This is a genomic window from Tabrizicola fusiformis (assembly GCF_013328815.1).
Classification (GTDB): Bacteria; Pseudomonadota; Alphaproteobacteria; order Rhodobacterales; family Rhodobacteraceae; genus Fuscibacter.
The window spans coordinates 282799-339123 of the sequence record NZ_JABUHN010000003.1; the positions used below are offsets into that span (position 1 = coordinate 282799).

The following is a 56325-nucleotide window of genomic DNA, read 5'->3' on the forward strand; positions in this document are numbered from 1 at the left end:
AGGGCACCTGCAAATCCAGATCGAAGGTGCCGCCAAAGGCCGCAAAGCTGCTGTCCTCGGCCGAGATCGACGGATAGGGCGCCACCCGTTGCAGCAAGAGATCGTCCACCATCATGCTGTTTTCGTCGGGAAATTGCAGCGCCTGCCCGGCGCTGTCGCGGTAGGCCCCATCCGCACCCAGCCGAAACTCCAGCGTGGCAAGGCCAAGCCCCTGCAGGCGCACCGTCTGGCCATTGTCGCGCAAGACCACCGAATAGACCGCCTGATTGGAATAATCGCCATAGAGACTGATCCCGTCGGCGCCGCGCACCGCAGCATCGTCGCGCTTGTGCGGCAGGGGATCGACAGTGACCACCCAGCGGCCATGCACATCCATGGGCGGCACCGGCAGGGCAAAGCCAAGGGCCGCCCCGTTGATCTGCGCATCCGCCAACAGCCGCAGCCCGGAAAAGCCGGTTCCGGGCGACAGGTCCACCCGCTGCCGGGTTGCCGCATCATTCGGGTGGCCCAGCGTGAAACTCTCGCCCGAGCGGAGGTGGAAGGTCAGGCTGTAAAGCTGGCTGGCGTCAAAGGTGCCCTCCAGCGCTACCACTGCATCGCCGCCGGGGCCAAAGCGCATCGCCGCCGATCGTTTCTGGAACATGGTCACCGGGCAGGGCGGGGTGGCGCAGGCTTCGGTCACCGGCTTGGCCTCTTCGCTGCCCTTGGCCGAGAGGATATGCTCTTCGCCCGCCCGGTTGCGCACGACCAGCCCCACCTCGCGCAAATGGCTGTCCCAGGAACCGAACAACTCGGTCACCACGCTGTCGGGCGGCAGCGCAAGGTCGAACACCTGCCCCGTGCTGTTGCCCACCCCCCCGGCCAAAAGCGCAAGTCCTGGGTCCGGTGCGGTATAGGCAATGCTGGCCCCTTGGGTGGTGAACTGGCTATAGGCCACCAGTTGCGGCAGCAGCGGGTCGCCCGCGGGCAGAGACCCGTATTCGGCCATGGTGCGGGCATAGTCCTGCGCCCGCAGGTCGATATCCCAAAGCCGGATGTAATGGATCAGCCCCAGAAAGGAATTGCGCCGGTCGCGCTGGCCCCCCAGATAGAGCGGCATTCCCCGCCCCTGCCCCACACCCCGCGCCATCGCCCCAATGCGTTGACCATTGATGAAAACCTCTGTCTGCCCCTCGCGGATCGACAGGCCGATCTGAAAGAACCCGCCCGCTCGGAAATCATAAGGAAGGGCTGAACCGCGGCTGCCGTCATAAAGCCCGATCCGCGTGCCTGCACCGCCGATCTGCACCCGAAAGGCCGCCGCACCATCGCCTTCATGCGCAAGAATGGTCATCACCTGCGGATAACCGGCGGTATCGGCGGCAGGCAGGGTCACCCCCAGCTCGACCGCGCCGGTGCTGCCGAAATCCAGCCGGTAATCGGCAGGAAAGGCAATCGTATCGGGGTCGCCCGTCAGATCGACCGGCGCATAGGCCAAGGGTGGCGGATTTTGCGGCAGGCTTTGCGCCAGGGCGCCGCCCAGCGACAACGGAACCAGACAAATTGCCAGAAGAACGATCAGGCGCATGGGAGACTCCGCACAGGGTCTTGGCCGAACAGGATTTGGGCAAATGGGCAGGCTGAATTCACGCCATCCTTGCACGGCCCGGGCGATTGACTAAGCCGGGAATGCAAGGTCAGGGCAGTTTTCTGGGGATAAATCCGCCTTCAGCGCCAGAGATGGGCGCGGCTGGCCAGCAAACCCTGCGCCTTGGCCAGCAACCGCAACGGCAGCCCGCGCGGCGGCATCTGACCTTTGGCCAGCCGTTCGGCCACCACTTCCGGCGGGCAGGGGCGGCGCGAGACCGGGTCAAAGTAGCGCGGATAGCCGATCAGCGCGGCATGGGTCAGCGTGTCGAGATCGGGGCGCGGCAGCGGGTGGCCATCCGCCGCCTGCCTGCGCCGCAGCGGCACCGGGGCAAGATCGCGCGTCAGCCCCCAACCGGCATAGAACGGCGCGCCAAGGCAGGTCACCGGCCTGCCCCGCAACAGCGCCTCGAACCCCAAAAGCGAGGTCATGGTCCAAACCTCGTCACAGGCGGCGAGAAGGGCCAGCGGATCGGCCCGCGTCGCCACCACATCGGCCAATCCGCGCAAGCTATCGGGGGCGATGGCGCCGGGGCGCAGGCCCGCCTCGACATCGGGATGCGGCTTGTAGACCAGAACGGCGCGCGGATGGGCGCTGCGGACCGCCTGCATCAGGGCAAGGTTGGTGCGCACCTCCCCCCCGCCCAGCCGGATCGAGGCGTCATCCTCGACCTGCCCCGGCACCAGAATGCGGTGGCCCTCGGGCAGGTCGGGCAGGCTGCCCGGCAGGTTGTATTTGCTGATGCCCGCCGCCAGAATCTGCGCCCGCAGCCGCGCCGCCCGCGCAGCACCGCCCGGGGGCGGTGCGGACTGGATCAGCCGCTCCAGCCGGCTTTCGCGGCCGGGGTCGTAATAGATGCCCAGATCATCGACCACCAGCGACAGCGGCGGCACCAGATCGGCGCCCAGCCCGCGCGAGCGAAGGAACCCGTCCTCGATCCGCAAGGCGGGTTCAGTCCAGCCGTCGGGCAGTTTGCCCGCCCAGACCATCAGGCTCTTTTCGCTGCGGGCCGCAGCGGCAGCCGCCCGCGCGGGGTCGTCGATGAAGACCACCGGCTTTTCCCGCCCGAACTGCCGCTGCATCCAGCCGCGCTTCCACAGCCGGATACCCGCCGCCACATGGCCTCTTCGGTCCTGCCGGAAGGCGCACACTTCGGCCTCAAGCTGATCCACGGCCTCTTCAAAGCTGCACAGCCGGTCGCGGCAGGGGTCAACCCAGGTCGGCGCCAGGATCATCGCGGCGGCGAAAAGCTGTGTCCGGGTCAGCCTGCGCTTGCGGCGCGCGACGGGGTTTTCGTCCTGTGTCAGGCCCCAACCGGCATAGAAGGGCTGGCCAAAGACATGCGGGCGATGCCCGGCAAGGATCGCCTCGAACCCCAGTTGTGAGGAAACGGTGTAAACCGCGATGGCCCCCTCCAAGAGCGCCCGGGGCGAAACCGGCCCGGCGCAAATCTGCACCCGGTCGGGCAGCGGCCCGGCGAAATGGCCGCGCCGCAGGCCCAGCACGGTTTCGGGATGCGACTTGATCACGATGCGCGCCTGCGGATGATCCTCCATCGCGCGCCAGAGCATTTCGGCGAAACTGGCCGCCGTCGCCCCGGCATGGGTGATCGCGGCATCGCCCTGCGTCTGATCCACCAGCAAGACATAGCCCGGCGGTGGAGGCGGGGTTTCATCGTGCATGTTGTATTTCGACAAGTCGAGCGCCCGGATACGCTCAATCCCGTCCCTTGCGCGGGCCAGAAGGTTCGTTTCGTCCAAGGGGGCCGTGACCAGAATCCGCTCCAGCCGCGAGGGGGCGCTGCTGTCGAAATGCACACCCTGCCCGTCGATCAACAGGCCCAGCGGGGCATCGCCCGCCCGCCCGGGCCGGATCGAGCGCAGGAAGGTATCCTCGACCCGCACCAGCGGCACGCCACGCCGCGCCGCCACCGCCTCGCCGCGCCCGGCGTGCGGGCTGCGGCCCCAGACCACCACGCCATCCTGCGGGCCGGGCAGACCCAGCCGCACCTCATGCCCGGCAAGGCTCAGGATACGGCGCAGGCGCGGGTTCAGAAAGCCACCATTGTAAAAGAACAGCCGCCGGGGAATATCCCCGGCGGCTGTGTCATGTGCGGCTGCGGCCACGCGGATCAGCCCCCGCTGGCGGTGCTGCTCAGGCTCGAAGCGGTAGAGGCGGTGCCGGTGATCACCGACAGCGTCTTTTGCCACTGAACATAGGGCGCCTCGGTGACATAGATCGTGTCGCCATCGCGGATCAGGAAATCACGCGCCTCGAACAGGCCGGTGGGCTGCGTCAGGTCCAGCACATAGACCATGCGCTGCGCACCCTGCAAATCCTTGCGGCCCAGCACGGCATTGGCAATCGCCGCCGGTTCGTTGCGCAGCACGAAAACCCCGGTCGGATCGGCGGTGGCCGAGTTCAGCCCGCCGACCAGCGCAATCGCTTCAAGCGCCGAAAGGGTCTGGTTCTCGAACGGCACGCGGCTTTGCCCGCCGGTGGCCCCCAGCGCCACAAAGAAACGGTTGTCCGGTTCGACCGTCACGATGTCGCCGGGGCGCAGCGCGATGTCCAGCGCCGGGTTGGCGTAAAGGTCGCGCAGCCAGACCTTGCCGGTATGGCTGCCCCGCGTCACGCGCACAATGGCGATATCAGGTTCAATCGACACGCCACCCGCCTTGGCCAGCATCGCCGACAGGGTTCGGGTCGAGCGTTCGATGGGGTAAACCCCCTGCCCGCCCACCGCGCCCGACATGGTGACGGTCGAACCGTCACCCGCCGCCCGGGCGATCTGCACCTGCGGATCGGGGGTTTGCGTATCGAGCTTCTTGGTGACGATCTGGCGCAGGCCGTCCACGGTCTGACCCGCCGCCTTGATCTTGCCGGCATAGGGCACGAAAATATAGCCCTGCCCGTCCACCTGCAATTCGCTCAGTGCCGAAACGCGCTGACCCGAATTGCCCAAGAGTGGGTCATCCTTGACGTTTTCAAAGATCGTCAGCGCCAGAATGTCCCCGGGCGCGATAAGGTCCGACGGCAACACCCCGGCATTCTGGAAGCCCTGCGAAAAGCCGAAGGCCGCCATGACCGCGGTTGCCCGCGTCACCCGCGAATTGACCGTGACGATAAAGGCATCGCCCTCTTTCAGGACCGACCCCTTGTAGATTTCCGCCTTGTTCGGCCCCGACCGCGGCAGGCCGCAGCCTCCGACGCCGCCAAGAAGCGCGACAAGGGCAAGGGCCGTCGCCCCCCTTGATCTGTTCAGTCTCACTGCTCGGGCTCCTTTTTGGAGTTTACCTCAAGTTTTGCCGACAACCCTACAGAAAGGCGTCAGAAAATGCCAGCGCCGCTTTCCGGCGTCACTTCACGAGGCGCAACTGTTGCCGTGGCGCCGCTCTGCCTGCCCGCAGCGCCTCATAGGGATCTTCGGCCTGTAACATCATGTCCACAACCTGTCGTAGCAACTCGCGCCGGCCCCGCGAACTGTAGAACCCACCGGGCACCTGACTGGTTTCCAAGAGATAATGCCGATAATCGCGGTAGGCGCGGCTGTCGGGGCGGCTGGGCAGGGCAAAGAAGTCTGGCAGGCTTTGCGTCGAGACGAATTCCGGCTTGGCATAGACTGCTGCGCCGAAGGTTTTCAGCGGCAGCCCCCGCCACAGCACCTGCTGGCCTGCGGTGGAATTGACGGTCACGGCGCTGCGGGCGTGGTTCAAAAGCCCCGCCAGCTTGCCGCCGCGCACGAAATGCACCCGCCCCTCGACCCCGTGCAGCCGCGCGAGCCGGCGGATGTCACGGGCGACGGGCGCCCGGCCATCTTCCAGCGGATGCGCCTTGAAGACGATATGGTGATGCGGGGCGGCACCTTTGGCAAAGCCCTCAACCACCACCTCAAGAAATTCGGTCATGGTGGAAAACGGCGAATGCATCTGGAAACTGGCGTCATGCTCCAGTTGCAGCAGCACCAGATGATAGGGAAAGCCGCCATGTTTGATGCGGTAGGTGGCCAGCATCCGCTCCCACCGATGGAAGGGCATCAGGATCAGCCGTTTGCAGTAAAGCCAGAACTCCTGCCCCACGGTCAGCTTGCGATGCGGGCGGAAGTTGCGGAAATCCCAAAAGCCGGTCAGCACGAACCAGTGATAGAGCGCGCCCCAGAACATGTGCTGGCGCATGTCGCCCCAGCGGGCGGGTGCGTCGGGCAATTCCATGTCGGCCTTGGCCAGCGCCGCCTGCATCTCGGCCACGGTCGTCTGCATCAGCCGCGAATGCCCGTTCGACCCGCCGCGTTCATAGGTCACCCAATAGGGCCGCAGATAACCCTCTTCAAAGACATGCACTGTCAGCCCCGCCTCCCGGGCAAGGCGCACCGCTTCGGCATGGATCGGGCGGGTATCACCGTAAAGCACCAGATCGGTGATGGATTTTTCGGCAATCAGGCAGCGAAACGCTTCGGGCCAGTCTTGGGGCGTGCCACGATAGGCAATGAAACTCTCGGCCTCGGGCCAGAAGGCCCGGTCGCCCCGGTTGAAGCCCACGCGCCAGACTTGGGCCCCGGCGGCGCGCAGCATCCGGCCCAGACCGTGAAAGAACGGCCCATGCGGGCCTTGCAGGAAAAGAAATCGGCGGTCTGCGCCCGAAAGCTGCATGTCTGGTCCCGGTGTTTTCCAAGGCGTGACCGCCCGGTCGCAAAAGGTAAAGGGCAAACTGGTCCTTGCCCGCCCCCCCTTAGACCTCGGGCGCGGCGAATTTGCGGCAAGATCGGCCCCTTGCAGCAGCGGCGCGGCGCCGCTACCTCTGGCAGAAGCGACAAAGGAGGCCCGCATGTTCACCGGCATCGTCACCGACATGGGCGAAGTGATCGCACTCGAACAGAAGGGCGACCTGCGCGCCCGCATCGCCACCGCCTATGACGTGGCGGGCATCGACATCGGCGCTTCGATCGCCTGCGAGGGCGTCTGCCTGACGGTCGTTGCGCTTGGCGCCAACCCGCGCAACTGGTTCGACGTGGAAATCAGCGCCGAAACCGTCAGCAAGACCAATATCGGCGGCTGGACCCTTGGCCAGCGGATCAACCTTGAACGGGCGCTGAAGGTCGGAGACGAGTTGGGCGGGCATATCGTCTCGGGTCATGTCGATGGCGTGGCCGAGGTGGTGTCCTGCACCCCCGAGGGCGACAGCCTGCGCGTGACCTTCCGCGCGCCCGAACCGCTGGCAAAGTTCATTGCCTCCAAAGGCTCGGTCGCGCTGAACGGCACCTCTCTTACGGTGAACGAGGTGGCGGGCCGCGAATTCGGCATCAACTTCATCCCCCATACGCAAAAGGTCACCACCTGGGGCACGGTCAAACCCGGCGACAGTGTGAACCTCGAGGTGGATACCATGGCGCGCTATGTGGCGCGGTTGCGCGAATGGGCATGATCGGCCACAACAACGGCCCGACGATGGAGCCGGGCGCGACATGGCGGCGCCATTGCTGGACCACCGCGCGGCAGGCCCTGCTGCCCACCCTGCCGGTGGAAGTGGTGCGGACCCGCGTGCGCCGCGCCAGGGAATTGGGGCTGGACTATCGCACCTATGCCTCGGTGCGGGCACAGACCGGGCATGATGTGGTGGCTTTCCTCTTTTCCTCCAACGCCTTGCGGGTGCGGCCGCTGTCACCCGCCCTGCCGGCCGACCGCGCTGCGCGCCTGAATGCCATCGCGGGTGCCACACGGATCGGACTGGCGGTGGCGCCGCTTGCAGTCTCGGCCTTGGCCACCAACCCCGAGCTTGACGCCAGCCACCCCGCGCCGCATGTGCTGGCCCCCTTCCCCGAGATTGCCGCCCGGCTGCGTGCCGCCCTTGGCCCCTTGCCATCGGACCGGGTGATCCTGATCGCCGATGCCCCGCTCGAGGCAGATTGGTGCCTTGCCGGGCGACTAGCGGCCTGCCTTCCGGCCGGGCGGTTTTTCACCGCCTGAGCCTGCGCGGCCCGAGTTCCGGCTTGGCGCCCCGTCGGCCACGGCCTATGCTCGCCCCGAGGTCGCGCAGGGCGTGGCACGGGACGGAAGGAGTTCTCACATGGCAGCCGCAGGGCAAATCATCCGCAACACAGTGACAGGTGCCGCCTTGGCCCTTGCCCTGACCGGAGCCGCATGGGGCGGCCCGACCGCCGACAAGGCGGGCGAAGTCGAAACCGCCATCGGCGGCGGTGACTATCTGACGGCGCTGTCCGGCGCGCAGGACATCGTGCTGCAGGTCTGGGAGGCGACGCCGGGCATCCTGTTTCTGGAAACCCTGCCGGTGACCGAACCCGCCGCCGGTTTCGGCCTTTATAATCCGCGCCCAGATGCCGTCTACAAATCGGGCGAACCGATCATCCTTTATGCGGAACCCGTCGGCTTTGGCTATGGCGCGGGGGGCGAAGGGCTTTATACCGTGGGCTTCGCCGTTGATTTGCAGGTGCTGGACGAGGCCGGGCAGGAACTGGCCAATGTGCAGGACGTGACCGAGCTGAACCTGACCTCGCGCTACAAGAACCGCGAGTTTCAGGCCAACCTGACCTATAACCTCGACGGCATCTCACCCGGCAAATACCGGCTGGTGACCACGCTGCGCGACAAGAATTCGGCCAAGACCGGCAGCTTCGAGACGCCGATCGAGATCGTCGAGTAACCCCGATGCCGGGAACCGATCAGCGCCCGATCCTGACGCTGACGCTGAACCCGGCGCTGGACATGGCCACCGGGGTTGCCCGGCTGACGCCCGGCGAAAAGCTGCGCTGCGACGAGCCGCAGCTTGATCCGGGCGGTGGCGGGCTGAACGTCAGCCGCGCGGTGCGGGCGCTGGGCGGCGAAAGTCTGGCGCTGGTGGCGCTGGGCGGGTTGACCGGCGACCGGCTGGCAGGGTTGATCCGGGCCGAGGGGCTGGCCTTTCTGGCAATCCACGGCCCCGGCGAAACCCGCCTGTCGCTGAGTGTGCGCGAGGGCGAGACGGGGCGGCAATACCGCTTCATGCTGCCCGGCCCGGTCTGGCAGGCCGAAGACCGCGCCCGGGTCTTTCCGCTGCTGCGGGCCACCGCCCGGCCCGGCGGCTTTTCGGTGATCTCGGGCAGCCAGCCGCCCGGGGTGCCGGTGGATTTCCCCGCCGAACTTGCCGCTTCGATGCCCGACAGCCAGGTGGTTCTGGACACCTCGGGTCCGGCGCTGTTGCAGGCAGTGTCGCATCCGATCCCGGGGCTTGAGGTGCTGCGGATGGACGGGGCCGAGGCCGAAACGCTGGCCGGGCGCCCGTTGCAAAGCCGCACCGAGACCGCCGATTTCGCCCAAGCGCTGGTGCGGCGGGGCGTGGCGCGGGTGGTGGTTGTGGCGCGCGGCGCCGAGGGCAATCTGCTGGCCGATGCCGGGCAGCGCCTGTTCGCCACAGCGCCCGCCGTTCAGGTGGTCAGCACCGTCGGCGCGGGCGACAGTTTTGTCGCGGCCTTCGTTCTGGCGCTGGCGCGCGGCACCTCCCCGGCCGAGGCCCTAAGCCGCGGCAGCGCCGCCGCCGCCGCTGCGGTGATGACCGATGCCACCCAGCTTTGCCGCCGCGAGGATGCCGAACGGCTGCTGGCAGAAGTCCGTCTCAGCACGGCCTGACCCCGCCCGCGCCCCGGGCCGGCGTCGCTGCCTCCGGCGGGAGTATTTCAGGAAGGGCAATCACAGGCGCGGCGATCTGCATTTGCCCTTCTCCAAATACTCATCTTGACCCGGCCGGCCCCTCATCGCGCCAGCGCATGGCCATCGGATAGCGGCGGTCCAGCCAGAAGGCGCGCTTGGTCAGCCTTGTGCCGGGGGCGGCCTGGAAGCGTTTGTATTCGCTGATATAAAGCAGATGTTCCACCTTCTTCACCGTGGCCCGGTCAAAGCCTTCGGCCACCAGATCGGCGACCGAGGCATCGCGTTCCACCAGCCCCTCAAGGATGGCGTCCAGCACCGGATAGGGAGGCAGGCTGTCTTCGTCCTTCTGGTTGTCGCGCAATTCGGCGCTGGGGGGCTTTTCGATCACGCGGGGCGGGATCACCTCTCCGGCGGGGCCCAGCATCCAGGGCCGATGGGTTTCGTTGCGCCAGCGGCAGGTGGCGAAGACCCGGGTTTTATACAGGTCTTTCAGCGGGTTGTAGCCGCCATTCATATCGCCGTAGATCGTGCAGTAACCCACCGCCATTTCCGACTTGTTGCCGGTGGTCAGCAGCATCCCGCCGAACTTGTTGGAAATCGCCATCAGCATCACGCCGCGCAACCGGCTCTGGATGTTTTCCTCGGTGATGCCGGGCGCGGTCCCTTCGAACAGCGGGCCGAGGGCGGCGCCCACCGCCTCTTGCGCGCCGGTGATCGGCACGGTGTCGAGCCTTGTGCCCAGCGCACGCGCCACCGCCGCGGCATCTTCCAGCGAATGGGCTGAGGTAAAGCGCGAGGGCAGCATCACGCAATGCACGTTTTCGGGGCCGATGGCATCGGCGGCCACCGCCGCCACCAGCGCCGAATCGACTCCGCCCGACAGGCCCAGCACCACCTTGCGAAAGCCGGTCTTGGCCAGATAATCACGCAAGGACAGCACCATGGCGCGGTAATCCGCCTCGACCACCTTGGGGATCAGCGCCCGCTCCCCCGGCAGCGCGCGCCAGCCGTCTGCGGTTTCCACGAAATCGACATGGGCGATCACCTCGTCGAATTGCGGCAGTTGCACCGCCAGCTCGCCCCCGGGGTTCAGCACGAAAGAGGCGCCGTCAAACACCTGATCGTCCTGTCCGCCCACCATGTTGAGATAGACCAGCGGCAGCCCGGTTTCGACCACCCGCGCCACCATCAGGTTCGTGCGCACCGAAGGCTTGCCCCGGTGATAGGGCGAGCCGTTGGGCACCAGCAGAATCTGCGCCCCGCTTTCGGCAAGTGTCTCGGAGACATCGGAATGCCAGGCATCCTCGCAGATGGGTGAGCCGATGCGCAGCGGCCCCACCCGGTAGGGGCCTTGCAGCGGGGCCGAGGAAAACACCCGCACCTCGTCGAACACGTCATTGTTGGGCAGTTCGTGTTTCAGCACCGTGGCGGCGATCCGGCCGCCTTCCAGAATGTAATAGGCGTTATAGAGCTTGCCATCGCGGGCGCAGGGCCCGCCAATGCCCAGCGCCGGGCCATCGGTGATCTGCGTGGCCAGATCGGCAATCGCGCGCATGGCATCGGCGGTGAAGGCCGGTTTCAGCACCAGATCCTGGGTCTGATAGCCGGTGATGAACATTTCGGTCAGCGCCACCATCTGCGCCCCGGCGCTGCGGCCCTGCGTCCATGCGTCCAGGGCAAGGGCGGCATTGGCGGCAATGGCCCCCATCACCGGGTTCAACTGGGCCAGCGTCAAGCGAAAGGTCTGGTCCATAAGGCAACTCTCCTGCGGCGGATCACCCTTGCGGTTCTAGCAGGTTCGGCGGCGGGGGGAAGCCCGCCGCCCCCGCCCGGCGCCCCGGGGCGGCGCTTGTCACCGCGGCGGGCGAAAGCTAGGCTTTGGCGCAAAGAGGAGCGAGAGAACATGGCTCAGGGCAAATTCGGCCGCGCGGTGCGGCTGGCGGTGGCGGTGACGGCGGGGGCGCTGGCACCTGCGGCATCCTGGGCCGAGGGTGAGGTGATCACCAAGCAATATGACAATGGCGCGACCTATGAGGGCACTTTTGCCAATGGCTTGCAGGACGGCACGGGGATCTACCGGATGCCGAACGGCTTTGAATACAGCGGCGACTGGGTGGCAGGCCAGATCATGGGCAAGGGGCGCGCGCGCTATCCCGACGGCTCGGTCTATGAGGGGCAGTTCGTGGCGGGGCTGCCCGAAGGGGTGGGCAAGATAGCCTTCCCCGATGGCCGCAGCTATGAGGGCGATTGGGCCAGCGGCAAGATGACCGGCAAGGGCCGCGCGGTCTATGCCGATGGCACGGTCTATGAGGGCGCGTTTCTGGACGGGCAGCATCATGGGCAGGGCGTGCTGACCGATGGGCGCGGCTACCGGTATGACGGTGGCTGGATTGCGGGCAAGAAAGAGGGCAAGGGCAAGATCACCTGGGCCGATGGCGCCGTCTATGAGGGCGAGCTTAAGGCAGACGAGCGCGCGGGCCAGGGCACGCTGACCATGCCGGACGGGCTGACCTATGTCGGGCAATGGGCCGATGGCCAGATCAACGGCACCGGCAAGCTGACGCAGCCTTCGGGCGATGTCTATGAAGGGCCGTTCGTCGAGGGGCTGCGGCAGGGGGAAGGCCGCGTCACCTATGCCACGGGCGAGGTCTATCAGGGCGGGTTCAAGGCCGACCGGCGCGAGGGCAAGGGCACCTTCACCGCCAAGGATGGCACCAGTTACTCCGGCGATTGGGTGGCGGGCGCGATGCAGGGACAGGGCCGCATGACCTATGCCGACGGCTCGGTCTATGAAGGCGCCTTCAAGGCCGACCTGCCCGATGGGCAGGGCCGCATCACCTACCGCGACGGCACCTTTTACGAAGGGGTCTGGGTCGCGGGCGCCATGACGGGCGCCGGCAAGGCGGGCTATCCGGGCGGGGCGGCCTATGAAGGGGCGGTCGTCGCCGGTCAGCCCGAGGGCAAGGGCGTGATGACCTATGCCGACGGCTATCGCTATGAGGGCGACTGGAAGGCGGGCAAGCGGCAGGGTCAGGGCACGGCGACATGGCCTGATGGCACGACCTATGCCGGCGGCTTCGTCGCCGGGCTGCGCGAAGGGACCGGCACGCTGACCCAGCCCGATGGTTTCATCTATGCCGGCGACTGGAAGGCGGGCGAGATGGAGGGGCAAGGCAAAGCGACCTACCCTTCGGGCGATGTCTATGAGGGCGGCTTCGTCAAGGGCCGCCGCGAAGGGCCGGGCAAGCTGACTTACAAGAATGGCGAGGTGAGCGAGGGCATCTGGAAGGCCGGGGTGATGACCGGCCCGCTGCCCGGCGCTGCGGCCCCTGCGGCGGCTCCGGCCACTCCCTGAGCCTGCGCCGACCGGACCACGCCAGCCTCACCACGGCACGGCCTCGCCCTGCCAGTCGAAAAAGCCGCCCGAATCGGCGGGGGTCAACCCGTCCAGCACCGCCAGCAGGTTGGCGGCGGCGGTTTCGGGCGACACGGCCGGATGCCCGCCGGAATGGGCCGCCGTCAGCCCGGTGGCCACCGTGCCCGGATGCAGCGCCACCAGCACGGCGTGGGGATGGCTGCGGGCCGCCTCAATAGCCGCCGAATGCACAAGCTGGTTCAGCGCCGCTTTGGCCGCCCGGTAAGAATACCAGCCGCCCAGCCGGTTGTCGCCGATCGAGCCGACCCGCGCCGACAGGACCGCCAGCCGCGACGGCGCGCCGCGCGGCATCAGCCGCAGCGCGTGTTTGATCACCAGAGCCGGACCGACCGCATTCAGCGCGAATTGCGCCAGCATCGCCTCGGCATTCAGCGCGCGCAGGCTTTTCTCCGGCGTCGCCGCACCGATCTGCAAGGCGCCCGTGGCCACAACGATCAGATCGAACGGCCCCTCAAGCGCGCCCAGAACCCGGGCGATGCTGGCCTCATCCAGAAGGTCCAGCCCGTCGCGCGACCGCGACAGCCCCACCACCGCCCCCCGCGCCTGCAAGGCATCACACAGCGCCCCACCGATCCCGCCGCTTGCCCCGATGATCAATGACCGCATCGCATCCCCCATACCGCCCCCGGACCTAGCCCGCACTGCCCCGCTTTCCAGTCCGCATTTTTTGCCGTTGCCCCCTTCCCTTCCGGTTTTTCCTGCCTATAGTCGCCGCCATGACCCGGGAATCCATCATCGCCACGTCCTGCGCCGCGCCTTTCGCGCCGGGCATCCGTGCGCATTCCCGCGGGCTTCTGCTTCTTGGCTGCTTCTGAGCGGGCCCTAGGGCGCGACCGCTCGGATGTGACCAGCGCCCGGGACCAGCAAGCCAAGACCTTCAAGGACAGCCCGACATGACCGACAAAACCTCGCAGCCCCGCGTTCTGATTTTCGACACCACCCTGCGCGATGGGGAACAATCCCCCGGCGCCACCATGACCCATGAGGAAAAGCTGGAGATTGCCGGCCTCTTGGACGAAATGGGCGTCGATATCATCGAAGCCGGTTTTCCCATCGCCAGCGAGGGCGATTTCGCCGCCGTCTCGGCCATTGCCAAGCGGGCGAAGAATTCCACCATCTGCGGGCTGGCGCGGGCGAATTTCAAGGACATCGACCGCTGCTGGGAAGCGGTGAAACACGCCCGCAGCCCCCGCATCCACACCTTCATCGGCACCTCGCCGCTGCACCGCGCCATTCCCAATCTGGACATGGACCAGATGGCAGAGCGCATCCATGAAACCGTGACCCATGCGCGCAACCTGTGCGACAATGTGCAATGGTCGCCGATGGATGCCACCCGGACGGAAGACGATTATCTGTGCCGCGTGGTGGAAATTGCCATCAAGGCGGGCGCCACCACCATCAATATCCCCGATACCGTCGGCTATACCTATCCGATGGAAAGCGCCAAGATCATCCGTATGTTGCTCGAACGGGTACCGGGGGCCGATGACATCATCTTCGCCACCCATTGCCACAACGATCTGGGCATGGCGACGGCCAATTCGCTGGCCGCGGTCGAGGCCGGGGCGCGGCAGATCGAATGCACGATCAACGGTCTGGGCGAACGCGCGGGCAATACCGCGCTGGAAGAGGTGGTCATGGCGCTGCGCGTGCGCAACGACATCCTGCCCTACCGCACCGGCATCGACACCACCAAGATCATGAACCTGTCCCGGCGGGTGTCCACCGTTTCGGGCTTTGTGGTGCAGCCGAACAAGGCCATCGTCGGCAAGAACGCCTTCCTGCACGAAAGCGGCATCCATCAGGATGGCGTGCTGAAGAATGTCGAGACCTTCGAGATCATGAAGCCCTCGGATATCGGGCTGAATGAAAAGAACATCGCCATGGGCAAGCATTCGGGCCGCGCCGCGCTGCGCTCAAAGCTGCGCGAACTGGGCTATGAACTGGCCGACAATCAGTTGAACGACGTGTTCGTGCGCTTCAAGGCTTTGGCCGACCGCAAGAAAGAGGTCTATGACGAAGACCTGATCGCGCTGGTCAGCGACGAGCAGACCAATGACGCCCATGAATATCTGCAACTGAAGAAGCTGCGGGTGGTCTGCGGCACCGAAGGCCCGCAAGAGGCGGATATGGTGCTGAGCATCGACGGGGTGGACCATCACATCGACGCCACCGGCGACGGGCCGGTGGATGCCGCCTTCATGTGCGTCAAGATGCTCTTCCCGCACAAGGCGCGGCTGCAGGTCTATCAGGTGGCAGCCGTGACCGAAGGCACCGATGCCCAAGCCACGGTTTCGGTGCGACTCGAGGAGGATGGCCGCATCGTTACCGGGTCGTCCGCCGACACCGATACGGTGGTCGCCAGCGTGAAAGCCTATGTGAACGCGCTGAACAAACTGATCGTGCGGCGCACCAAAACGGCACCGGATGCCGATGTGAAGTCGGTAAACTACAAGGATGCCGGCTGATCCAGCGGGCAATGGGCGGCGAAATGTTCGCTTTGTGCAACTGTGCTGTGCAAATGCGAAAAGCCGCCGTCCCGCAGCCCCGGCCCTTCCGCTTGGCCCCCCCGGGTTCTATATGAAAGCGCCCGCCTCAGAGACCCTGAGTCGCGGGCGCAATTCATTCGGGCAACAGGCGGAGCCAGCATGTCAGTTCTTTCCGGCATCTTCTCGTCGGACATGGCCATCGACCTCGGAACGGCCAATACGCTGGTCTATATCCGCGGCAAGGGCATTGTCCTGAACGAGCCCTCGGTGGTGGCCTATCACACCAAGGACGGCAAGAAGCAGGTTCTGGCCGTGGGCGAGGATGCCAAGCTGATGCTGGGCCGCACGCCCGGCAGCATCGAGGCGATCCGCCCGATGCGCGACGGGGTGATTGCCGACTTTGAAGCGGCGGAAGAGATGATCAAGCATTTCATCCGCAAGGTTCACAAGCGCACGACCTTTTCCAAGCCCAAGATCATCGTCTGCGTGCCGCACGGCGCGACGCCCGTTGAAAAACGCGCGATCCGCCAGTCGGTCCTGTCGGCCGGTGCCCGCCGCGCGGGGCTGATTGCCGAACCGATTGCGGCGGCCATCGGTGCCGGAATGCCCATCACCGACCCCACCGGCAACATGGTGGTCGATATCGGCGGCGGCACGACCGAAGTGGCGGTGCTGTCGCTGGGCGATATCGTCTATGCCCGCTCGGTCCGCGTCGGCGGCGACCGGATGGATGAGGCGATCATCTCTTATCTGCGGCGCCATCAGAACCTGTTGATCGGGGAATCCACGGCAGAGCGGATCAAGACCTCGATCGGCACGGCGCGGATGCCCGATGACGGGCGTGGGCTGTCTATGCAGATCCGGGGGCGTGACCTGTTGAACGGCGTGCCCAAGGAAACTGAAATCAATCAGGCGCAGGTGGCCGAGGCGCTGTCGGAACCCGTGCAGCAAATCTGCGATGCGGTGATGCAGGCGCTGGAAACCACCCCGCCCGACCTCGCGGCGGATATCGTGGACCGCGGCGTCATGCTGACCGGGGGCGGGGCGCTTTTGGGCGATCTGGACCTGTCATTGCGCGAACAGACCGGGCTTTCGATTTCGGTCGCCAATGAATCGCTGAATTGTGTGGCGCTGGGCACCGGCAAGGCGCTGGAATATGAAAAGCAACTGCGCCATGTGATCGACTACGATAGCTGACGGCGGCCGCTGACCGGCGCAGCGCCCTTGGCCGGCGCCGGGGGTTTCACACCCCCGGACCCCCGTGGGATACTTGGACCAAGATGAAGGCGCATCGGCGCCTGTGTGGCGAGGCCCGTCGAATGGCGAGAAACCGCACCGATCCCGAAGAATTCACCCGCCCGCTGCGCCGGGTGCTGGTGGGTCTTTTGGTGCTGGTCCTTCTGGCGCTTTTCGCGCTGTGGCGGATCGACAGCCCGCGGGTCGAGCGGTTCCGTGCCGCGCTGGTGGACCGTTTCGTGCCGTCGTTCCAATGGGCGATGGCGCCTGTCACCTGGTCGCATGAGGTGTTTTCAGATTTCCAGTCCTATGCGCGGCTGCTGGAGCAGAACCGCGAGCTGCGCGAGGAATTGCGCCAGATGAAGGCGTGGAAAGAGGCGGCGCTGCAACTGGGGCAGGAGAATGCCCGGCTTCTCGACCTCAATCAGGTGCGGCTGGACCCGCAACTGACCCATGTGACCGGGGTGGTTCTGGCCGACAGCGGCAGCCCGTTCCGCCAGTCGGTGCTGCTGAACGTGGGCGCGCGCGACGGCATCCGCGACGGCTGGGCGACGATGGACGGCATCGGCCTTGTCGGGCGGATTTCGGGGGTGGGCGCGCGGACCAGCCGGGTGATCCTTCTGACCGACAGCAACAGCCGGGTGCCGGTGATGGTGCAGCCTTCGGGGCAGAAGGCGCTGCTCTCGGGCGACAATTCCACCCTGCCCCCGCTGGATTTCCTTGAGGATCAGGACGAGGTGCGCCCGGGCGACCGGGTGGTCAGTTCCGGCGACGGCGGGGTGTTTCCGGCGGGGCTGCTGGTGGGTCAGGTGGTCCTAGGCAATGACAAGCGGCTGCGGGTGGCGCTGGCGGCGGATTATCAGCGGCTGGAATTCCTGCGGGTGCTGCGCAGTCACGAGCTGGAGCCGATCCTTGACGCAGGCGCGCTGGTAACGCCCGAGCCGTTGCAAGGTCCGCCGGCCCCCGCCGCTCAATCGCCTGCGGAAACCGGCGAGGGGGGCGGCAATGGTTGATGGCGCGACCCGGCAGGTCTGGCTGCATCGGCTCTTGTTCGTGGCGCTGGCGCTGTTCCTGCTGTTTGCGCGGCTGTTGCCGCTGGGCGGCGAGGCGGGCGATCTGCCGGGGCCGGACCTGCTTTTATGCCTGATCTTTGCCTGGACGATGCGGCGGCCCGATTATCTGCCCGCCCTGCTGATTGCTGCGGTGGTTCTGCTGGAGGATATGATCCTGATGCGCCCGCCGGGGCTTTGGACGGCATTGGTGCTGGTGGCGGCGGAATTCGTGCGCGGGCGGGTGGCCCTGACGCGCGAGTTGAGCTTTGGCGTGGAATGGCTGCTGGTTTCGGGGCTGATGGTGGGGCTTTTGCTGGCCTATCGGGTGGTCTTCGCGCTGGTGCTGTTGCCGCAGCCGGGCTTTGGTTACGCGCTTGTGCAGGTGGTCTGGTCGGTTCTGTGCTATCCTGTCGTGGTGTTCCTGTCGCGCTATGTGCTGGACCTGCACAAGCCCGCGATGGGCGAGATCGACGCCTATGGGAGACGGATGTGAGACGGGTTCCCCGCGATACCGAGGCGAGCAGCCGCCGTTTCACCCGGCGGGCGCTGTTCATGGGCGGCTGCATGACGGCGATGGTCGCGGTTCTGGGCGCGCGGATGCGGTTTCTGGGGGTCGAGCAGGCCGACCAGTTCCGCCTGCTGGCCGAGGAAAACCGCATCAACATCAGGCTGATCCCGCCGAACCGCGGCCTGATCCAGGACCGCAACGGCAAGCTGATCGCGGGCAATGAACAGAACTACCGCGTGACCATCACCCGCGAGGATGCCGGCGATGTCGAAGAGGTGCTGGACCGGCTGACCCATATCATCCCGATGTCCGCAGAGGACCGGGCCGATATCCTGAAAGAGGTCAAGCGCAACAGCCCCTTCGTGCCGATCACCGTCGCCGACCGGCTGGCGTGGGAGGATTTCTCGCGCATTGCGGTCAATGGCCCTGCCCTGCCGGGCGTGACGCCCGAAGTGGGTCTGAGCCGTGTCTATCCGCGCGATACCGATTTTGCCCATGTGGTGGGTTATGTCGGGCCGGTGTCGGAAAAGGATCTGGAGGGCATCGAAAGCCCCGATCCCCTGCTGCGCATTCCGAAATTCCAGATCGGCAAGATCGGTGTGGAAAAATGGATGGAAGATTCCTTGCGTGGCCATGCGGGCACCAAGCGGATCGAGGTCAATGCCGTCGGCCGCGTCATGCGCGAGCTGGACCGCAATGAAGGCGAGCCGGGCGCAGATGTGCGGCTGACCATCGACGCCGATGTGCAGAATTTCGTGCAGGCACGGCTGGGCGATGAAAGTGCCGCCTGTGTGGTGATCGACGTGCAGAATGGCGACCTGATCGCCATTGCCTCGGCGCCCTCCTTCGACCCCAACCTGTTCGTGCGGGGCATCTCTCAGGCCGATTATTCGACCCTGATGCAGCATGACCATCGCCCCTTGGCCAACAAATCGGTGCAGGGCGCCTATCCGCCCGGCTCCACCTTCAAGATGGTCACCGCACTGGCGGCGCTGGAGGCGGGGGTGATCAACGCGGACAGCACCGTTTCTTGCCCCGGCTATCTGGAGTTCGGCAACCGCAAGTTCCACTGCTGGAAACGCGGGGGCCATGGCCGGGTGAACCTTGAGCGCAGCCTGATGGAAAGCTGCGACGTCTATTATTACGACATCGCGCAGAAGGTCGGCATCGACAAGATCGCCGAGATGGGCCGCCGTCTGGGCCTTGGCATCCGCCACGACCTGCCGATGTCGGCCATCACCGAAGGCAACATGCCCGACAAGGCATGGAAGATCGAGCGGCACAAATCCGAATGGCGGGTGGGCGATACGATCAACGCCTCGATCGGTCAGGGCTATGTGCTGGCTTCGCCGCTGCAACTGGCGGTGATGACGGCGCGGGTGGCAACCGGCATGGCGGTGAACCCGCGGCTGGTGAAGGCCATCGACGGCAAGGAAGTGCCGGTCACGCCGCCCGAGCCGCTGGGGCTGGAAGGCTCGATCCTGCGGGCGGTGCAGCGCGGCATGTTCGCGGTGATGAACGGCAAGGCAGGCACAGCCCGCGGCAGCCGGATTGCCGATGACACCATGCTGATGTGCGGCAAGACCGGCACCAGTCAGGTGCGCAACATCTCGGCGGCCGAACGCGCCTCGGGCGTGGTGTCGAACGACCAACTGCCTTGGGAGCGGCGCGACCATGCGCTGTTCGTGGGCTTCGCCCCCGCCGATGCGCCGCGCTATGCAGTGGTGGTGGTGGTGGAACATGGCGGCGGCGGTTCTGCCGTGGCGGCGCCGATTGCGCGCGACGCCCTTCTCCGCGCACTTTATGGCGAGGTGCCGCCGCTGACCGCCTATCCCGCCGATCAGCGCAACCGGATGGAAACCCTGCTCAAGGAACTGCCGTTGCGCGGTGCCGACGGCAAATTGCCCGAAAGCTCGAAGGTCTGACGCGATGAGTTTTCTGGAATACCGGGTCAAGACCGCACCCACCGGCATCGCCAAGGTGTTCTACATCCATTGGGCGCTGATCCTTGTGGTCACCGCCGTCGCCGCCATCGGCTGGCTGATGCTCTATTCCATCGCCGGCGGGCGGATCGAGGTCTGGGCCGAACCACAGATGAAGCGCTATGCCATGGGTCTTGTGCTGATGCTGGCCGTGGCCTTTGCGCCGATCTGGTTCTGGCGCTCGATGTCGGGGCTGGCCTATGGGGTGACCATGGTGCTGCTGCTGATCGTCGAGTTTTTCGGCACCGTGGGTATGGGCGCACAGCGCTGGATCGACCTCGGCTTCATGCGGCTGCAACCGTCTGAGCTGATGAAGGTCACGCTCGTGATGGCGCTGGCGATGTATTACGACTGGCTGGACGACCGGAAGGTGTCGCGGCCGCTGTGGGTGCTGATCCCGCTGGTGCTGATCGTGGCGCCGACGATTCTGGTGCTGATGCAGCCCAATCTGGGCACCTCGGTCATGCTGATCATCGCGGGCGGCGCGGTGATGTTCGCCGCCGGTGTCTCCTTGTGGTATTTCGGCGCGGTGATCGCGCTGGTGGTGGGCACGGTGACGGCGGTGATCTCGTCCGAGGGCACGCCCTGGCAATTGCTGCATGATTACCAATACAAGCGCATCCACACCTTCCTTGACCCCGACGCCGACCCGCTGGGCGCGGGCTATAACATCATTCAGGCCAAGATCGCGCTGGGCTCGGGCGGCTGGGCCGGCAAGGGCTTCATGCAGGGAACACAGTCGCGCCTGAACTTCCTGCCCGAAAAGCACACCGACTTCATCTTCACCACGCTGGGCGAGGAGTTTGGTTTTGTCGGGGCCTTTTCATTGCTGATCCTTTATGCGCTGATCCTTGTGTTCCTGCTGGTGGCCGCGGTGCAGAACAAGGATCGGTTCAGCCAGTTGCTGATCATCGGCATTGCCGCGAATTTCTTTCTCTATCTGGCGGTGAACCTGTCGATGGTGATGGGCATGGCGCCGGTGGTGGGGGTGCCCTTGCCGTTGCTGAGCTATGGCGGTTCGGCGACGCTGGTGATCATGCTGGCCTTTGGCCTTGTGCAAAGCGCTATCGTCCACAGGCTGCGCTAGGATGAGGTCGTGGCAAAGGCATCGCCGCTTTCTGCTGGCGCTGGGGTTTGGCGCGGCGATCTTTGCCGCGATGCAGGCGATGGCGGTCACACAGGCGCTGCGCGCCCTGTTGGCGTTTGACGGCTTTGCGCTGACTTACCTGTTGCTGATGGCGCAGCACGCCCGCACGGCCACGCCCGACGACCTGCGCCGCCATGCCGAAACCGAGGATGAGGGCATCACCCTGATCCTGCTTCTGGCCTTGGGCAGTCTGCTGGTCAGCCTCGCCGCAATCTGGCTGGTTCTGGGCGAGGCGGCGCCGCTGTCGCGCCCCTTCGACATGCTGCTGGCGCTGGCCGCCGTGCCCTTGGGCTGGGCCATGGTGCATACGCTGGCCTCGTTCCGCTATGCCCACCTGCATTATGCCCCCGACGAATCCTGCCAGTTGGATTTTCCGGGGCAAGAGCCGCCGAACCTGTGGGATTTTCTCTATTTCGGTTTCACCATCGGGATGACGGCGCAAACCTCGGATGTCGTGGTGGCCACGGCGCGGATGCGGCGGGTGGTGCTGTTGCACGCGGTGGCGGCCTTTTTCTACAACACGGTCATTCTGGCGCTGGCGGTGAATGCCGCTCTCGCGCTGGCAAGATAGGAGCGGATGATGGCGGCAACGGTTCTGATGGCGGCAGGCCCCGGCAATTGGGAGCGTTACAACGCCCCCCTGCGCGCCGCGCTGGCCGAGGCGGGGGTGGCCGCCGATCTGGTGCAGGAGGCGGCGCCGGAAGCGGTGGATTACATCGTCTATGCCCCTTCGGCGCCCTTGCAGAATTTCACGCCCTATAGCCGCTGCAAGGCGGTCCTCAGCCTCTGGGCCGGGGTGGAGCGGATCGTGGGCAACGCCACGCTGACCCAGCCGCTCTGCCGCATGGTCGATCCCGCCCTGACCGAGGGGATGGTGGAATGGGTGACCGGCCACGCGCTGCGCCATCATCTGGGGTTGGACCGCTATATCGTCAATCCGGGCAAGGTCTGGGATCCCGCCTGCCCGCCGCTGGCGCGCGAACGGCAGGTGGCGATGCTGGGCATAGGGGCGCTGGGGGCCGCCGCCGCGCGGGCGTTGCAGGCGCTGAATTTCCGCGTTTGCGGCTGGAGCCGTAGCCCGCGCGAGGTGCAAGGCATCCCCTGCCACCATGGGCAAGATGGGTTGCGGGCGGCGCTGGAGGGGGCCGATATCATCGTGACCCTGCTGCCGAAAACGCCCGAAACCGAGAATTTCCTGAATGCCGAAACCCTTGGCTGGTGCAAGCCGGGGGCTGTGATCCTGAACCCCGGACGCGGCGCGCTGATTGACGATGTGGCGCTCTTGGCGGCGCTGGACGCGGGCCGGATCGGCCATGCCACGCTGGATGTCTTCCGGGTGGAGCCCTTGCCGCAGGATCACCCCTACTGGACCCACCCCCGCGTGACCGTCACCCCCCATATCGCCGCCGACACAAGGCCCGCCACCTCGGCCCGGGTAATTGCCGAGAACATCCGGCGCGGGCAGGCAGGCGAGCCGTTCCTGCATCAGGTGGACCGCGCCCGGGGCTATTGAGCGCGCCCGCTCCACAGGCGCCAAATTCCTTGCAACGGAATTTGCAAGTTTCTTGCAAGAAACTTGGCCGACACCCGGCGTCGCCTTTGGAACAGCCCATGGCCCGGCTTTGTCATCCTCTGGGGCAAAACAAGGGTGGGGCAGATGCGATACGGCACGGGCGTTCTTCTGGTTTTCTGCGCGGGGGTGCTGTGGTCCACCATGGGCCTTTTCGTGCGCAACATCCCCGAGGCCAGCACCACCGCGATCCTGTTCTGGCGCTCGGCTGGGCTTTTGCCGATTCTGGCCAGCTTCATCCTCTGGCGCTCGGGCGGGCGGCTGATCGGGCCGATGCGGGCGGTGGGCCTGGCCGGGGTGATCGGCGGCTTCGGCCTTGTAATGGCCTATACCGGTGCGATCTATGCCCTGCGCGCAACCACGGTTGCCAACGCGGTGTTCCTCTACTCTGCCGCGCCGTTCTTTTCCGCGCTCTTGGGCTGGCTGATGCTGCGCGAACAAATCCGCCCCTCGACCTGGGCGGCGATGCTGCTGGCGGGTGCGGGCATTTTCGTGATGATCGGGGCGGGTTTCGGTGGCGGCGGCATGGCGGGCAATATCGCCGCCCTCCTCTCGGCACTGGGATTTGCCGTCTTCACCGTGGCGCTGCGCTGGGGCCATGTCGGTGACATGATGCCGGCCGTGCTGGTCGGCGGGCTGATGTCGATGATTGCCGCCGCCATTCTGGCCCAGGTCTGGGGCGAAAGCCTTGCCGCCCCGCCGCGCGATATCGCCATGGCGATGCTGATGGGTGTCGTGGCGCTGGCGGGCGGGATGATCCTTTACACGCTGGGCAGCCGGGGCCTGCCCGCCGCCGAAGCGACGCTGATTTCCTCGGTCGAGAATATCCTCGCCCCGCTCTGGGTCTGGGGGTTTCTGGGCGAGACGGCGGGGCCCGCGACCCTGCTGGGCGGCGCGATGGTGCTGGCGGCGGTCATGCTGAACGCGGTCGCGGGGGCGCGGCGGGCCGCGCTGGCCTAGCGATAGCGGCGAAAGAACCGGGTGCGGGCATAGAGGTCTTCCAGCCGCTTCAGCCGCCCCTCGGTCGTCTCCCATGTCAGGCTTTGCACGGCTGAGAGCAGCGTTTCGACCAGCACCATCAGCGAAACGTTGCTGTCCCAGGCCGAGGGCACTTCGACATGGGCGGCCAGCGTGTGGCGGGCATGGGCGGCGGCGGGCGAGACCCAGCGGTCCGTGATCAGCACGATCTCGGCCCCCTGTTCGCGCGACATTTCGGCCATTTGCAGCACCGCATTCTCATACCGCCGGATGTCGAACACCAGCAGCACATCGCCCGGCTTCATGTCCAGAAGTGCGGGCGGCCAGGTGTTGGACATATCCGACATCAGCGTGACCTCGGGGCGGATCACCTTCATCAGGGTGACGAAATAATCGGCAATCGCATGGGTGATCCGCCCGCCAATCGCAAAAATCCGCCGCCGCGGATCGGCCAGAAGTGCCGCCGCCGCATCGAATTCCGCCGGGTCGATCTGGCCCAGCGTCTGTTGCAGATTGGCGATCACCGCATCGGCGAAACGGTTCAGGATATGGGTGTCGGGCACCCCACCGCGCCAGCGGTCATGCTTGGCAAGCGGCGAGACCAGCATGGTTTCGACCTCGGCGCGCAGATGGCGCTGATAGTCGGGATAGCCTTTGAAACCAAGCTTCTGCACCAGCCGCACCACCGTCGGCGTCGAAACCTTGGCCGCCTTGGCCAGCACGGTGATCGAGCCAAGGGCGGCAACCGGGTAATGCGACAGGATATGCGTGGCCAACTGCCGCTCGGCCCGGGTCAGGTCGGGCAGCGCGGTGCGCAACTGATCGTCAAGGGGGGCGGCGGCGGACATGGGAACCAGATTCGCAAGGGATTCTGAAAACTTTGTATCAGGATCGACACAAAAAGAAACAATATTGACAGAACCCTGCGGTCATATGAGCCTGTCCGGGAAAACAGGGAGTGAATCGCCCGCATGACGGCGACACAAACACCAGAAGCGGCAGGTCGCCATCTGCCGGTGATCGAGAATGAGGCGGCGGCGGGCCGGGTCATTCTGGTCTGTGAACATGCCTCGAACGCCATTCCGGCACGCTGGGGCAATCTGGGGCTGCGCGCAGAGGAGCGAGCCGCCCATATCGCCTGGGATCCGGGGGCTTTGGGTCTGGCACGCGGGCTGGCGGCGCGGCTGGATGCCACGCTGATCCATGCCCCGGTCAGCCGGCTGGTCTATGACTGCAACCGCGCGCCCGACATGGCGGGCGCCATGCCTGCCCGCTCGGAAGTGCATGAGGTGCCGGGCAATGCCGCCATCTCTGCCGAAGAACGGCTGGCACGGACCCAGGCGGTCTATCTGCCTTGGGCCAATGGCCTGCACAATCTGATTGCCGGGCGCATTGCCATGGGGCGCCGCCCGGTGGTGATCACCGTGCATTCCTTTACCCCGGTCTATTTCGGCAAGCCCCGCGCGGTGGAATTCGGCATCATCCATGACGCCGATCCTGCTCTGGCGTTGGCCATTCATGCCGGGGCGGTGGCTGCGGGCGGGCTGGATGCCCGGATCAACGCCCCCTATTCGGCAGCCGATGACGTGACCCACACCCTGCGGCTGCACGCCACGCCCTATGGGCTGGCCAATGCCATGCTGGAACTCCGCAATGACCTGATCGCCACGCCCGAGGCCGAGGCGGCCATGGCCGAACGGCTGGCCCCGTTGCTGGCCCGCGCCGTGGCACAGGTGGCGGCCATTGGCGCCGGAGGCTGACCCATGCACCCCGCTCTCTGCCCGCTTGCCATAAGCCGCGCGATGAATATGATCAAATCCATCATCCGCTGCCGCCGCCAACGAGGCTTGCCATGAACCCGCTGACCGCCGCCTGCCGCGCTGGCCTGCCCTGCTGGCCCCGCAAGCCCGAATTCGGCGGGGCCGGCGGGCCCGCAGGAATCACGGACCAATCCCATGACAGAAATGGCCCGGAAAAGGGCCGATAAAAACCAACAGGAAGGCGACGAAGATGCCTGGAAATCTGACTCTGGACGCTCTGAAAGAGGCCGTTTCGCGCGGCGAGATCGACACCGTGCTGGTGGCGGGGATCGACATGTGGGGGCGGCTTGTCGGCAAACGCTTTCACGCGGCGTTCTTTGTGAATGGCGGCTGGGAAGAGACCCATTGCTGCGACTATCTCTTGACCGTCGATCAGGACATGAACACGGTTCAGGGCTATAAATCCTCGTCCTGGCAGACGGGCTATGGCGATTATGTGCTGAAACCCGACATGGCCACGCTGCGGCTGGTGCCGTGGCTTGCGGGAACCGCGCTGGTGCTGGGCGATATTCTGGACCACCACGACCACAGCCCGGTGCCGCATTCGCCGCGCGCCGTGCTGAAAAAGCAGGTCGAACGCGCCCGCGCCATGGGGTTCGAGCCGATGATGGCGACCGAGCTGGAGTTCTATCTGTTTGAAAACAGCTATGAATCCCTCCGCGACCATGGCACCGAAAATCTGAAGCCGATCAGCGCCTATAACGAGGATTACCACATCTTCCAGACCACCAAGGAAGAAGATGTGATGCGCGCCGTGCGCAACGGACTTTACGGCGCGGGCATCCCGGTCGAAAATTCCAAGGGCGAGGCGGATGCCGGGCAAGAGGAAATCAACTACCGCTATTCCGACGCGCTGGACACCGCCGACAACCATGTGATCGTCAAGAACGGCATCAAGGAAATCGCCTGGTCCAAGGGCCGCTCGGTCACCTTCATGGCCAAGTATGACCACCGCAAGGCGGGCTCCTCGAGCCATATCCACCAGAGCCTGTGGAGCAAGGACGGCAAGGCCAGCTTTGCCGACCATGACGACGCCCATGGCATGTCCGAGGTGATGAAGCACTATCTTGCCGGGCAGCTTTACCATGCCCGTGAGATCACCGCCTTCCTCGCCCCCTATGTGAACAGCTACAAGCGCTTCACCGTGGGCATGTTCGCCCCCACCAAGGCGGTCTGGTCGGCCGACAACCGCACGGCGGGCTTCCGCGTCTGTGGGGTGCATACCAAGGCGGTGCGGGTGGAATGCCGCATTCCGGGCAGCGACGTGAACCCCTATATGGCCTGTGCGGCGCTGCTCGCCGCGGGTCTGGACGGGATCGAAAAGAAGATGGCGCTGGAACCGGAACTGCGCGGCGACATGTATGCCGCCTCGGGCATCCGCGAGATTCCCAAGACCCTGCGCGATGCCGCCACGCTGCTGCATGGTTCGGCCATGCTGCGGGCCGCCTTCGGGGACGATGTGGTGGAACATTACCACCACGCCGCCCAATGGGAGATTTCGGAAACCGACCGGGTCGTGACCGATTTCGAACGCCAGCGCGGGCTGGAGCGGGCGTGATCTCTCGTAGGATGGGCAATCTGCCCATCCCGCGGACCATAGATTTCGTAGGATGGGCAATCTGCCCATCCTTGTCATGAGGACAGGACGATGAAACCCATTCAACTGATTTCCCCCGTGGACGGCTCGGTCTATGCCGAGCGCGTGCCGCTGACCCCGGATGCCGCCAAGGCCGCCGTCGCCCGCGCCCGCGCCGCGCAAAAGGGCTGGGCCGCCCGCCCGCTGGAAGAGCGGATTGCGCTGGTCAAGGCCGGTGTCGCCAAACTGAACGAGATGGCGCCCGTGATCGTCGAGGAGCTGGCCTGGCAAATGGGCCGCCCCACCCGGTTCGGCGGCGAATTCGGCGGCGTGAATGCCCGCACCGAATACATGTCGCAGATTGCCGCCGAAACGCTGGCCCCCAAGGTCGTCGAAGACAGCGACAAATTCCGCCGCTACCTCGCGCGTGAGGCGCTGGGGGTGGTCTTCATCGTGGCGCCCTGGAACTATCCCTATCTGACCACGATCAACACGCTGGTTCCGGCGCTAATCGCGGGCAATACCGTGGTGCTGAAACATGCCAGCCAAACCCTGTTGGTGGGCGAGCGTCTGGCAGAGGCGTTCCATGCGGCGGGCGTTCCCGCCGATGTGTTCCAGAATGTCGTCCTTGATCACGCCACGACCGAGGCGCTGATTGGCGCCCGTGCCTTCAACTTCGTCAACTTCACCGGCTCGGTCGGGGGCGGCGCGGCGATAGAGCGGGCGGCGGCGGGCACCTTTACGCCCCCCGGGCTGGAACTCGGCGGCAAAGACCCCGGCTATGTCCGCGCCGATGCCGATCTGGATGCGGCGGTTGATACGCTGATGGATGGCGCGATGTTCAACGCCGGGCAATGCTGCTGCGGGATCGAGCGGATCTATGTCCACGAAAGCCTTTATGACGCCTTCGTCGAAAAGGCCGTGGCTTGGGTCAAGGCGCTGAAGCTGGGCAATCCGTTCGACAAGGAAAGCACCCTTGGCCCGATGGCCAACAAGCGCTTTGCGAAGGTGGTGCGCGACCAGATCGCCGAAGCGGTGGCAGCGGGCGCCAAACCGCTGATCGACCCGGCGCATTTCCCTGCCGATGACGGTGGCGCCTATCTTGCGCCGCAGGTGCTGGTGAACGTTGACCATTCCATGCGGGTGATGATGGAGGAATCCTTCGGCCCGGTCGTCGGCATCATGAAGGTAAAGGACGATGCCGAGGCCATCCGTCTGATGAACGACTCGCCTTACGGCCTGACCGCCAGCATCTGGACCCGCGATTACGACACCGCCGCGGCCATCGGCGCGCAGATCGAGACCGGGACCATCTTCATGAACCGCGCCGATTACCTTGACCCGGCGCTCTGCTGGACCGGCTGCAAGGACACCGGGCGCGGCGGATCGTTGTCTTATCTGGGGTTCCTCTCGGTGACCCGTCCGAAATCCTATCATCTCAAGAAGGTCTGACACCATGACCCACAACGTTCCCAACCGGAACTGGTCCTATCCCACCGCGATCAAGTTCGGCGTCGGCCGGATTGCCGAACTGGCCGAACATTGCGCGGCGGCGGGCGTGAAAAAGCCGCTGTTCGTGACCGACAAGGCGCTGGCCAGCCTGCCGATCACCGCTGCGGCGGTGGCCGTTCTGGAAAAGGCGGGCCTAGGGACCGCCGTTTTCTCGGAAGTCGATCCGAACCCGAATGAAAAGAACATGGCTGACGGCATCGCTGTCTATCTGGCCGGTGGCCATGACGGCGTGATCTGCTTTGGCGGCGGCTCGGCCCTCGACCTTGGCAAGATGATCGCGCTGATGGCGCATCAGCGCGCCGACCTTTCGGTCTGGGATCTGGAGGATATCGACGATTGGTATACCCGCGCCGATGCCTCGAAGATCGCGCCGATCATCGCGGTGCCGACCACGGCGGGAACGGGCAGCGAAGTGGGCCGGGCGGGCGTGCTGACCAATTCGGCCACCCACAAGAAGAAGATCATCTTCCATCCCAAGCTTTTGCCCGTCGTCACAATCTGCGACCCGGCGCTGACCGTGGGGATGCCGAAATTCATCACCGCAGGCACGGGCATGGACGCGCTGGCCCATTGCCTTGAAGCCTACTCCAGCCCGTTCTATCACCCGATGAGCCAGGGGATTGCGCTGGAAGGGATGCGGCTGGTGTTTGAAAACCTGCCCAAGGTCTATAACAACCCGAACGATCTGGACGCCCGCGCGCATATGATGTCGGCCGCTGCCATGGGCGCCGTGGCCTTCCAGAAAGGGCTTGGCGCGATCCACAGCCTGTCGCACCCGATCGGCGCGGTTTACGGCACCCATCACGGCACCACCAATGCCGTTGTCATGCCGATGGTGCTGGATATGAACCGGCCCGCCATCGAAGAGCGGATCGTGGCGGCGGCGGCCTATCTGGGCATCGCGGGGGGTTTTGACGGCTTCCGGGACACGATCGTGGAACTGCGCCGGGTGCTGAACATTCCCGAGACGCTGACCGCACTGGGTGTGACGAACCCCGATCTCGACATGCTGACCGAAATGGCGCTGGAAGACCCGTCCTGCGGCGGCAATCCGGTGGAAATGACGCATGAGAACACCCGTGCGCTTTTCGTGGCCTGCATGTAAAAGCCCGTGGGCGGCGCCTGCCGCCGCTCACCCCTCAGGAAGCCCCCAATGACCCGCCACCTTACGACCGATATCGCAATTCTCGGGGCGGGGGTTGTGGGCCTTGCCATAGCCGAGCGCCTGCTGGCCGAGGGGCGCGAGGTGGTTCTGGTCGATCCCGGCCCGCCCGGCATGGGCGCCTCTTACGGCAATGCGGGCACCATTGCCGATTACGCGGTGATGCCGGTCGGCACGCCCTCGGTGCTGCGCAATCTGCCTTCGCTGCTGTTTGACCGGATGTCGCCATTGGCGATCCGCCGGGCGGCGCTGCCCTCGCTCACGCCATGGCTGTTGCGCTTTGCCCGGCAATCGCTGCCGGGGCCAGCGGCGCGCAATGCCGCCGCCATCGCGCGGCTGGTGGCCGATGCCTGCCCTTCGTGGCAGGGGCTGGCCGGGCGGATCGGCGGCAGCGGCATCCTGCAGAACCGCGGTTGCCTCTATCTTTATGAAACCAAAGCCGCCTTTCGCGCGGCCGAGGCAGATATGGCCGGGCGCCGGGCGCTGGGCATCGCGGTCGAGCTGATCTCGCCAGAGACGCTGGCGCAGATGGAACCGGGCCTGCCCCCCGTCGAAGGCGGGGCCGCCTTCTTTCCGCAGGCGGTGTTTCTGGCCGATCCGGGGGCGATGGTGCAGCTTCTGGCGCGGAAGGTGCGGGCGCAGGCCGAGGTCGTTGAGGCCCGGGCCGAAACGCTGACCCGCCAGTTTGACGGCATCGTGGTCGAAGGCCCCGGCCTGCGGCTGCATGCGCGGCGGGTGATCATCGCCGCCGGGGCGCATTCGCGCGACCTTGCCCGGCAGGCGGGCGACCGGGTGCCCTTAGACACCGAGCGCGGCTATCATCTGGAATGGGATATGGGCCAGCCGCGACTGACCCGGCCCACCTGCCCCACCACGCGCGGGTTCTATCTGTGCCCGATGTCGGGGCGGCTGCGGGTGGCGGGCACGGTGGAGCTGGGCGGGCTGACCGCCCCGCCCTCCCCCCACCGCATCGCGCGGCTGCTGGAAGGGGCGCGGGCGATCTTCCCCGATCTGGGCGAACCGGACCGCAGATGGATGGGGTTCCGTCCCTCGCTGCCCGACAGCCTGCCGGTGATCGGCCCCTCGCGTGGCGGGGCCGAGGTGATCCACGCCTTCGGCCACGGCCATATCGGGCTGACGCTGGCGCCGATCACGGCGCGGATCGTGGCCGATCTGGTGGGCGGACGGGCGCCGGAACTGGACATCACACCCTATCTTCCGACCCGGTTCTAAGCAAAAAGGCCGCCCCGAAGGGCGGCCTGATCTGCCGTGGCGGGGAAGGGTCAGCCGCCCAGCGCGCCCAGAACCACCGGCTCAACCTGATGCCAGCCTTCCCAGATCATCTTGAGCGCGACATAGACGATGATCAGCAGGCCCACATAGGCGATCCAGCGGTATTTGTTCAAAAGCCGCGCCACAAAGCTTGCCGCCAGACCCATCAGCGCGATCGACAGCACCAGACCCACGATCAGAACGGTCGGATGGCCATGGGCCGCGCCTGCGACGGCCAGCACGTTGTCAAGGCTCATCGACACGTCGGCAATGACGATCTGCGTCGCGGCCTGCGCAAAGGTCTTGGTCGGCCCACCGCCTGCGACGGTGCCGTCGGCGTTCAGATCCTCGCCCGTCAGCGCCTCTTCGGCGCGCTCGGGTTCGCCATGGCCCGCGCGCAGTTCGCGCCACATCTTCCAGCAGACCCAGAGCAACAGCACCCCCCCGGCCAGAAGCAGGCCCACGATGGCCAGAAGCTGCGTCGTCAGCAGGGCAAAGCCGATCCGCATCACCGTTGCCGCGGCAATCCCCACCAGAATCGCCCGGGCACGCTGTTCCTTGGGCAGGCCCGCGGCGGCCAGACCGATCACGATGGCATTGTCGCCCGCCAGCACGAGGTCGATGCCGATTACCTGCAAGAGGGCAATGAAGCCCGGATAGGTGAAGATTTCCATGTCTGTCCCGGAATGTTGGCTTTGCGCGCGCCGTTGCTTTGCGCCGACAGGTAATGTCGGCACGCGCGGGTTTCAACCCGCCCAAGCGGACAGGATCGCATCACGGGCAGCGAAAACAGGTATCAGAGCATACCCGGCACCACCTGATCGGGCGGGCGGTGGCCGTCGGCGAAGGTCTTGATGTTGATGATCACCTTTTCGCCCTGCTCGATCCGGCCCTCGATGGTGGCCGAGCCCATATGCGGCAGCAGCACGACATTGGGCAGGGCGCGCAGTTCCGGGCTGATCTCGGTGCCGTGTTCATAGACATCCAGCCCGGCGCCCGCGATATCGCCCGCCTTCAGACCACGGGTCAGGGCGTTTTCGTCGATCACCTCGCCGCGCGAGGTGTTCACGATCACCGCCGAAGGTTTCAAGAGCTTGAGCCGCCGCGCGTTCAGCAGATGGAAGGTCGAAGGTGTGTGCGGGCAGTTGACGCTGATGATGTCCATGCGGGCGATCATCTGGTCAAGGCTTTCCCAATAGGTCGCCTCAAGCTCGCCCTCCACCTCGGGGCGCAGGCGGCGGCGGTTGTGGTAATGCACCTGACAGCCGAAGGCGCGGGCACGGCGGGCCACGGCCTGCCCGATTCGTCCCATGCCCAGAATGCCCAGACGCCGTCCGCCCAGACGCCCGCCGAGGAAAGCCATGGGCGACCATCCCTCCCACTCACCGGCCTGCATCACGCGCAGCCCTTCGGGAATGCGGCGGGTCACGCCAAGGATCAGCGCCATGGTCATGTCGGCGGTGTCTTCGGTCACCACGCCGGGGGTGTTCGAGACCAGAATCCCGCGCTGGCGGGCAGTGGCCACGTCGATATGATCCACCCCGGCGCCAAAGCTGGCGATCAGCTTCAGCCGATCACCCGCCTGTGCGATCAGGCCCGCGTCGATCTGGTCGGTGATGGTGGGCACCAGCACGTCGCAGCGCCGCATCGCCGCCGCCAGCTCTTCGCGGCTCATCCTTGTGTCGGGGTCGCGCAGTTCCACATCGAACAGTTCCATGAGCCGGGTCTCGACCGGCTCGGGCAAGCGTCGCGTCACGACCACAGTCAGGCGGGTTGCGGGCATCTGGATGTCTCCCTGCACTTCCAAATCCTTGTCTTCGGTGGCAAAGTGCCGACAAGCGGGGCGCTGCACAAGCCCTGCATGAGGCATGAACGGCGATGGGCGCGGAATGTCGCGGTCAGGGGCCACAAGGAGCGGATGATGCAAAGGCCCGGCCCCGTCATTTGGCTTGGCGCCCGGATGCGGCGGGGGGCGCTTGTTCTTGCTGCGGCGCTTTGCCTGAGCCCTGCCGCAGGCGCGCAGGAAACCGCGCCGCCCGCCACCATCACCATCGCGCCGCGCCCGCCGACGGCGCCGGTCAGCAGCCCGCGCCCCCAGCCCCGCCCTGATGATGTGGCGCCCGAAACCGTGCCTGCGCCCGAGGCGACCGCGCCTGAGGCCGCCCCTACTGCGGCCACATCCGCCACCGAACCCGCCAAGCCGGTGCGCGACCCCAATCGTGGTGCCGTCACCAATCTGCCGATCCCGCGCTATGTCAGCCTCAAGGGCAATGTCGGCAATGCCCGGCGTGGCCCCGGCCTGACCCACCGGATCGACTGGGTGTTCACCCATGGCGGAATGCCGTTGCGCATCACCGCCGAGCATGAAAACTGGCGCCGGGTCGAGGATGCCGAGGGCATGGGCGGCTGGGTGCATTATGCGCTGCTCTCGGGGGTGCGCACCGTGCTGGTCACCGCCCCTCTGGCCGATTTCCGCCGCAGCCCCGATCCGGGTGCCGATATCCTGTTTCAGGCCGAAACCGGGGTGATCGGGCGGATTTCGGAATGCGCGCCAGATTGGTGCCGCGTCAGCGTCGAGGGCGAAAAGGGCTGGGTCAGCAAGGCCCAGATCTGGGGCAGCGATCCCGGAGAAATCGTCGAATAAACCTGCGGGAAGTCATGGATTCCGCACTTGACCGAATCCGGCCGCAGGCAAAGTCTTTTCCTGCCGGTGATCCGCCTCTTGCATCGCCGCAGAAACCGGACTTACTATCGAGGAATTACACAACCGTATAACAACAGGTCCGCGATGACCGAACGCCGCCCCTATCGCCGCGAAAGCGAAGAGAGCCGCCGCGAGGCGTTGATTCTCGCCGCGCTTGAGCTTGTGGCCGAGGGCGGGCTTGAAGCGGCGACGGTGCGGTCCATTGCCGACCGGGCCGGGGTGACGCCGGGACTGATCCGGCATTACTTCAGCGGCAAGGAAGACCTGACCCGCGCCGCCTATCGCCACATGATGGAGCAGATGACCGCCGATAACGTGGCGGTGCTGGAGACGGCGCCGGATTGCCCGCTGGCCCGGCTGACGGCCTTTGTCACGGCCTCGCTCACGCCGCCGGTGATGCAGCCCTTGCGGCTGGCGATCTGGGCGGGGTTCCTGCAACTGGTGCGCAGCGATGCGGCGATGCGGGCGGTCCACGAACAGACCTATCTGGGTTACCGCGACATTCTGGAAAACCTGATTGCCGCGCTGCCCCGCCCCGCTTCCGATGCTGCCCGGTGCCGCAGCGATGCCATCGCCTGCAATGCGGTGATTGACGGGCTCTGGATGGAGGGCAGCGCCCTGCCCGACAATTTTGCTTCGGGCGAGTTGGTCGCCATCGGCCTGCACGCCATCGGCGCCATTCTGGGCGTCACCCTTGCCGGGGCGCCACCCGCCCCTGCCGCCCCGCCCCCGACCGGGGCAGGCCCCAACGGAGAATCTGCATGAAATACGCCCCCCTTACCGCCCGGCTGGCTGGCCTTGGCGGCGCGAAATGGGAGGTCCACGCCCGCGCCCGTGCCCTGAAACAGGCCGGCGAAGCGGTGATCGAATTGACCATCGGCGAGCCGGATGTCCCCGCCCCGGCCGAGTTGATCGCGGCGGCAAGCCGCGCGATGGAAGACGGCCGCACCGGCTATTCCAACGGCCATGGCGAGCCGGGCCTCTTGCGGGCGCTGGCCGCGCGCTATTCGGCACGGCGCGGGCGGGTTTTCGGGCCCGAAAACGTGATGACCCTGCCCGGCACCCAGACCACGCTTTACGCGGTGCTGAACACGCTGGTCACCGCGGGCGACGAGGTGCTGCTGGGCGATCCGATGTATGCCACCTATGAGGGGCTTGTCGCCTCGACCGGGGCAACGCTGGTGCGGGTGCCCCTGCATCCCGAACACGGCTTTCGGATGCAGGCGGCGGATGTGGCGGCACGGATCACGCCGCGCAGCCGGGTCTTGTTCCTGAACACGCCGCACAACCCCACCGGCGCCGTGCTGCAACGTGCCGAGATCGAGGCGCTGGGGCAACTGGCCCGCGCGCATGACCTCTGGATCGTCTCGGACGAGGTGTATGAGGATCTGGTGTTCGACGGCACGCGCTTTGTCTCGCCGCTCGATCTGCCGGAACTGGCGGATCGGGTGGTGGTGGCATCCTCGATTTCAAAATCCCATGCCGCGCCGGGGTTCCGTTCGGGCTGGTGCGTTGGCCCGGCGGAATTCTGCGAACGGCTTTTGCCCCTGTCGGAAACCATGCTCTTCGGCTCGCAGCCCTTTATCGCCGACATGACGGCGCAGGCCATACAGGGGCCTTCGACGGTGGCCGAGGGGATGCGCGCCCGCTTTGCCCATCGCGCCGGGCTGATCCATGACCGGCTGCATAGCGTGGCGGGGCTGCGGGTGCATCGCCCCGAAGCGGGCATGTTCGCCCTGCTGGACGTGCGCGCCAGCGGCCTGAGCGGCGAGGCTTTCGCGCTGGCCCTGCTGGATGAGGCGCGGGTGGCGGTGATGCCGGGCGAAAGCTTTGGCGAAGGGCTGGCAGGCTGGCTGCGTCTGAGCCTGACGCAGCCCGATGCGGTGATTGCGCTGGCCTGCGAGCGGATCGCCGGTTTTGCGGCAAAACGGGAGGGCGGGCGATGAAAACGGTTGGCGAGCGTCTGGTCGAGGGGCTGGCAGCGCGCGGGGTCGAGATGATCTTCGGCATTCCCGGCGTGCATACGGTGGAAATGTATCGCGGCCTGTCGGGCAGCCCGGTCCGCCATGTCACGGCGCGGCACGAACAGGGCTGCGCCTTCATGGCCGATGGCTATGCCCGCGCCAGCGGCAAGCCGGGGGTGGCGCTTGTGATCACCGGGCCGGGGCTGACCAATGCGCTGACCGCGATGGGGCAGGCGCGTGAGGATTCGGTGCCGATTCTGGTGATTTCCGGGGTGAACCGGCGGGGCTCGCTGGGGCGCGGGATGGGCTATCTGCATGAATTGCCCGATCAGGCGGCCATGGTGCGCCCGCTTTGCCCCTCGCGCCAGATCGGTTCTGCGGAAGAGGTGGGCGTGGTGCTGGACTGGGCCTTTGCCACCATGGCGACAGGCCGCCCCGGTCCGGTGCATATCGAGGTGCCGACCGATGTGATGCCCCTGCCCTGCGCCGCGCTGCCGCCCCCGGCACCGCTGCCCGCGCGGCCCGTGGCCTCGTCGGCTGAGGTCGCGCAGGCGGCGGCGCTTTTGGACCGGGCGGCGCGCGTGGTGATCCTTGCCGGGGGCGGTGCGCGCGGCCATGGCGCGGCACTGGCGGCGCTGGCAGCACGGCTTGACGCGCCGGTGGTGCAGACGGTGAACGCGCGCGGCATGATGCATGGCCATCCGCTGGCCGTGCCCGCCTCGCCCAGTCTGGACGCCACCCGCGCGATGATCGCCGGGGCGGATCAGGTGCTGGCCTTGGGAACAGAGTTCGGGCCGACCGATTATGACATGTATATGCGCGGCGGTTTTCCCGACACTTCGGCGATGATCCGGGTTGATCTTTGCGCCGATCAGCTTGCCCGCCACCCCGTTGCCCTGCCCGTCCGGGCCGAGGCGGGCGCCTTCATTGCCGCGCTGACCGCTGCGGTTGCCGCCAAGACCGGCGATGGCGCCGCCCGCGCTGCAGCCGCCCGGCAAGCCGCCCGGACCGAGTTGAGCGCGCTGGATATGCTGATGCCGCCCCGGCTGGCGATGGTCGAGGCGGTCCGCGCCGCGGTTCCGGGCGCGCTGATCGTGGGCGACAGCACGCAGCCGGTCTATGCCGCCAACCTTTACTATGACCACGACCGGCCCGGCGGCTGGTTCAACGCCGCCACCGGCTTTGGCGCGCTGGGTTATGGCCCGGGGGCGGCGGTGGGGGCGGCGCTGGCCTGCCCCGGGGTGCCGGTGGTCTGCCTGATCGGCGATGGCGGATTGCAGTTCAGCCCGGGCGAATTGCGCACGGCGGTGGATGAAAGGCTGCCGGTCACCTTCCTTGTCTGGAACAACGCCGCCTTCAACGAAATTGCCGACGCCATGCGCGGCGCCAATACCGAGGTGATCGGCTGCTCCCCCTCGCCGCTGAAGATGGAGCCTTTTGCCGCCGCATGCGACCTGCCCTTCACCTCGGTTCCGCAAGAGCCCGAGGTGCTGCACTGGGCGTTGTCGCAGCCCTGCGACGGCCCCCGTATGATCGAGGTCAGGGTCAGGGAGTAAGGGGGCCTCTTGGCCCCTCCGGCCTTGCTTCAGCGCTGCCGCAGCAGCGCCTGCAGCTTGGCCGGCCCACCCGGCGCCACCAGAAACGACAGGGCAAAACCCGAAGCAAAGGCCGGCAATTCCGCCGCCCAATCCCAGCCGGTGCCGAAGAGAACGCCGAAAATCACCTGAAACGCCAAGAGCGTGCCAATCATCGAAAAGGCGCGCAGCCGCTGCCGCCCGGCGCCGCGCAGCCGGTCCCACAGGATCCATGTGAAGGCGCCGATCAGCCCGTAGATCGGCACCCAGGCCCCCGCGAGCGGTTGTTTCACCATCGGCAGCGCGGTAAAGGCCGCCGCGCCCACCAGCGTTGCCACGACGAAAACCGCCAGAACCGCCCACCAGCGGAACGCCTCGCCCACGAATTTGCCCATCGCCATCAGGATCACGATGCAGAACAGCGCATGGCTGACCGAGGCATGGGTGAAAGGATAGCTGATCAGCCGCCACATCCCGTCCAACGGATATTGGTGCGCCGCGATCATCGCTCGCATCATGTCGGGCGAAAAGGCCAGAACCTGCACCGCCTCGGCCCGCCAGCCGATGGCGGTGGGCCCGCCGACCAGCCCGGACTCGCCCGCGGCCACCACGATTTCCAAGGCCAGCATCGGCAGCACCAGCAGCCAGACCACCGCTGGCAGCGGGTTCAGGGGCGGGGCATTGTGGTCTTGCATGATGGCTCCTTGAAGGGCGGCGGGTTTTGTTGACGCCCGCCCCCGCCAGCGATAAGCCCCTCGGACGCAACTTTCCAGATGGAGTTCCCATGTCCGAGCCGGTCCAAACGCCTCAGACCAAATTCGCGCCCCGCATCTTTTCGGGCATTCAGCCCTCGGGCGGGCTGACCCTTGGCAATTACCTCGGCGCGCTCAAGCGTTTTGTCCAGAAACAGGACGAGGGGATCGAGACGATCTATTGCCTCGTGGACATGCACGCGATCACCGTCTGGCAAGACCCCGAAAAGCTGCGCCAGCAAACGCGCGAGGGGGCTGCCGCCTTCATCGCCGCCGGGATCGACCCCGCCCGCTCGATCCTTTTCAACCAAAGCCAGGTTTCGGCCCATGCCGAGCTTGCGTGGATTTTCAACTGCGTGGCGCGGCTGGGCTGGATGAACCGGATGACCCAGTTCAAGGACAAGGCCGGCAAGAATGCCGAGGCGGCAAGCCTTGGGCTTTACGCCTATCCCGCCCTGATGGCCGCCGACATTATGGCCTATCACGCCACCATGGTTCCGGTGGGCGAGGATCAGAAACAGCATCTTGAGCTGACCCGCGACATTGCCATCAAGTTCAACAACGACTTTGGCGTAGATTTCTTCCCGGTGGTCGAGCCGCTGATCGAAGGCGCTGCGACCCGGGTGATGTCGCTGCGTGACGGCACCAAGAAGATGTCGAAATCCGATCCTTCGGATCAAAGCCGCATCAACCTGACCGACACCGCCGACATGATCGCCGCCAAGATCCGCAAGGCCAAGACCGACCCGGAACCCTTGCCGGAAACGGTTGAGGGGCTGAAGGACCGGCCCGACGCCCGCAATCTGGTGAACATCTATGCGGGCCTGTCGGACCTGACGGTCGATCAGGTGGTGGCCGAGTTCGCGGGCGCCCAGTTCGGCACCTTCAAACCGGCGCTGGCCGATCTGGCGGTGGCCAAGCTCACGCCGATCACCACCGAGATGAACCGGCTGATGCAAGACCCTGCCGAGATCGACCGCATCCTTGGTGCCGGGGCCGAACGCGCCGACACCATCGCGCATCCGATCCTGGAGCAGGTCTATGACATCACCGGCATGATCCGCTCGCGGCGTCGCGGCTGATGTTGCGCCGGCTGATCCGCCGGCTTCTGCTTCTGGTGCTGGCGGGGTCTTTCGCCGGCACCGCCCTGACCGGCGCGCGCATTGCCGCCGATCCCACGCTCACACCGCTGCGCGAGGCGGGGGCAGAATGGGTTCGCGCCGAAACCGACCGGCTGCTGGCCGAGGTGGCGACACCCGAGGCGGTGGCAGAACGGATCACCACAAGGTTGGACGAAAGCCCGCGCAACTGGCTGGCGCTGGATGCGCTGAACGATCTTGCGGCAGAGCGCGCCATTCCCCTGCCCGACCCGTTGCGCACCCGCTTTGCGATGAGCCGCGCCAGCGACCATGGCGCGCTGGCGCAGGCGGCCTCCTGCGCGGCCTGTGCGCTTGATCCGGCGCAATGTTCGCTCTCGCAGGTGATGTTCTGTCAGGCGCCCATCGCACTGACCCCCATCGGCGATATTGCCGGCATCACCCGGGCGGGCATCGCCTATGCTGCGGGTGACGCGGTGGATGGGGTGGACCTTGCCCTGTCGGTGGTGGGGTTGGGCGCAACGGCAGCGGTGGTCGCCTCGGGCGGGTCGTCGGTGGTGGTCAAGGCGGGGGCCGGGCTGGCGAAGCTGGCGCGCAAGATGGGGCGGCTGTCGCCCCGGCTGGTGGCGATGGCCAGCGATGCGGTGCGCACCGGGGTGGATTGGGCCACCCTTCCCGCCGTGCGGTCGGTCGAGGAATTGCGCGCCGTGATCCGCACCGATGCCTTCCTGCCGCTGACCGCCACGCTGACCGATCTTGAGCGGCTGCGCGCCGCCACCGACATCCCCACCGCGCTGCACCTTCTGCCCTTGGTCGATGATGCCGCCGATGCCCGCAAGCTGGCCGTCGCGGCCGAGGCGCTGGGGCCGAAAACCGTGGGCCGGGCCGAAATGCTGGGCAAGGCGCGGCTGATGCGGGCCACGCTGCGGCTGTCGGAAACGGCGATGACGCTGGCCGCCTCGCTCTCGGCGCTGTTTCTGTCGCTGGCGGGGCTGGTCGGGTCGGGCGCCAGCCGCAGGATCAGCCGGGCCTTGCTGCGCAAGGTGCCGCCGCCCGTCGGCTAAAGCGTTTGCATTTGATCCGGTTCACCGGAGCAAAGGCAAGACGCAACATCCCCATCGGGGCGGCCTGCCTTGGTTTCAAGGCGTCACCGAATCGATTCAAACCTCTGCCAGGGTCACGCCGGGGGCCGATGCCCCCGTCTGTCCCCGCTGATGGCCCATGATATTCGGGCCTGCCTCCGGACCTGCCGCCGATCCACCCCGATCCCGGCGGCAGGCCGGGGGCGCTTTTCCCGAACCTGCCGCGCCGCACCCTCACTGTGCGCGGCCGGCCCTGTTCGGCAGCGGCCCGCCATCCCATCTTGGCCCTGTCCCACCGCAGGAGCTGCCCATGTCCACCCTTCCCGCCGAAACCCGCATCGGCCATGTCCACCTGAAGGTGGCCGACCTTGACCGCGCCATCGCCTTTTACTCCGGCATCCTTGGGTTCGAGGTGATGCAGCGCTATGGCACGCAGGCGGCCTTCCTTTCGGCGGGCGGCTATCACCACCATATTGGCCTCAACACTTGGGAATCGAAGGGGGCGAACCCGCCACCGCCCGGACACACCGGGCTTTACCACACCGCCATCCTGTTTCCCGACCGCAAGGCGCTGGCGCAGGTTCTGACGCGGCTGATGGCGGCGGGCTGGCCGCTGGACGGTGCCTCGGATCACGGCGTCAGCGAGGCGCTTTACCTGACGGACCCGGATGGCAACGGGGTTGAGCTTTACCGCGACCGCCCCGCCACCGAATGGCCGCTGGACGCCGCGGGTAAGCTGAAGATGTTCAGCCGTCCGCTCAACCTCGACGCGCTTCTGGCCGAAGCCTGATCGCCCGGGCAGGCGCCGCCTTGCCGGCCCGATCCTGCCGGGCTTGCCCCCGCCCGGCGGGAATGATCAAGTCGCCCGACAGAGCGAGGGGGATTTCACATGGCGACCGGCAGCAACATCCGCACCTATTTTCAGGGCCGTTGGCATGAGGGCGACCTTGCCGTGATCCGCGCAGCCGATCAGGGGGCATGGCTGGGTGCCAATGTGTTCGACGGTGCCCGCTGGTTCGACGGCATGGCGCCCGACCTTGACCTGCATTGCCAGCGCGTCAACCGTTCGGCCAAGGCGATGGAGCTGGTGCCCACCTGCACGCCCGAAGACATGCAGGCGATCATCCGCGAGGGGCTTGCGGCCTATGGGCCGGGCCAGTCGGTCTATATCCGCCCGATGTATTGGGGGATCGACGTGGATGCGGGCGGGCTCGGCCCCGATCCGGGCCAGACCGGCTTTTGCATCTGTCTGGAAGAGGTGGCGATGCCCGCCGCCGATCAGGCCGCCACGCTGACCCGCACCCGCTTTCGCCGCCCCGTGCTGGAAACGGCGGTCTGCAACGCCAAGGCGGGGGCGCTTTATCCCAACAATGCCCGCATGGTGGCCGAGGCGCGGACCAAAGGCTTTACCAACGCACTTGTGGCCGATGCCATTGGCAATGTTGCCGAAACCGCCACCGCCAATGTCTTTATGGTGCGCGACGGCGTGGCCTTTACCCCCATCGCCAACGGCACCTTCCTTGCCGGTATCACCCGCGCCCGCCATATCGCCAATCTGCGCGCAGACGGGGTTGAGGTGGTCGAGGCGGTGCTGACCTTTGACGACTTCCATCAGGCGGATGAGGTGTTCCTGACCGGCAACTTCGCCAAGGTCACCCGTGTTTCCCGCTTTGACGAAACCGAGTATCGCAGCCATGCCATGGCCGACCGCGCCCGGGCGCTTTACTGGGATTGGGCGGCGCGCGGACGATAGGGGGCCGACATGACCAAGGTGCGGGCAGGACTGGCAATTTCGGCGGATGGCTTCGGCGCGGGGCCGGATCAGGGATTGGACAATCCCTTGGGCAAGCGGGGCCGGGAATTGCACGACTGGCAATTCGGCACCCGCACCTTTCAGAACATGATCGGCAAAGACGGCGGTTCCGAAGGTGTGGACGATGATTTCTGCGCAAGGGGAATGCGCGGTTTCGGCGCCTTCATCATGGGGCGCAACATGTTCGGCCCGATCCGCGGCGATTGGCCGGCCGAAGCGTGGAATGGCTGGTGGGGGCCGAACCCGCCCTATCACGCGCCGGTTTACGTTCTGACCCATTATCCCCGCCCGCCTTTGGTGATGGGGGGCGGAACCACCTTCCATTTCACCGCAGACAGCATCGAAACCGTGCTGGATCGGGCGAAAGAGGCGGCAGGCGGGCGCGACGTGAAGATTGCCGGCGGCATGTCCACGGTGCGCCAATATCTGCGGGCTGGGCTGATTGACGAGCTGCACTTCGCCATCTCGCCGGTGTTCCTGGGGCGCGGTGAAAGCCTGCTCGACGGTTTCGATCTGCCGGCGCTCGGCTTTGCCGTGACCGAACAGGCGCTGACCGACAAGGCGATGCATGTGATCCTGACCCGGGGCTGAGACGGGCTGAGACGGGCACCCCACGCCCGCCCCCGCACGCCCTTGCCTTCGCCCCCCCGAAAGAGGCATGATCCGCGCGAAGAGGAGCAATAATGCGCAAGTTTCTCGTCGTGCTGGACGATACCCGCGAATGCCTGAATGCCATGCGCTTTGCCGCGATGCGGGCGGCGCGCACCGGCGGGGGGGTGCAGATCCTGTCGATCATCCCGCCCGAAGAATATCAGCACTGGATGGGCGTCGCCGATCTGATGCGTGCCGAAGCGCGCGAGCGGATCGAGGCGCATTTCGAAGTTTTCGCCAAATGGATGCGCGACAAGCAGGGCGTGAACCCCGAGCTTGTGGTGCGTGAGGGCGACCCGGTGGCCGAGATTCTGGCACAGGTCCGCGCCGATCCCGAGGTGGGCGTGCTGGTTCTGGGCGCGGGCAGCGAAAAGGGCGGCCCCGGCCCGCTGGTGACGCATCTGACCCGCAGCTCGGGTAGCCTGCCGATCCCGATGACCATCGTTCCGGGCGACATGTCGAAGGAACGGCTGGAAAGCATCACCTGAGCGGAACCTGCACCGGGCATGAGGGGAAGAATGCTGCTGATTGCGGGGCTTGTGATTGCACTGTCGATCGGCGCTCAGGGCGCGCAGAACACCCGCATTATGCGCGAGGCGGCGGCGCTGTCGCAGCATGATCTGCCGCTGCAACCGGGCCTTGACCCTGCGGTGTTGCGAAATCTGGCGGTGCTGGAGGTGGACACCGGCCGGGCGCAGCCGCCCGGCTGCAACGCGATCTGCGCCCTGCTGCTGGGCAGCGGAGCGGCAGACCGGGTGACGCTTGCCCCCCTGCCATGGGGCAGCGCCGTTGCCGATCCGCCGGGCGATGTTCCGGCCACCGCCTATTGGCTGGAACCGCGGGCGACCTGCCCTGAAGTTGCCGTCACCCAAGAAGGCGAGATTGCCCGGCCCTGGGGCGCCGACAATCTGGATGGCGCCTCGAACGCGCTGATGTTGCAGGCCGCGGCGGCGACGGGCCTGTGTCTGGTCAGCGCCCCGGCGCCGCTGTCGCAAGCCGCGGCGCTTCTGGTGCTGGGGCCGGTGGACAGCATGGCCTCGACCGGGCGACTGCAACGCGCACCTTGGGCGGATGCGGTGGGCGCCTCGCGGTTGGCGTTCTATCTGCGCGACGGGGCGGAGTGGCGCCCGGTGCTGCGCCAAACCGGGGTGACGGCGGCGCCTTTCCTGCATCCGGTCCCGGTTCCCGGTTTCGGCTATTGGGGGGCGCCGGGCAGCCTGCTGGCCTTCCCCCGACAGTTGCACAGCCAGACCCCGCCCGACTGGGGCGATGCTGGCCCGGGCTTTGGTGCGCGCAAGCTGCTCTGGGACGATCTGGGGCTGGATACCAGCACCGGCGCGATGCTGGCACAGCGGCTTGAGGCGCTGCTGCCCCTGCCGCATGAGCCAGAGCGACGGGCCAAGGCGCTGGCGGTGCTGGGCGATGTGCTGGGCTCGGCCTGGCTGCGCGGCCCGGAACCGCCCGGGATTGAAGCCATCATCGACCGGCTGGCGAGCTGGCCGGAACTGGCCGACGACTGGCGGCTGGGCTTCGATCTGCAACGGGCGCTGGCCCGCAGACCCTGACGAAAAGGCAAGACCGGCAACGCAACGTCAGGCAGTCGCCCGGCGCATGGCGCCATGCCGGCAGAGTGCGTTGCTGCGATGCAGCATCCGTGCTAGGCTTCGGTCAGGGAGGAGATGCAGAAAGGAAAAACCATGTGCATCCTCGTCCCGCAAAAGCCCGTCGCCGTTGAAGTGCCCGGACTTGCCTATTACACCGAGGCGCCCCCCCTGCCCGCAGCCACGCAGCCGGCCCCCCGCGTCGCCCGCAAGCTGGCCGCCCTTGACCAGATGTATGGCTATTACACCGCCGAATAGGTCGCCCACCCCGCCCGTGACGCCAGTATGACGCGGGCGGCGACCTTGACTTGACACCGTGGCGGGCGCATATCCGACTGGAATAGTATGGAAGCGCCCCATGTTCATCCAGACCGAATCCACGCCGAACCCCGCCACGCTGAAATTCCTGCCCGGCCAGTCCGTGCTTGACCTTGGCACCGCCGATTTTCCCAATGCGGAAGGCGCGGCAAAATCACCGCTGGCCAAACGGATCTTTGCGGTTTCGGGGGTTACCGGGGTGTTTCTCGGCACCGATTTCGTGACGGTGACCAAGGCGGATGCGGTGGAATGGCAGCATGTGAAGCCCGCCATTCTGGGCGCCATCATGGAGCATTTCCAGTCCGGCGCCCCGGCGATCGAGGGCGAAGGTCAGGCGGCCCATGCCGCGCATGACGGGCCCGATGGCGATATCGTCAAGCAGATCAAGGAATTGCTGGATACCCGCGTGCGGCCTGCCGTGGCGCAGGACGGCGGCGACATCACCTTCCACGGCTTTGACCGGGGCGTGGTCTATCTGCATATGAAGGGGGCCTGCGCCGGGTGCCCGTCTTCGACCCTCACCTTGAAAATGGGGATCGAGAACCTGCTGCGCCATTACATCCCCGAGGTGACCGAGGTTCGCCCTGTTGCGGCCTGACACCCTTCTGGCATTCGACACATCGGCGGCGCATTGCGCCGCCGCTTTGCTGTCGGGGGGGCAGGTCTGGCTGCGGTGCGAGCCGATGGACAAGGGGCAGGCCGAACGGCTGATGCCGCTGCTGGAAGAGCTGCTGGCCGAGGCGGGCATCGGCTGGTCCGATCTTGCGGGCATCGGGGTGGGCACCGGGCCGGGCAACTTTACCGGCGTGCGGATTTCGGTGGCCGCGGCGCGCGGCCTCGCGCTGGGGCTGGGCATTCCCGCCATCGGCGTCACCCGGCTTGAGGCGCTGGCCCATCGCCTGCCCCGCCCGATCACGGTGATCGAGGATGCCCGGCGCGGCGAAGCCTATGTGCAGGAATTCGCGGCGGAACCCGGTCCGGCCCGGATCACCCCGCTTCCGGTTGCCGTGGCGGGTGCGGTGACCGGATCGGCGGCGCCGGATGGCCTGCCATCCGCCTTGCCGCTGGCGCAAGCGGTGGCCGAGATTGCCCTGTCGCGCCTTAGCACGCCGCAGCCGCGCCCGGCGCCGTTTTATCTGCGCGGCGCCGATGCGGCGCCGCCCTCGGACCCGCCCCCGGTCATCCTGCCATGACCCCCGCCGCGATGGCGGCCCTGCACGCCGCCTGTTTCACCAGCCCCCGCCCTTGGTCCGAGGCCGAGATCGTGGCCCTTCTGGCCGATCCTCTGGTCTTCTGCCTGACCGCGCCTGCGGGCTTTCTGATGGGGCGCGCCGTGGCCGGAGAGGCGGAGCTTCTGACCCTTGCCGTCGATCCTGCACAGCGTCGGGCTGGCATCGGCCGCCGCCTTGTCGCGGGCTTTCTGGATGAGGCGGCGCGGCGTGGCGCCGAATCATGCTTCCTTGAGGTGGCCGCCGGAAACGCTGCCGCGCGGGCGCTTTATGCCGCTGCCGGCTTTGCCGAGGCCGGCATCCGCCGCGGATACTACCGCCACCCCTCGGACATGGCCGAGGATGCTCTGATCATGGTCCGCGCCATGATGGAACCAAAATAGAACCAATTCCCGCGCCGCGCCCGATTTTGCCGCGCCCTTCCGAAGCCCCCGGCCCGCCGTCAGATTCTTGTTGACCGTTCGGACAGGTTCTGACCTGAATTGCCGACGAACCCCTTGCAGTCGGCGCCGCGCGCGCCCGGGACGGGGGGCCTAGGATACTGTAACCGGGAGAAAATCATGACCCTGATGAAACACCTCATGGGTGCCGCGGCAACGCTGGCGCTGACCTCTGGCATGGCGCTGGCCGATCCGGCCATCATCTTTGACCTTGGCGGCAAGTTCGACAAATCCTTCAACGAGGCCGCCTTCAACGGCGCCGAGCGTTGGGCCAAGGAAACCGGCGGCACCTACAAAGAGCTTGAGATGCAGTCGGAAGCCCAGCGCGAACAGGCGCTGCGCCGTCTGGCCGAATCGGGCGCCAACCCGGTCGTGATGACCGGCTTTGCCTTTGGTGACGTGCTGGCCAAGGTCGCCCCCGACTTCCCCGACACCAAGTTTGCCATCATCGACATGGTGGTCGAACAGCCGAACGTGAAATCGGTGGTCTTCAACGAACATGAGGGCAGCTATCTGGTGGGGATGCTGGCGGGTCTGGCCTCCAAGACCAACACCGTCGGCTTCATCGGCGGCATGGACATTCCGCTGATCCGCAAATTCGGCTGCGGCTATGCGCAGGGTGTGAAGGCGGTCAAGCCGGATGCCACCGTGGTCCTGAACATGACCGGCACCACCCCGGCAGCCTGGAACGACCCGGTGAAGGGTGCCGAACTGGCCAAGGCGCAAAAGGCGCAAGGCGCCGACGTGATCTATGCGGCGGCTGGCGGCACCGGCGTGGGCGTGCTGCAGACCGCGGCGGACGAGGGCATTCTCTCGATCGGCGTGGACAGCAACCAGAACTACATGCACCCGGGCAAGGTTCTGACCTCGATGCTCAAGCGCGTGGACAACGCGGTCTATGAAGCGTTCAAGGAAGGCACCGACCTGAAGACCGGGTTCAACGTGATGGGTCTGGCCAATGACGGCGTGGGCTATGCGATGGACGAAAACAACGCTTCGCTGGTCACCCCCGAAATGCAGGCGGCGGTTGACGCGGCTGCGGCCAAGATCAAATCGGGCGAGCTTGTGGTCCACGACTACATGTCGGACAACACCTGCCCGGCGGCGACGTTCTGATGGCCGATCAGGCCAATACGGGGCGGCAGGAAACTGCCGCCCCCACCCCGGCCTATGCCATTGAGCTGAAAGGCATCTCCAAAGCCTTCGGCCCGGTGCAGGCGAACAAGGACATCAACATCGCCGTGCCGCGCGGCACGATCCACGGCATCATCGGCGAAAACGGCGCGGGCAAATCCACGCTGATGTCGATTCTCTATGGCTTTTACAAAGCCGATTCCGGCGCGATCCTGATCAACGGCCAGCTGACCCCCATTCCCGACAGCCAGAGCGCCATCCGCGCCGGCATCGGCATGGTGTTCCAGCATTTCAAGCTGGTGCAGAATTTCACGGTGCTGGAAAACGTCATTCTGGGCGCCGAAGACGGGCCGATGCTCAACAGCTCGCTGGCCAAGGCGCGCAAGGTGCTGGCCGGTCTCAGCCGCGACTATGAACTGGACGTCGATCCCGATGCCCTGATCGAAGACCTGTCGGTCGGCCATCAGCAGCGCGTCGAAATTCTCAAGGCGCTGTATCGGCAGGCCGAAATCCTTATTCTGGACGAGCCGACCGGGGTTCTGACCCCGGATGAGGCCGACCATCTGTTCCGCATCCTCAAGGGGCTGAAGGACCAAGGCAAGACCATCATCCTGATCACCCACAAGCTGCGCGAGATCATGGAGGCGACCGACAATGTCTCGGTCATGCGGCGGGGCACCATGGTCGGCACGGTCAAGACCGCCGAAAGCAGCCCGGAATCGCTGGCCGAGCTGATGGTGGGCCGCAAGGTTCTGCTCGAGGTCGAGAAGAAGCCCGCCACCCCCGGCGCGGTGGTGTTGCAGGTGGAAAACCTGAAAGTGCGCGACGAACACGGGGTCGAACGGCTGAAAGGCATCAGCTTTGACATCCGCGCGGGCGAGATTCTGGGCATCGCGGGCGTGGCAGGCAACGGGCAGTCGGAATTGCTGGCGGCGCTTGGCGGCATGATGCGCGCCTCGGGCAAGGTCACCCTCAAGGGCGCCGACCTGCCCCTGTCGGGCAAGGGCGCCGATGGGCAAAGCCGCCGCAGCGCGGGCATCGCCCATGTGCCCGAGGATCGCCACCATTACGGGCTGATCCTAGATTTCACCGCCTGGGAAAACGTGGCCTTCGGCTATCACAACGACCCGAAATACCAGAAGAACGCCCTCTTCATGGACAACGCCGCCCTGCGCGCCGATACCGAAGCGAAGATGGCCACCTTCGACGTGCGCCCACCGATCCCGACGCTGGCCGCAAAGAGCTTTTCCGGCGGCAATCAGCAAAAGATCGTTGTGGCGCGCGAGATCGAGCGGAACCCCGACCTTCTGCTGATCGGACAGCCGACGCGCGGGGTGGATATCGGCGCCATCGAGTTCATCCACAAGGAAATCGTGGCGCTGCGCGATCAGGGCAAGGCGATCCTGCTGGTCTCGGTCGAGCTGGATGAAATCATGTCGCTCTCGGACCGCATCGCGGTGATGTTCGACGGCCGCCTGATGGGGATGCGCAACCCCGAGACCACCAATGAACGCGAGCTTGGCCTGCTGATGGCCGGGATGAGCGGGGAGTCCTGAGATGGAACGTTTGCCCAAATGGGCCGATGTGGCGCTGGTGCCGCTGATCAGCCTGCTGTTCGCGGCGGTGATCTCGGCCCTCGTGATCCTTGCCATCGGCAAAGACCCGGTCGAGGCGCTGAACACCATGGTCACCGGCGCGCTCGGCTCGGCCTATGGCTGGGGCTATACGCTTTATTACACCACCAGCTTCATCTTCACCGGGCTGGCGGTGACGGTGGCCTTTCACGCCGGCCTGTTCAACATCGGCGGCGAGGGGCAGGCGCAACTGGGGGGCTTGGGCGTGGCGCTGGTCTGTCTGGCGGTGCCTTGGCCGCATTGGACGGTGGCACTTCTGGCCGCCAGTCTGGGGGCTGCGGCCTTTGGCGCCGCATGGGCTGCGATCCCGGCCTATCTGCAGGCCAAGCGCGGCAGCCATATCGTGATCACCACGATCATGTTCAACTATATCGGGGCCGCGCTGATCGTCTACATGCTGGTCGATGTGCTGCGCCCGGCGGGGCAAATGGACCCGGCCACGGCGAATTTTCCCAAGGAAACCGAACTGCCGACGCTGAACCACATTCCGGGCCTGAACCTGATCTTTGAAAAGGGCGTGCCGGCCAATGTGACCCTCTTCATCGCCCTTGCCGCCGCCGTGGCGGTCTGGGCGCTGCTCTGGCACACACGCCTTGGCTATCAGATCCGCGCCTTCGGAAAATCGGAACCCGCCGCGCGCTATGCCGGGATCAACCCGTTCCGCATCATCATGATTTCCATGCTGATTTCCGGCGCCCTCTCTGGCCTGATGTCAATCAACAACGTCATGGGCGAAGCGGGGCGTCTGGTGCAGAACTCCTCCGAGGGCGCCGGGTTCATCGGTATTGCCGTGGCGCTGATGGGGCGCAATCACCCGATTGGCGTGGTGCTGGCAGCGGTGCTGTTCGGCTTTCTCTATCAGGGTGGGGCGGAACTGGGCCTCTGGACCTCGATCCCGATTGAACTGCGGACCGTGGTGCAGGGTCTGGTGATCCTCTTCACCGGCGCGCTGGATCAGATGGTGCGAATGCTGCTGGCCTGGGTCTTCAACTTCCGCGCGCAACCGAGGGCCGCCTGATGGATTACGCAACACTTCTGCAAATCCTCGACTCGACGCTGCGCCTTGGCACCCCGCTGCTATTGGCCTGCCTTGCCGGGCTTTTCTCGGAGCGCGCCGGCATTTTCGACATCGGGCTGGAAGGCAAGATGCTGATGTCCGCCATGGCCTCGGGCGCGGTGGCGGCGCTGTCGGGTTCGGTCTGGATCGGGCTTGGCGCGGGAATCTGCGCCTCGCTCATCCTTGCGGGCATCCATGGGCTGGCCTCGATCACCTTCCGCGGCAATCAGCTTATCTCCGGGGTGGCGCTGAACTTCATCGCCTCGGGCATCACGGTGCTGGTGGCGCAGGCGCTGTTCGGACAGGGCGGGCGCACCCCGCCACTGCAAGGGGCCGCGCGCTTCAACCCGATCGACCTGCCCTTCGCAGAGGCTTTGTCCAGCGTGCCCGTCCTTGGCCCCTTCTATGCCGAGGTGCTGTCGGGCCATTCCATTCTGGTCTATGCCGCCCTCGCCGCCGTTCCGGCAAGCTGGTGGCTGCTCTACCGCACCCGCTTTGGCCTGCGGCTGCGGGCGGTGGGGGAAAACCCGGCGGCGGTGGATACCGCGGGCGTCTCGGTGGTTGGCCTGCGCTTTGCCGCGGTGGCGATCACCGGCGTTCTCTGCGGCATTGCGGGCGCCTATATGGCCACCGCCCTGCAAGCGGGCTTCGGCCGCGAGATGACGGCAGGGCGCGGCTATATCGCGCTTGCCGCATTGATCTTTGCCAAGTGGCGGCCATGGTCGGCCTTGGGGGCCACAATGCTCTTCGGCTTCTTTCAGGCACTGGCCCTGCGCCCCGACGTGGTCGAAGGCGTGGTGGGCCGCAAGGTGCCGGTCTCGCTCTTGGATGCGCTGCCCTATATCCTGACGGTGCTGGTGCTGGCGGGCTTTGTCGGCAAGGCGATCCCGCCCCGCGCCGGTGGCCAGCCCTATGTGAAAGAGCGCTAATCGCCCTTTCATCTGTCCCAAATATCCCAAGGGGGTTCCGGGGGTGTGAAACCCCCGGGGCCAGCCCAGAACACGCGGTATGCCATGTCTGATGATCTTCTCTCCCTCGTGCAGTCCCGTGCCGGGACCGATCCGGTCCGCTTCGGCCTGATCCTCGGTTCGGGTCTTGGCCATCTGGCGCAGGCGGTGGACGGGGTGGCGATCCCCTATGCCGATCTGCCGGGTTTTCCCCATGCCGCCGTTTCGGGCCACAACCCGAATCTGGTGATCGGCACGCTTGAGGGGGTGCGCGTGGCCGTCTTCGGGGCGCGGGAACATTATTATGAACGCGGCAACCCCGCCGCGATGCGCCCTGCCCTGACCCTGCTCAAGGCGCTTGGGGCCGAAGCGCTGATTGCCACCAATGCCGCAGGCAGCCTGCGGGCGGATATCCGGCCCGGCGACCTGATGCTGCTGGGCGACCACATCAACTTTTCCGGCCTGAACCCGCTGATCGGCGAGCCGACGGATGCCCGTTTCGTGCCGATGACGGCAGCGCATGACCCTGACCTGCGCGCCGGTCTGCGCGCCGCCGCCGAGGCCGAGGGGATTGCCCTGCCCGAAGGCACCTATGCCTGGTATTCCGGCCCTTCGTTCGAGACCCCGGCCGAAATCCGGGCCATCCGCATTCTGGGCGGCGATGCCGTGGGCATGTCCACTGTGCCCGAAGTCATCCTCGCCCGGTTTCTGGGGCTGAAGGTTGCCGCCATCTCGACCATCACCAACATGGCGGCGGGAATGTCGGACGAAAACATCAGCCACGAGCATACCAAGGCCATGGCACCGCTGGGGGCGGCCAAGCTGGAGCGCATCCTGCGGCGTTTCCTCGCAAATCACGACTGATAAAGGGCCGAATTGCAACGGGAACACGGTTTTCGCCGCTGTTGCCCGCAAGGTCGCCCCGGGTTTGACTTGGGGCCGGACCCGGCGCATGGGTGGGGCAAAGGGTTCGAACCCCACAGGCACCCATGCAGCTTTACCTTCCCATTGCCGAGGTCTCGGTCAACGTCTTCCTGCTTTTGGGCATCGGGGGGGTTGTCGGTTTTCTGTCAGGCCTGTTCGGGGTGGGCGGCGGGTTCCTGATCACGCCGCTTTTGCTGTTCATCGGGGTGCCACCCGGCATCGCGGTGGCCACCGGCGCCAATCAGGTGGTCGCCTCGTCGATCTCGGGCGTTCTGGCGCAGCTCAAGCGCAAGGCGGTGGATTTCCGCATGGGCTTCGTCCTGATGGCCGGGGGGCTTTTGGGATCGTGGAGCGGGGTCAGCGTCTTTGCCTGGATGACGCAGCTCGGGCAGGTCGATCTGTTCGTTCAACTGTCCTATGTGCTGTTTCTGGGCCTGATCGGGGCCATGATGTTCTTTGAAAGCGCGCGGTCGCTGCTGCGCGCGCGAAGGGCTGGTTCGGTGCCGGTGCGGCGGTCGCATGTCCATACCTGGGTGCATGGGCTGCCGCTGAAGATCAAGTTCCGTGCCTCGGGGCTGTATATCTCGGTGCTGCCGCCCTTGGCGGTGGGGGCGCTGGTGGGCTTTCTGGCCGGGATCATGGGGGTGGGCGGCGGCTTCATCCTGGTGCCGGCGATGATCTATGTGCTTGGGATGCCGACCAAGGTCGTGATCGGAACCTCGCTGTTCCAGATCATCTTCGTCACCGGCTTCACCACGGTCGTTCATGCGGTGAACAGCCATACCGTGGATATGATGCTGGCGCTGCTGTTGATCCTGGGTGGCGTGATCGGGGCGCAAATCGGCACGCAGGTGGGCTTGCGCCTGAAGGGGGAACAGTTGCGCATCCTGCTGGCGCTTCTGGTTCTGGCGGTGGCGGTGAAGATTGCCTTCGACCTCTTGCTGCGCCCGGCTGAACTTTACTCGATCGCGCCTCTGGTGCTGCCATGAGGTGGTGGGCCGTTCTTCTTTTGCTGTGCGCGGGCCCTCTTGCCGCCTCGGAAACCATCGTCGCGGGTCTGAGCCAGAATCGCGTGGCGATCACGGCGCAATACGACGGGTCCGAGATTCTGGTTTACGGCGCCGTGCGCCGGGATGCCCCCCTGCCCAAGGGGCATCCGCTTGAAGTGATCGTCACGGTCGAGGGGCCGGCAACGCCGCTGGTCATTCGCCGCAAGGAGCGGACGGCCGGTATCTGGGTCAATGCCGCGGCGGTCACCATCGACGCCGCCCCCAGCTTTTATGCGGTGGCCACCACAGCGCCGCTGGAGGATATCCTTTCTGCGACCGAGGATCTGCGTCACCGCATCACCCTGTCCAACGCGATCCGCGCCATCGGCATTTCTGCCGAAGCCGCCGATTCGCCCGAATTCGTGGCCGCACTGGAACGGATCCGCATGGCCGAAGACCGCTATCGCATGTCCGAAGGCAGCATCAGCTTTGTCGAACAGACCCTGTTTCGCACCGATGTCGTGCTACCCTCGAACCTGACCGAGGGGGATTACCGGGTGCGCCTGTTCCTGACCCGGGGCGGCAAGGTGATCGACAAGCAGGAGCGCGTGATCAACGTGCGCAAGACCGGGATCGAGCGCTTCCTATATAACACCGCCCATGATGAGCCGCTGGCCTACGGCCTTGCCTCGCTGCTCCTTGCGGTGGTGGCGGGCTGGGCGGCTTCGGCGGGGTTCAGGCTGCTCCGGCGCTGACCCGCTGGAACAGGCGCGGAAAGGCCGCGCGCATCGTCAGCCCCCGCGCCGCATTCAGCACCATCAGCGCCGCCCAGAGCCCGTGGTTGCCCATGGCCAGCGGCAGCGCGACAACGGCCAGAGTGTAAAGCAACACCGACAGGAACATGGCGCGCAGCATTTCGCGCGTCATCAGGGCGCCGATGAAGATGCCGTCATAGATCCAGCTTGCCACCCCGATCAGCGGTGCGGCAATCAGCCAGGGCAGGTAGTGCCGGGCCGCCTCGCGCACATCGGGGGCGGTGGTCATCAGGTCGATGATCGGCCCCCCCGCGATCAGGAAGGCGACCGACATCAGCGCGGCACCGCCAAAGCCCCATTGCATCGAAATCCGCGTCGCCTGCCGCAGCGGCGCCAGCGCCCGCGCGCCCACCGCCTGCCCCACCAGCGTTTCGGCGGCGATGGCGAAACCGTCCAGCGCATAGGCGGTGATTTCCAGAAACTGCAACAGAACCTGATTGGCGGCCAGCGTCACATCGCCTTCGCGGGCGCCCAGAAAGATGAAGGTGGTAAAGCAGAGTTGCAGCAGGATGGTGCGGATCATGATGTCACGGCTTGCGGTGAACATCCGCCGCAGCGCCAGCCGGTCACCCAGCCGCGCCAGCGCCGGGCGCAGCGCCGCGCCCAGCACATCGCGCGCCAGCCACAGGGCAAAGATCAGCCCCGACCATTCGGCCAGCAGCGTGGCAAAGGCCACCCCCGGAACACCCCAGCCCAGACCCAGCACGAACCACAGGTCCAGCGCGATGTTCATGCCGTTCTGCAACAATTGCAGCCAGAGAACGCCCCGCGTCCGCTCCATCCCGATCAGCCAGCCGGTCAGCGCATAGACTGCAATCGTCGCTGGCGCCCCCCAGATGCGGATGGTCAGATATTGCCGCGCCAGCCCTTCGACCTCGGCGCTCGCCGGGGCAAGGTGCAGCGCCGCCCCAAAAAGCAGCGCCTGCGCAAGGATCAGGAGCAGCCCCGCCGCCATGGCCACGATCATCGCGCGCAACAGGACCGCCGCCTGTTCGGCCCCGTCCCCCGCCCCGCGCGCCTGCGCCGCAAGGCCCGAGGTGGACATCCGCAGAAACCCGAAGGCCCAGTAAAGCGTGGCCAGAACCACCGCCCCCAGCCCCACCGCGCCCAAGGGTGCCGCCTGCCCCAATTGCCCGATCACCGCCGTATCGACGGCCCCCAGCAAGGGCACGGTCACATTCGACAGCACCACCGGCACCGCGATTTTCAGCACACGACGATGGGTGATGTCGCTCATTCGGCAGGGCTTCCGGGCGGAGGCGGCATCAGAAGATGCACCGTGCCCAGCGCAAAGGGCCGGTCGCGGTTGTCCTGCCATGCCTCGACCTGCACGCTTGCATAACGGCGGCCGGACCGCATCACCCGCGCCCGCGCATAGGCGTCGCGCGGCAGGCCGGTGCGCAGATAGTCCACGCTGAAGTCGATCGTGCGCGGCAGCGGCGGCAGTTCCTTGCCTTGCAACCCCGCCGGGTCGATCCGCTGCGCCTCGATATCCTCCCAGAGCGTGGTCCATGCCAGCCCGACGATGGCCGTCACTTCAAGAAACGCCGCCGTCACACCGCCATGCAGCGCGGGAATGGTCGGATTGCCGATCAGATGGTCGGCATAGGGCAAAACCGCCGTCAGTTCATCGCCGCGCCGGTCAAAGGTGATGCCCAGAAACCGCGCATAGGGAATCCCCTCGGACAGCCATGCCAGCGCCGCATCCCGGCGCGACTTGACCACCTGAACCGGCTCGGGCCGGGTGCGGGGGCCGCTCATGGCGTGGCCTCGCGGCCCAATTCCACGGTAAAGGCGCCGGTGCCCATTGCGACCGGGCGGCTCTGATCTTCGTCCACCGCGACCACCCGCACGAAAGCGACCGAACGGGTGACATGGTGGCATTCGGCCCGCGCCGTCACCTGCTGCCCCGGCGTGGCGGGCCGCATGTAGTCGATCCGCAAATCCAGCGTCGCGGTAGACCGCACCCCTGCCGGATGGCACATCACCGCCGCCCCCGAAGCGGTATCCATCAGCGCCGAAACCGCGCCGCCATGCAGCACCCCCGTCGCCGGATCGCCCACAAGCCGCGCATCCCATGGCATCGAGATGACCGCCCGCCCCTCGCCCAGCTCGGTCAGGTCCATGCCCAGCGCGCGGGCATGGGGCAGCGCCTCGATGAACTGGCGGGCCATGGTCAGGATATTGCTCATGCTGTTGTCTCCTGCGGCATCTTCGGCTGCGGGCCCCGACAGATGCAAGGGGGATGCGGCAATTCTTGCGCGAAGTCCCCGCAGGCCCTAGGCTTTGTCCGAAATCAGGTGCCAGAGATGACCGAGACCCGCCTCAGCTTCAAGGACATGTGCGCGAAGTTCGATGTGACGCCGCGCACCCTGCGCTATTACGAATACATCGAACTTCTTTCACCGCAGAAAGAGGGGCGCACACGGTTTTACGGCCCAAGGGAAGTTGCCCGCATGACGCTGATCCTGCGGGGGCGTCGATTCGGCTTCTCGCTGGAGGAAATCCGGCAATGGCTGCTGATCTATGGCAAGAAGGGCGAAAAGCAGCAGCTTGAGGCGTGGTTGCAGATGGCCGACCGGCAATTGGC

55 protein-coding genes (2 of these 55 cut by a window edge) are annotated in these 56325 nt (G+C 66.2%); 42 read left to right on the forward strand and 13 right to left on the reverse strand.

Features of this window, described 5'->3' with window-relative positions:
• The 4 genes from HS053_RS06170 to HS053_RS06185 all read right to left on the reverse strand — a co-directional run.
• Positions 1-1567, reverse strand: partial view of an MAC/perforin domain-containing protein gene (locus HS053_RS06170; protein WP_174210336.1) — the 5' portion only. The gene continues 1391 nt to the left of window position 1, outside the view; 1567 of the gene's 2958 nt are visible here — the first part of the coding sequence; the start codon lies at positions 1565-1567; its stop codon lies beyond the left edge, outside the window.
• A gap of 140 nt (positions 1568-1707) precedes the next feature.
• Positions 1708-3753 carry a capsular polysaccharide biosynthesis protein gene (locus HS053_RS06175; protein WP_347233304.1) on the reverse strand — a complete coding sequence of 682 codons (2046 nt, stop codon included), beginning with the start codon at positions 3751-3753 and terminating at the stop codon, positions 1708-1710.
• Between the two features lie 5 nt (positions 3754-3758).
• Positions 3759-4898 carry a polysaccharide biosynthesis/export family protein gene (locus tag HS053_RS06180; protein WP_174210337.1) on the reverse strand — a complete coding sequence of 380 codons (1140 nt, stop codon included), beginning with the start codon at positions 4896-4898 and terminating at the stop codon, positions 3759-3761.
• A gap of 88 nt (positions 4899-4986) precedes the next feature.
• Positions 4987-6276, reverse strand: coding sequence for a capsule biosynthesis protein (locus tag HS053_RS06185; protein WP_174210338.1), 1290 nt, complete (start codon positions 6274-6276; stop codon positions 4987-4989).
• A 175-nt stretch (positions 6277-6451) separates the two neighbouring features.
• Between HS053_RS06185 and HS053_RS06190 the strand changes: the two genes are divergently transcribed.
• The 4 genes from HS053_RS06190 to HS053_RS06205 all read left to right on the forward strand — a co-directional run bounded on the left by HS053_RS06190 (position 6452) and on the right by HS053_RS06205 (position 9246).
• Positions 6452-7048 (forward strand): riboflavin synthase, encoded by a 597-nt coding sequence (locus tag HS053_RS06190; protein WP_174210339.1) that lies wholly within the window; start codon positions 6452-6454, stop codon positions 7046-7048.
• The gene (locus tag HS053_RS06195) at positions 7045-7590 is read left to right on the forward strand and encodes a hypothetical protein (RefSeq protein WP_241699763.1); all 546 of its coding nucleotides are present in this window, start codon (positions 7045-7047) and stop codon (positions 7588-7590) included. The genes HS053_RS06190 and HS053_RS06195 overlap by 4 nt, the downstream gene beginning before the upstream one ends.
• 100 nt (positions 7591-7690) lie before the next feature.
• Positions 7691-8284 carry a hypothetical protein gene (locus HS053_RS06200; protein WP_174210341.1) on the forward strand — a complete coding sequence of 198 codons (594 nt, stop codon included), beginning with the start codon at positions 7691-7693 and terminating at the stop codon, positions 8282-8284.
• A gap of 5 nt (positions 8285-8289) precedes the next feature.
• On the forward strand, positions 8290-9246 hold the full coding sequence (locus HS053_RS06205) for a 1-phosphofructokinase family hexose kinase (protein WP_174210342.1): 957 nt from the start codon (positions 8290-8292) through the stop codon (positions 9244-9246).
• Between the two features lie 100 nt (positions 9247-9346).
• On the opposite strand, the gene HS053_RS06210 is transcribed toward HS053_RS06205, so the two are convergent.
• The gene (locus tag HS053_RS06210; RefSeq protein WP_174210343.1) at positions 9347-11020 is read right to left on the reverse strand and encodes an NAD+ synthase; all 1674 of its coding nucleotides are present in this window, start codon (positions 11018-11020) and stop codon (positions 9347-9349) included.
• A 150-nt stretch (positions 11021-11170) separates the two neighbouring features.
• Here HS053_RS06210 and HS053_RS06215 point away from each other — a divergent pair, with 150 nt between their 5' ends.
• Positions 11171-12622, forward strand: a complete 1452-nt coding sequence (locus tag HS053_RS06215; RefSeq protein WP_174210344.1) for an MORN repeat-containing protein — start codon at positions 11171-11173, stop codon at positions 12620-12622.
• Between the two features lie 27 nt (positions 12623-12649).
• On the opposite strand, the gene HS053_RS06220 is transcribed toward HS053_RS06215, so the two are convergent.
• Positions 12650-13309, reverse strand: a complete 660-nt coding sequence (locus HS053_RS06220) for an SDR family NAD(P)-dependent oxidoreductase (protein ID WP_174210345.1) — start codon at positions 13307-13309, stop codon at positions 12650-12652.
• A 287-nt stretch (positions 13310-13596) separates the two neighbouring features.
• Here HS053_RS06220 and HS053_RS06225 point away from each other — a divergent pair, with 287 nt between their 5' ends.
• From HS053_RS06225 to HS053_RS06265, 9 genes are all read left to right on the forward strand, one after another.
• The gene (locus tag HS053_RS06225; protein WP_174210346.1) at positions 13597-15174 is read left to right on the forward strand and encodes a 2-isopropylmalate synthase; all 1578 of its coding nucleotides are present in this window, start codon (positions 13597-13599) and stop codon (positions 15172-15174) included.
• A 180-nt stretch (positions 15175-15354) separates the two neighbouring features.
• Positions 15355-16392, forward strand: a complete 1038-nt coding sequence (locus tag HS053_RS06230; protein WP_174210347.1) for a rod shape-determining protein — start codon at positions 15355-15357, stop codon at positions 16390-16392.
• Between the two features lie 122 nt (positions 16393-16514).
• The gene (gene mreC, locus HS053_RS06235; protein WP_174210348.1) at positions 16515-17444 is read left to right on the forward strand and encodes a rod shape-determining protein MreC; all 930 of its coding nucleotides are present in this window, start codon (positions 16515-16517) and stop codon (positions 17442-17444) included.
• Positions 17437-17976: a rod shape-determining protein MreD gene (locus tag HS053_RS06240; protein ID WP_174210349.1), complete on the forward strand. Its 540-nt coding sequence runs from the start codon at positions 17437-17439 to the stop codon at positions 17974-17976. The genes mreC and HS053_RS06240 overlap by 8 nt, the downstream gene beginning before the upstream one ends.
• On the forward strand, positions 17973-19916 hold the full coding sequence (mrdA, locus tag HS053_RS06245; RefSeq protein WP_174210350.1) for a penicillin-binding protein 2: 1944 nt from the start codon (positions 17973-17975) through the stop codon (positions 19914-19916). The genes HS053_RS06240 and mrdA overlap by 4 nt, the downstream gene beginning before the upstream one ends.
• Before the next feature lie 4 nt (positions 19917-19920).
• Entirely contained in the window at positions 19921-21060 is a 1140-nt protein-coding gene (gene rodA / locus HS053_RS06250; RefSeq protein WP_174210351.1) for a rod shape-determining protein RodA, read from the forward strand.
• A 1-nt stretch (position 21061) separates the two neighbouring features.
• Complete coding sequence (locus HS053_RS06255) at positions 21062-21691, forward strand: DUF1345 domain-containing protein (RefSeq protein WP_174210352.1); 630 nt, start codon at positions 21062-21064, stop codon at positions 21689-21691.
• A 9-nt stretch (positions 21692-21700) separates the two neighbouring features.
• A complete protein-coding gene (locus tag HS053_RS06260) occupies positions 21701-22633 on the forward strand; it encodes a 2-hydroxyacid dehydrogenase (protein WP_174210353.1) in 933 nt (310 codons plus the stop codon).
• A gap of 144 nt (positions 22634-22777) precedes the next feature.
• On the forward strand, positions 22778-23650 hold the full coding sequence (locus HS053_RS06265; RefSeq protein WP_174210354.1) for a DMT family transporter: 873 nt from the start codon (positions 22778-22780) through the stop codon (positions 23648-23650).
• On the opposite strand, the gene HS053_RS06270 is transcribed toward HS053_RS06265, so the two are convergent.
• Positions 23647-24516: a MurR/RpiR family transcriptional regulator gene (locus HS053_RS06270; RefSeq protein WP_174210355.1), complete on the reverse strand. Its 870-nt coding sequence runs from the start codon at positions 24514-24516 to the stop codon at positions 23647-23649. The genes HS053_RS06265 and HS053_RS06270 overlap by 4 nt on opposite strands.
• A 123-nt stretch (positions 24517-24639) precedes the next feature.
• Here HS053_RS06270 and HS053_RS06275 point away from each other — a divergent pair, with 123 nt between their 5' ends.
• The 5 genes from HS053_RS06275 to HS053_RS06295 all read left to right on the forward strand — a co-directional run bounded on the left by HS053_RS06275 (position 24640) and on the right by HS053_RS06295 (position 30971).
• The gene (locus HS053_RS06275) at positions 24640-25428 is read left to right on the forward strand and encodes an N-formylglutamate amidohydrolase (protein ID WP_174210356.1); all 789 of its coding nucleotides are present in this window, start codon (positions 24640-24642) and stop codon (positions 25426-25428) included.
• A 250-nt stretch (positions 25429-25678) separates the two neighbouring features.
• The gene (locus HS053_RS06280; RefSeq protein WP_174210357.1) at positions 25679-27046 is read left to right on the forward strand and encodes a glutamine synthetase family protein; all 1368 of its coding nucleotides are present in this window, start codon (positions 25679-25681) and stop codon (positions 27044-27046) included.
• A 90-nt stretch (positions 27047-27136) separates the two neighbouring features.
• Positions 27137-28516: an aldehyde dehydrogenase family protein gene (locus HS053_RS06285; protein WP_174210358.1), complete on the forward strand. Its 1380-nt coding sequence runs from the start codon at positions 27137-27139 to the stop codon at positions 28514-28516.
• A gap of 4 nt (positions 28517-28520) precedes the next feature.
• Entirely contained in the window at positions 28521-29681 is a 1161-nt protein-coding gene (locus tag HS053_RS06290; RefSeq protein ID WP_174210359.1) for an iron-containing alcohol dehydrogenase, read from the forward strand.
• Positions 29682-29729: 48 nt separating this feature from the next.
• The gene (locus HS053_RS06295) at positions 29730-30971 is read left to right on the forward strand and encodes an NAD(P)/FAD-dependent oxidoreductase (RefSeq protein WP_174210360.1); all 1242 of its coding nucleotides are present in this window, start codon (positions 29730-29732) and stop codon (positions 30969-30971) included.
• 50 nt (positions 30972-31021) lie between these two features.
• On the opposite strand, the gene HS053_RS06300 is transcribed toward HS053_RS06295, so the two are convergent.
• Both HS053_RS06300 and HS053_RS06305 read right to left on the reverse strand, forming a co-directional pair.
• The gene (locus tag HS053_RS06300) at positions 31022-31684 is read right to left on the reverse strand and encodes a TerC family protein (RefSeq protein WP_174210361.1); all 663 of its coding nucleotides are present in this window, start codon (positions 31682-31684) and stop codon (positions 31022-31024) included.
• Positions 31685-31806: 122 nt separating this feature from the next.
• Positions 31807-32793, reverse strand: coding sequence for a 2-hydroxyacid dehydrogenase (locus tag HS053_RS06305; RefSeq protein ID WP_174210362.1), 987 nt, complete (start codon positions 32791-32793; stop codon positions 31807-31809).
• 138 nt (positions 32794-32931) lie between these two features.
• Here HS053_RS06305 and HS053_RS06310 point away from each other — a divergent pair, with 138 nt between their 5' ends.
• The 4 genes from HS053_RS06310 to HS053_RS06325 all read left to right on the forward strand — a co-directional run bounded on the left by HS053_RS06310 (position 32932) and on the right by HS053_RS06325 (position 37234).
• Positions 32932-33654 carry an SH3 domain-containing protein gene (locus HS053_RS06310; protein WP_241699764.1) on the forward strand — a complete coding sequence of 241 codons (723 nt, stop codon included), beginning with the start codon at positions 32932-32934 and terminating at the stop codon, positions 33652-33654.
• 144 nt (positions 33655-33798) lie between these two features.
• Positions 33799-34479 (forward strand): TetR/AcrR family transcriptional regulator, encoded by a 681-nt coding sequence (locus HS053_RS06315; RefSeq protein WP_174210363.1) that lies wholly within the window; start codon positions 33799-33801, stop codon positions 34477-34479.
• Positions 34476-35660, forward strand: a complete 1185-nt coding sequence (locus HS053_RS06320; RefSeq protein ID WP_174210364.1) for a pyridoxal phosphate-dependent aminotransferase — start codon at positions 34476-34478, stop codon at positions 35658-35660. Before HS053_RS06315 ends, HS053_RS06320 begins: the two co-directional genes overlap by 4 nt.
• Positions 35657-37234 carry a 5-guanidino-2-oxopentanoate decarboxylase gene (locus HS053_RS06325; protein ID WP_174210365.1) on the forward strand — a complete coding sequence of 526 codons (1578 nt, stop codon included), beginning with the start codon at positions 35657-35659 and terminating at the stop codon, positions 37232-37234. Before HS053_RS06320 ends, HS053_RS06325 begins: the two co-directional genes overlap by 4 nt.
• A 29-nt stretch (positions 37235-37263) precedes the next feature.
• Here HS053_RS06325 and HS053_RS06330 read toward each other — a convergent pair whose 3' ends face one another.
• A complete protein-coding gene (locus HS053_RS06330; RefSeq protein WP_194245507.1) occupies positions 37264-37947 on the reverse strand; it encodes a rhomboid family intramembrane serine protease in 684 nt (227 codons plus the stop codon).
• 89 nt (positions 37948-38036) lie between these two features.
• Between HS053_RS06330 and trpS the strand changes: the two genes are divergently transcribed.
• From trpS to HS053_RS06420, 18 genes are all read left to right on the forward strand, one after another.
• Positions 38037-39086: a tryptophan--tRNA ligase gene (trpS, locus tag HS053_RS06335; protein ID WP_174210366.1), complete on the forward strand. Its 1050-nt coding sequence runs from the start codon at positions 38037-38039 to the stop codon at positions 39084-39086.
• Positions 39086-40165 (forward strand): hypothetical protein, encoded by a 1080-nt coding sequence (locus tag HS053_RS06340; protein ID WP_174210367.1) that lies wholly within the window; start codon positions 39086-39088, stop codon positions 40163-40165. Before trpS ends, HS053_RS06340 begins: the two co-directional genes overlap by 1 nt.
• Before the next feature lie 328 nt (positions 40166-40493).
• Positions 40494-40973: a VOC family protein gene (locus tag HS053_RS06345; protein WP_174210368.1), complete on the forward strand. Its 480-nt coding sequence runs from the start codon at positions 40494-40496 to the stop codon at positions 40971-40973.
• Positions 40974-41072: 99 nt separating this feature from the next.
• Entirely contained in the window at positions 41073-41936 is an 864-nt protein-coding gene (locus tag HS053_RS06350) for a branched-chain amino acid aminotransferase (RefSeq protein ID WP_174210369.1), read from the forward strand.
• Positions 41937-41945: 9 nt separating this feature from the next.
• Positions 41946-42587 (forward strand): dihydrofolate reductase family protein, encoded by a 642-nt coding sequence (locus HS053_RS06355; protein ID WP_174210370.1) that lies wholly within the window; start codon positions 41946-41948, stop codon positions 42585-42587.
• 92 nt (positions 42588-42679) lie between these two features.
• Entirely contained in the window at positions 42680-43135 is a 456-nt protein-coding gene (locus HS053_RS06360) for a universal stress protein (protein ID WP_174210371.1), read from the forward strand.
• Between the two features lie 30 nt (positions 43136-43165).
• On the forward strand, positions 43166-44212 hold the full coding sequence (locus HS053_RS06365) for a hypothetical protein (RefSeq protein WP_174210372.1): 1047 nt from the start codon (positions 43166-43168) through the stop codon (positions 44210-44212).
• A gap of 132 nt (positions 44213-44344) precedes the next feature.
• Entirely contained in the window at positions 44345-44506 is a 162-nt protein-coding gene (locus tag HS053_RS06370) for a hypothetical protein (RefSeq protein ID WP_174210373.1), read from the forward strand.
• Positions 44507-44606: 100 nt separating this feature from the next.
• Positions 44607-45164 carry a NifU family protein gene (locus HS053_RS06375; RefSeq protein ID WP_174210374.1) on the forward strand — a complete coding sequence of 186 codons (558 nt, stop codon included), beginning with the start codon at positions 44607-44609 and terminating at the stop codon, positions 45162-45164.
• The gene (gene tsaB / locus HS053_RS06380) at positions 45154-45759 is read left to right on the forward strand and encodes a tRNA (adenosine(37)-N6)-threonylcarbamoyltransferase complex dimerization subunit type 1 TsaB (RefSeq protein WP_174210375.1); all 606 of its coding nucleotides are present in this window, start codon (positions 45154-45156) and stop codon (positions 45757-45759) included. The genes HS053_RS06375 and tsaB overlap by 11 nt, the downstream gene beginning before the upstream one ends.
• Entirely contained in the window at positions 45756-46178 is a 423-nt protein-coding gene (gene rimI, locus HS053_RS06385) for a ribosomal protein S18-alanine N-acetyltransferase (protein ID WP_174210376.1), read from the forward strand. Before tsaB ends, rimI begins: the two co-directional genes overlap by 4 nt.
• 177 nt (positions 46179-46355) lie before the next feature.
• Positions 46356-47351: a BMP family lipoprotein gene (locus tag HS053_RS06390; protein ID WP_174210377.1), complete on the forward strand. Its 996-nt coding sequence runs from the start codon at positions 46356-46358 to the stop codon at positions 47349-47351.
• Positions 47351-48925 carry an ABC transporter ATP-binding protein gene (locus HS053_RS06395; protein ID WP_174210378.1) on the forward strand — a complete coding sequence of 525 codons (1575 nt, stop codon included), beginning with the start codon at positions 47351-47353 and terminating at the stop codon, positions 48923-48925. The genes HS053_RS06390 and HS053_RS06395 overlap by 1 nt, the downstream gene beginning before the upstream one ends.
• Before the next feature lies 1 nt (position 48926).
• The gene (locus HS053_RS06400) at positions 48927-50021 is read left to right on the forward strand and encodes an ABC transporter permease (RefSeq protein ID WP_174210379.1); all 1095 of its coding nucleotides are present in this window, start codon (positions 48927-48929) and stop codon (positions 50019-50021) included.
• Positions 50021-50989: an ABC transporter permease gene (locus HS053_RS06405; RefSeq protein ID WP_174210380.1), complete on the forward strand. Its 969-nt coding sequence runs from the start codon at positions 50021-50023 to the stop codon at positions 50987-50989. Before HS053_RS06400 ends, HS053_RS06405 begins: the two co-directional genes overlap by 1 nt.
• Positions 50990-51073: 84 nt before the next feature.
• Positions 51074-51871 (forward strand): purine-nucleoside phosphorylase, encoded by a 798-nt coding sequence (locus HS053_RS06410; RefSeq protein WP_174210381.1) that lies wholly within the window; start codon positions 51074-51076, stop codon positions 51869-51871.
• Between the two features lie 125 nt (positions 51872-51996).
• On the forward strand, positions 51997-52920 hold the full coding sequence (locus HS053_RS06415; protein ID WP_174210382.1) for a sulfite exporter TauE/SafE family protein: 924 nt from the start codon (positions 51997-51999) through the stop codon (positions 52918-52920).
• Positions 52917-53675 (forward strand): TIGR02186 family protein, encoded by a 759-nt coding sequence (locus HS053_RS06420; protein ID WP_174210383.1) that lies wholly within the window; start codon positions 52917-52919, stop codon positions 53673-53675. The genes HS053_RS06415 and HS053_RS06420 overlap by 4 nt, the downstream gene beginning before the upstream one ends.
• On the opposite strand, the gene HS053_RS06425 is transcribed toward HS053_RS06420, so the two are convergent.
• From HS053_RS06425 to HS053_RS06435, 3 genes are read right to left on the reverse strand one after another with little or no spacing between them, the layout of a single operon-like run.
• Positions 53656-54972, reverse strand: coding sequence for an MATE family efflux transporter (locus HS053_RS06425; protein WP_174210384.1), 1317 nt, complete (start codon positions 54970-54972; stop codon positions 53656-53658). The two genes, HS053_RS06420 and HS053_RS06425, sit on opposite strands and share 20 nt — an antisense overlap.
• Positions 54969-55496 carry a PaaI family thioesterase gene (locus HS053_RS06430; RefSeq protein WP_174210385.1) on the reverse strand — a complete coding sequence of 176 codons (528 nt, stop codon included), beginning with the start codon at positions 55494-55496 and terminating at the stop codon, positions 54969-54971. The genes HS053_RS06425 and HS053_RS06430 overlap by 4 nt, the downstream gene beginning before the upstream one ends.
• Positions 55493-55927, reverse strand: a complete 435-nt coding sequence (locus HS053_RS06435) for a PaaI family thioesterase (protein ID WP_174210386.1) — start codon at positions 55925-55927, stop codon at positions 55493-55495. The genes HS053_RS06430 and HS053_RS06435 overlap by 4 nt, the downstream gene beginning before the upstream one ends.
• Positions 55928-56044: 117 nt before the next feature.
• Between HS053_RS06435 and HS053_RS06440 the strand changes: the two genes are divergently transcribed.
• Positions 56045-56325 carry the 5' portion of a MerR family transcriptional regulator gene (locus HS053_RS06440; RefSeq protein ID WP_174210387.1) on the forward strand. Its footprint extends 115 nt past the window's final position, so only the first 281 of its 396 coding nucleotides appear in the window; it begins with the start codon at positions 56045-56047; its stop codon lies beyond the right edge, outside the window.

Excerpts from the sequence above, each read along its gene's own strand:
- HS053_RS06185 (WP_174210338.1), bottom strand. The coding sequence starts at position 6,276 with ATGCAGCTTTCGGGCGCAGACCGCCGATTTCTTTTCCTGCAAGGCCCG.
- HS053_RS06265 (WP_174210354.1), top strand. The coding sequence starts at position 22,778 with ATGCGATACGGCACGGGCGTTCTTCTGGTTTTCTGCGCGGGGGTGCTG.
- HS053_RS06415 (WP_174210382.1), top strand. The coding sequence starts at position 51,997 with ATGCAGCTTTACCTTCCCATTGCCGAGGTCTCGGTCAACGTCTTCCTG.
- HS053_RS06350 (WP_174210369.1), top strand. The coding sequence starts at position 41,073 with ATGGCGACCGGCAGCAACATCCGCACCTATTTTCAGGGCCGTTGGCAT.
- HS053_RS06270 (WP_174210355.1), bottom strand. The coding sequence starts at position 24,516 with ATGTCCGCCGCCGCCCCCCTTGACGATCAGTTGCGCACCGCGCTGCCC.
- HS053_RS06375 (WP_174210374.1), top strand. The coding sequence starts at position 44,607 with ATGTTCATCCAGACCGAATCCACGCCGAACCCCGCCACGCTGAAATTC.
- HS053_RS06290 (WP_174210359.1), top strand. The coding sequence starts at position 28,521 with ATGACCCACAACGTTCCCAACCGGAACTGGTCCTATCCCACCGCGATC.
- HS053_RS06275 (WP_174210356.1), top strand. The coding sequence starts at position 24,640 with ATGACGGCGACACAAACACCAGAAGCGGCAGGTCGCCATCTGCCGGTG.
- HS053_RS06320 (WP_174210364.1), top strand. The coding sequence starts at position 34,476 with ATGAAATACGCCCCCCTTACCGCCCGGCTGGCTGGCCTTGGCGGCGCG.
- HS053_RS06400 (WP_174210379.1), top strand. The coding sequence starts at position 48,927 with ATGGAACGTTTGCCCAAATGGGCCGATGTGGCGCTGGTGCCGCTGATC.
- HS053_RS06190 (WP_174210339.1), top strand. The coding sequence starts at position 6,452 with ATGTTCACCGGCATCGTCACCGACATGGGCGAAGTGATCGCACTCGAA.
- HS053_RS06435 (WP_174210386.1), bottom strand. The coding sequence starts at position 55,927 with ATGAGCAATATCCTGACCATGGCCCGCCAGTTCATCGAGGCGCTGCCC.
- HS053_RS06340 (WP_174210367.1), top strand. The coding sequence starts at position 39,086 with ATGTTGCGCCGGCTGATCCGCCGGCTTCTGCTTCTGGTGCTGGCGGGG.
- rimI (WP_174210376.1), top strand. The coding sequence starts at position 45,756 with ATGACCCCCGCCGCGATGGCGGCCCTGCACGCCGCCTGTTTCACCAGC.
- HS053_RS06420 (WP_174210383.1), top strand. The coding sequence starts at position 52,917 with ATGAGGTGGTGGGCCGTTCTTCTTTTGCTGTGCGCGGGCCCTCTTGCC.
- HS053_RS06305 (WP_174210362.1), bottom strand. The coding sequence starts at position 32,793 with ATGCCCGCAACCCGCCTGACTGTGGTCGTGACGCGACGCTTGCCCGAG.
- mreC (WP_174210348.1), top strand. The coding sequence starts at position 16,515 with ATGGCGAGAAACCGCACCGATCCCGAAGAATTCACCCGCCCGCTGCGC.
- trpS (WP_174210366.1), top strand. The coding sequence starts at position 38,037 with ATGTCCGAGCCGGTCCAAACGCCTCAGACCAAATTCGCGCCCCGCATC.
- HS053_RS06280 (WP_174210357.1), top strand. The coding sequence starts at position 25,679 with ATGCCTGGAAATCTGACTCTGGACGCTCTGAAAGAGGCCGTTTCGCGC.
- HS053_RS06215 (WP_174210344.1), top strand. The coding sequence starts at position 11,171 with ATGGCTCAGGGCAAATTCGGCCGCGCGGTGCGGCTGGCGGTGGCGGTG.
- HS053_RS06225 (WP_174210346.1), top strand. The coding sequence starts at position 13,597 with ATGACCGACAAAACCTCGCAGCCCCGCGTTCTGATTTTCGACACCACC.
- HS053_RS06430 (WP_174210385.1), bottom strand. The coding sequence starts at position 55,496 with ATGAGCGGCCCCCGCACCCGGCCCGAGCCGGTTCAGGTGGTCAAGTCG.
- HS053_RS06410 (WP_174210381.1), top strand. The coding sequence starts at position 51,074 with ATGTCTGATGATCTTCTCTCCCTCGTGCAGTCCCGTGCCGGGACCGAT.
- HS053_RS06220 (WP_174210345.1), bottom strand. The coding sequence starts at position 13,309 with ATGCGGTCATTGATCATCGGGGCAAGCGGCGGGATCGGTGGGGCGCTG.
- HS053_RS06370 (WP_174210373.1), top strand. The coding sequence starts at position 44,345 with ATGTGCATCCTCGTCCCGCAAAAGCCCGTCGCCGTTGAAGTGCCCGGA.
- HS053_RS06210 (WP_174210343.1), bottom strand. The coding sequence starts at position 11,020 with ATGGACCAGACCTTTCGCTTGACGCTGGCCCAGTTGAACCCGGTGATG.
- HS053_RS06355 (WP_174210370.1), top strand. The coding sequence starts at position 41,946 with ATGACCAAGGTGCGGGCAGGACTGGCAATTTCGGCGGATGGCTTCGGC.
- HS053_RS06405 (WP_174210380.1), top strand. The coding sequence starts at position 50,021 with ATGGATTACGCAACACTTCTGCAAATCCTCGACTCGACGCTGCGCCTT.
- HS053_RS06300 (WP_174210361.1), bottom strand. The coding sequence starts at position 31,684 with ATGGAAATCTTCACCTATCCGGGCTTCATTGCCCTCTTGCAGGTAATC.
- HS053_RS06240 (WP_174210349.1), top strand. The coding sequence starts at position 17,437 with ATGGTTGATGGCGCGACCCGGCAGGTCTGGCTGCATCGGCTCTTGTTC.
- HS053_RS06390 (WP_174210377.1), top strand. The coding sequence starts at position 46,356 with ATGACCCTGATGAAACACCTCATGGGTGCCGCGGCAACGCTGGCGCTG.
- HS053_RS06425 (WP_174210384.1), bottom strand. The coding sequence starts at position 54,972 with ATGAGCGACATCACCCATCGTCGTGTGCTGAAAATCGCGGTGCCGGTG.
- HS053_RS06395 (WP_174210378.1), top strand. The coding sequence starts at position 47,351 with ATGGCCGATCAGGCCAATACGGGGCGGCAGGAAACTGCCGCCCCCACC.
- HS053_RS06205 (WP_174210342.1), top strand. The coding sequence starts at position 8,290 with ATGCCGGGAACCGATCAGCGCCCGATCCTGACGCTGACGCTGAACCCG.
- HS053_RS06330 (WP_194245507.1), bottom strand. The coding sequence starts at position 37,947 with ATGCAAGACCACAATGCCCCGCCCCTGAACCCGCTGCCAGCGGTGGTC.
- HS053_RS06365 (WP_174210372.1), top strand. The coding sequence starts at position 43,166 with ATGCTGCTGATTGCGGGGCTTGTGATTGCACTGTCGATCGGCGCTCAG.
- HS053_RS06230 (WP_174210347.1), top strand. The coding sequence starts at position 15,355 with ATGTCAGTTCTTTCCGGCATCTTCTCGTCGGACATGGCCATCGACCTC.
- HS053_RS06285 (WP_174210358.1), top strand. The coding sequence starts at position 27,137 with ATGAAACCCATTCAACTGATTTCCCCCGTGGACGGCTCGGTCTATGCC.
- HS053_RS06315 (WP_174210363.1), top strand. The coding sequence starts at position 33,799 with ATGACCGAACGCCGCCCCTATCGCCGCGAAAGCGAAGAGAGCCGCCGC.
- HS053_RS06200 (WP_174210341.1), top strand. The coding sequence starts at position 7,691 with ATGGCAGCCGCAGGGCAAATCATCCGCAACACAGTGACAGGTGCCGCC.
- HS053_RS06360 (WP_174210371.1), top strand. The coding sequence starts at position 42,680 with ATGCGCAAGTTTCTCGTCGTGCTGGACGATACCCGCGAATGCCTGAAT.
- HS053_RS06255 (WP_174210352.1), top strand. The coding sequence starts at position 21,062 with ATGAGGTCGTGGCAAAGGCATCGCCGCTTTCTGCTGGCGCTGGGGTTT.
- HS053_RS06260 (WP_174210353.1), top strand. The coding sequence starts at position 21,701 with ATGGCGGCAACGGTTCTGATGGCGGCAGGCCCCGGCAATTGGGAGCGT.
- HS053_RS06310 (WP_241699764.1), top strand. The coding sequence starts at position 32,932 with ATGCAAAGGCCCGGCCCCGTCATTTGGCTTGGCGCCCGGATGCGGCGG.
- rodA (WP_174210351.1), top strand. The coding sequence starts at position 19,921 with ATGAGTTTTCTGGAATACCGGGTCAAGACCGCACCCACCGGCATCGCC.
- HS053_RS06295 (WP_174210360.1), top strand. The coding sequence starts at position 29,730 with ATGACCCGCCACCTTACGACCGATATCGCAATTCTCGGGGCGGGGGTT.
- HS053_RS06195 (WP_241699763.1), top strand. The coding sequence starts at position 7,045 with ATGATCGGCCACAACAACGGCCCGACGATGGAGCCGGGCGCGACATGG.
- HS053_RS06345 (WP_174210368.1), top strand. The coding sequence starts at position 40,494 with ATGTCCACCCTTCCCGCCGAAACCCGCATCGGCCATGTCCACCTGAAG.
- HS053_RS06325 (WP_174210365.1), top strand. The coding sequence starts at position 35,657 with ATGAAAACGGTTGGCGAGCGTCTGGTCGAGGGGCTGGCAGCGCGCGGG.